The 57,671-nt window shown below is 35.0% G+C and carries 59 protein-coding genes and 1 pseudogene (2 of these 60 cut by a window edge); all 60 read left to right on the top strand.

Annotated features, from left to right (window positions below; translation table 11 throughout):
• Positions 1-464 carry the end of a GGDEF domain-containing protein gene (locus NC818_01535; GenBank protein ID MCM8783451.1) on the top strand. The gene continues 859 nt to the left of window position 1, outside the view, so 464 of the gene's 1,323 nt are visible here — the last part of the coding sequence; the start codon falls outside the window, past its left edge; its stop codon occupies positions 462-464.
• Positions 465-517: 53 nt separating this feature from the next.
• Positions 518-1,486, top strand: a complete 969-nt coding sequence (locus NC818_01530) for an ROK family protein (protein ID MCM8783450.1) — start codon at positions 518-520, stop codon at positions 1,484-1,486.
• Entirely contained in the window at positions 1,483-2,160 is a 678-nt protein-coding gene (gene fsa, locus NC818_01525) for a fructose-6-phosphate aldolase (protein MCM8783449.1), read from the top strand. Before NC818_01530 ends, fsa begins: the two co-directional genes overlap by 4 nt.
• The gene (lptD, locus tag NC818_01520; protein MCM8783448.1) at positions 2,157-4,274 is read left to right on the top strand and encodes an LPS assembly protein LptD; all 2,118 of its coding nucleotides are present in this window, start codon (positions 2,157-2,159) and stop codon (positions 4,272-4,274) included. The genes fsa and lptD overlap by 4 nt, the downstream gene beginning before the upstream one ends.
• 6 nt (positions 4,275-4,280) lie before the next feature.
• A complete protein-coding gene (locus tag NC818_01515) occupies positions 4,281-5,582 on the top strand; it encodes a UDP-glucose/GDP-mannose dehydrogenase family protein (protein ID MCM8783447.1) in 1,302 nt (433 codons plus the stop codon).
• Entirely contained in the window at positions 5,582-6,565 is a 984-nt protein-coding gene (gene rfbB / locus NC818_01510; GenBank protein ID MCM8783446.1) for a dTDP-glucose 4,6-dehydratase, read from the top strand. The genes NC818_01515 and rfbB overlap by 1 nt, the downstream gene beginning before the upstream one ends.
• Positions 6,555-7,859 (top strand): nucleotide sugar dehydrogenase, encoded by a 1,305-nt coding sequence (locus NC818_01505; GenBank protein ID MCM8783445.1) that lies wholly within the window; start codon positions 6,555-6,557, stop codon positions 7,857-7,859. The genes rfbB and NC818_01505 overlap by 11 nt, the downstream gene beginning before the upstream one ends.
• A 16-nt stretch (positions 7,860-7,875) precedes the next feature.
• Positions 7,876-8,838 carry an SDR family oxidoreductase gene (locus tag NC818_01500; protein ID MCM8783444.1) on the top strand — a complete coding sequence of 321 codons (963 nt, stop codon included), beginning with the start codon at positions 7,876-7,878 and terminating at the stop codon, positions 8,836-8,838.
• 49 nt (positions 8,839-8,887) lie between these two features.
• On the top strand, positions 8,888-9,274 hold the full coding sequence (locus NC818_01495) for a hypothetical protein (GenBank protein MCM8783443.1): 387 nt from the start codon (positions 8,888-8,890) through the stop codon (positions 9,272-9,274).
• A 2-nt stretch (positions 9,275-9,276) separates the two neighbouring features.
• Positions 9,277-10,206, top strand: a complete 930-nt coding sequence (locus tag NC818_01490; GenBank protein ID MCM8783442.1) for an SDR family oxidoreductase — start codon at positions 9,277-9,279, stop codon at positions 10,204-10,206.
• A gap of 31 nt (positions 10,207-10,237) precedes the next feature.
• Complete coding sequence (locus tag NC818_01485; GenBank protein MCM8783441.1) at positions 10,238-10,555, top strand: hypothetical protein; 318 nt, start codon at positions 10,238-10,240, stop codon at positions 10,553-10,555.
• Complete coding sequence (gene rfbA / locus NC818_01480) at positions 10,552-11,412, top strand: glucose-1-phosphate thymidylyltransferase RfbA (protein MCM8783440.1); 861 nt, start codon at positions 10,552-10,554, stop codon at positions 11,410-11,412. Before NC818_01485 ends, rfbA begins: the two co-directional genes overlap by 4 nt.
• Positions 11,405-12,223, top strand: a complete 819-nt coding sequence (locus NC818_01475) for a sugar nucleotide-binding protein (protein ID MCM8783439.1) — start codon at positions 11,405-11,407, stop codon at positions 12,221-12,223. Before rfbA ends, NC818_01475 begins: the two co-directional genes overlap by 8 nt.
• A 176-nt stretch (positions 12,224-12,399) precedes the next feature.
• Positions 12,400-13,428, top strand: a complete 1,029-nt coding sequence (locus NC818_01470; protein MCM8783438.1) for a hypothetical protein — start codon at positions 12,400-12,402, stop codon at positions 13,426-13,428.
• Positions 13,429-14,598 (top strand): glycosyltransferase, encoded by a 1,170-nt coding sequence (locus NC818_01465; protein ID MCM8783437.1) that lies wholly within the window; start codon positions 13,429-13,431, stop codon positions 14,596-14,598.
• Positions 14,595-15,401, top strand: a pseudogene (locus NC818_01460) (glycosyltransferase). The gene NC818_01465 and the pseudogene NC818_01460 overlap by 4 nt, the downstream one beginning before the upstream one ends.
• Complete coding sequence (locus NC818_01455) at positions 15,401-16,081, top strand: class I SAM-dependent methyltransferase (protein MCM8783436.1); 681 nt, start codon at positions 15,401-15,403, stop codon at positions 16,079-16,081. The pseudogene NC818_01460 and the gene NC818_01455 overlap by 1 nt, the downstream one beginning before the upstream one ends.
• On the top strand, positions 16,078-16,449 hold the full coding sequence (locus NC818_01450; protein MCM8783435.1) for a class I SAM-dependent methyltransferase: 372 nt from the start codon (positions 16,078-16,080) through the stop codon (positions 16,447-16,449). Before NC818_01455 ends, NC818_01450 begins: the two co-directional genes overlap by 4 nt.
• Positions 16,446-16,769 carry a hypothetical protein gene (locus NC818_01445; protein ID MCM8783434.1) on the top strand — a complete coding sequence of 108 codons (324 nt, stop codon included), beginning with the start codon at positions 16,446-16,448 and terminating at the stop codon, positions 16,767-16,769. The genes NC818_01450 and NC818_01445 overlap by 4 nt, the downstream gene beginning before the upstream one ends.
• Entirely contained in the window at positions 16,769-17,677 is a 909-nt protein-coding gene (locus NC818_01440) for a glycosyltransferase family 2 protein (GenBank protein MCM8783433.1), read from the top strand. Before NC818_01445 ends, NC818_01440 begins: the two co-directional genes overlap by 1 nt.
• A 78-nt stretch (positions 17,678-17,755) precedes the next feature.
• Positions 17,756-17,920 carry a hypothetical protein gene (locus NC818_01435; GenBank protein ID MCM8783432.1) on the top strand — a complete coding sequence of 55 codons (165 nt, stop codon included), beginning with the start codon at positions 17,756-17,758 and terminating at the stop codon, positions 17,918-17,920.
• A 336-nt stretch (positions 17,921-18,256) separates the two neighbouring features.
• A complete protein-coding gene (locus NC818_01430) occupies positions 18,257-19,000 on the top strand; it encodes a class I SAM-dependent methyltransferase (GenBank protein ID MCM8783431.1) in 744 nt (247 codons plus the stop codon).
• 27 nt (positions 19,001-19,027) lie between these two features.
• Positions 19,028-21,412: a hypothetical protein gene (locus tag NC818_01425; GenBank protein MCM8783430.1), complete on the top strand. Its 2,385-nt coding sequence runs from the start codon at positions 19,028-19,030 to the stop codon at positions 21,410-21,412.
• Between the two features lie 8 nt (positions 21,413-21,420).
• Complete coding sequence (locus tag NC818_01420; protein ID MCM8783429.1) at positions 21,421-22,317, top strand: hypothetical protein; 897 nt, start codon at positions 21,421-21,423, stop codon at positions 22,315-22,317.
• Complete coding sequence (locus tag NC818_01415; protein ID MCM8783428.1) at positions 22,296-23,249, top strand: hypothetical protein; 954 nt, start codon at positions 22,296-22,298, stop codon at positions 23,247-23,249. The genes NC818_01420 and NC818_01415 overlap by 22 nt, the downstream gene beginning before the upstream one ends.
• Positions 23,246-25,099: a hypothetical protein gene (locus NC818_01410; protein ID MCM8783427.1), complete on the top strand. Its 1,854-nt coding sequence runs from the start codon at positions 23,246-23,248 to the stop codon at positions 25,097-25,099. Before NC818_01415 ends, NC818_01410 begins: the two co-directional genes overlap by 4 nt.
• Complete coding sequence (locus NC818_01405; GenBank protein MCM8783426.1) at positions 25,096-25,902, top strand: DUF3108 domain-containing protein; 807 nt, start codon at positions 25,096-25,098, stop codon at positions 25,900-25,902. Before NC818_01410 ends, NC818_01405 begins: the two co-directional genes overlap by 4 nt.
• Positions 25,903-26,051: 149 nt before the next feature.
• Positions 26,052-27,308 carry an oligosaccharide flippase family protein gene (locus tag NC818_01400; GenBank protein MCM8783425.1) on the top strand — a complete coding sequence of 419 codons (1,257 nt, stop codon included), beginning with the start codon at positions 26,052-26,054 and terminating at the stop codon, positions 27,306-27,308.
• 5 nt (positions 27,309-27,313) lie between these two features.
• On the top strand, positions 27,314-28,051 hold the full coding sequence (locus NC818_01395) for a glycosyltransferase family 2 protein (protein ID MCM8783424.1): 738 nt from the start codon (positions 27,314-27,316) through the stop codon (positions 28,049-28,051).
• Between the two features lie 3 nt (positions 28,052-28,054).
• A complete protein-coding gene (locus NC818_01390) occupies positions 28,055-29,047 on the top strand; it encodes a glycosyltransferase (protein ID MCM8783423.1) in 993 nt (330 codons plus the stop codon).
• Positions 29,047-30,528, top strand: a complete 1,482-nt coding sequence (locus NC818_01385; protein ID MCM8783422.1) for a B12-binding domain-containing radical SAM protein — start codon at positions 29,047-29,049, stop codon at positions 30,526-30,528. Before NC818_01390 ends, NC818_01385 begins: the two co-directional genes overlap by 1 nt.
• A 22-nt stretch (positions 30,529-30,550) precedes the next feature.
• On the top strand, positions 30,551-31,417 hold the full coding sequence (locus tag NC818_01380; GenBank protein MCM8783421.1) for a polyprenyl synthetase family protein: 867 nt from the start codon (positions 30,551-30,553) through the stop codon (positions 31,415-31,417).
• Positions 31,418-31,498: 81 nt separating this feature from the next.
• Complete coding sequence (locus NC818_01375) at positions 31,499-32,602, top strand: glycosyltransferase family 4 protein (protein MCM8783420.1); 1,104 nt, start codon at positions 31,499-31,501, stop codon at positions 32,600-32,602.
• Between the two features lie 3 nt (positions 32,603-32,605).
• Positions 32,606-33,694: a glycosyltransferase family 9 protein gene (locus NC818_01370; protein ID MCM8783419.1), complete on the top strand. Its 1,089-nt coding sequence runs from the start codon at positions 32,606-32,608 to the stop codon at positions 33,692-33,694.
• Between the two features lie 27 nt (positions 33,695-33,721).
• Complete coding sequence (locus tag NC818_01365; protein ID MCM8783418.1) at positions 33,722-34,852, top strand: DegT/DnrJ/EryC1/StrS family aminotransferase; 1,131 nt, start codon at positions 33,722-33,724, stop codon at positions 34,850-34,852.
• A 24-nt stretch (positions 34,853-34,876) separates the two neighbouring features.
• A complete protein-coding gene (locus NC818_01360) occupies positions 34,877-35,758 on the top strand; it encodes a transposase (protein ID MCM8783417.1) in 882 nt (293 codons plus the stop codon).
• Between the two features lie 3 nt (positions 35,759-35,761).
• Positions 35,762-36,316 carry a polysaccharide deacetylase family protein gene (locus NC818_01355; protein ID MCM8783416.1) on the top strand — a complete coding sequence of 185 codons (555 nt, stop codon included), beginning with the start codon at positions 35,762-35,764 and terminating at the stop codon, positions 36,314-36,316.
• Positions 36,317-36,342: 26 nt separating this feature from the next.
• Positions 36,343-36,522: a hypothetical protein gene (locus NC818_01350; GenBank protein ID MCM8783415.1), complete on the top strand. Its 180-nt coding sequence runs from the start codon at positions 36,343-36,345 to the stop codon at positions 36,520-36,522.
• A 2-nt stretch (positions 36,523-36,524) separates the two neighbouring features.
• Positions 36,525-37,301 (top strand): glycosyltransferase family 2 protein, encoded by a 777-nt coding sequence (locus tag NC818_01345; GenBank protein MCM8783414.1) that lies wholly within the window; start codon positions 36,525-36,527, stop codon positions 37,299-37,301.
• Positions 37,294-38,016 (top strand): class I SAM-dependent methyltransferase, encoded by a 723-nt coding sequence (locus NC818_01340; GenBank protein MCM8783413.1) that lies wholly within the window; start codon positions 37,294-37,296, stop codon positions 38,014-38,016. The genes NC818_01345 and NC818_01340 overlap by 8 nt, the downstream gene beginning before the upstream one ends.
• Positions 38,017-38,019: 3 nt before the next feature.
• Positions 38,020-38,700 carry a glycosyltransferase family 2 protein gene (locus NC818_01335; GenBank protein MCM8783412.1) on the top strand — a complete coding sequence of 227 codons (681 nt, stop codon included), beginning with the start codon at positions 38,020-38,022 and terminating at the stop codon, positions 38,698-38,700.
• A 113-nt stretch (positions 38,701-38,813) separates the two neighbouring features.
• The gene (locus NC818_01330; GenBank protein ID MCM8783411.1) at positions 38,814-39,893 is read left to right on the top strand and encodes a DUF2029 domain-containing protein; all 1,080 of its coding nucleotides are present in this window, start codon (positions 38,814-38,816) and stop codon (positions 39,891-39,893) included.
• Positions 39,894-39,906: 13 nt separating this feature from the next.
• Positions 39,907-40,944 (top strand): GDP-mannose 4,6-dehydratase, encoded by a 1,038-nt coding sequence (locus NC818_01325; protein MCM8783410.1) that lies wholly within the window; start codon positions 39,907-39,909, stop codon positions 40,942-40,944.
• A 65-nt stretch (positions 40,945-41,009) separates the two neighbouring features.
• Positions 41,010-41,666 (top strand): uracil-DNA glycosylase, encoded by a 657-nt coding sequence (locus tag NC818_01320; protein ID MCM8783409.1) that lies wholly within the window; start codon positions 41,010-41,012, stop codon positions 41,664-41,666.
• 43 nt (positions 41,667-41,709) lie between these two features.
• Entirely contained in the window at positions 41,710-43,674 is a 1,965-nt protein-coding gene (gene priA, locus NC818_01315) for a primosomal protein N' (GenBank protein ID MCM8783408.1), read from the top strand.
• Between the two features lie 15 nt (positions 43,675-43,689).
• The gene (gene def / locus NC818_01310) at positions 43,690-44,187 is read left to right on the top strand and encodes a peptide deformylase (protein MCM8783407.1); all 498 of its coding nucleotides are present in this window, start codon (positions 43,690-43,692) and stop codon (positions 44,185-44,187) included.
• A complete protein-coding gene (fmt, locus tag NC818_01305) occupies positions 44,184-45,116 on the top strand; it encodes a methionyl-tRNA formyltransferase (GenBank protein MCM8783406.1) in 933 nt (310 codons plus the stop codon). The genes def and fmt overlap by 4 nt, the downstream gene beginning before the upstream one ends.
• 128 nt (positions 45,117-45,244) lie before the next feature.
• A complete protein-coding gene (gene galT / locus NC818_01300; protein ID MCM8783405.1) occupies positions 45,245-46,273 on the top strand; it encodes a galactose-1-phosphate uridylyltransferase in 1,029 nt (342 codons plus the stop codon).
• A gap of 95 nt (positions 46,274-46,368) precedes the next feature.
• The gene (gene galT, locus NC818_01295) at positions 46,369-47,370 is read left to right on the top strand and encodes a galactose-1-phosphate uridylyltransferase (protein MCM8783404.1); all 1,002 of its coding nucleotides are present in this window, start codon (positions 46,369-46,371) and stop codon (positions 47,368-47,370) included.
• A 50-nt stretch (positions 47,371-47,420) separates the two neighbouring features.
• On the top strand, positions 47,421-48,422 hold the full coding sequence (gene gap / locus NC818_01290; protein ID MCM8783403.1) for a type I glyceraldehyde-3-phosphate dehydrogenase: 1,002 nt from the start codon (positions 47,421-47,423) through the stop codon (positions 48,420-48,422).
• A gap of 63 nt (positions 48,423-48,485) precedes the next feature.
• Complete coding sequence (locus NC818_01285; GenBank protein MCM8783402.1) at positions 48,486-49,670, top strand: phosphoglycerate kinase; 1,185 nt, start codon at positions 48,486-48,488, stop codon at positions 49,668-49,670.
• A gap of 75 nt (positions 49,671-49,745) precedes the next feature.
• On the top strand, positions 49,746-50,525 hold the full coding sequence (tpiA, locus tag NC818_01280) for a triose-phosphate isomerase (GenBank protein ID MCM8783401.1): 780 nt from the start codon (positions 49,746-49,748) through the stop codon (positions 50,523-50,525).
• A gap of 43 nt (positions 50,526-50,568) precedes the next feature.
• Entirely contained in the window at positions 50,569-50,928 is a 360-nt protein-coding gene (gene secG, locus NC818_01275; GenBank protein MCM8783400.1) for a preprotein translocase subunit SecG, read from the top strand.
• Entirely contained in the window at positions 50,928-52,682 is a 1,755-nt protein-coding gene (locus tag NC818_01270) for an ABC transporter substrate-binding protein (GenBank protein MCM8783399.1), read from the top strand. Before secG ends, NC818_01270 begins: the two co-directional genes overlap by 1 nt.
• A 25-nt stretch (positions 52,683-52,707) precedes the next feature.
• Complete coding sequence (locus NC818_01265; GenBank protein ID MCM8783398.1) at positions 52,708-53,673, top strand: ABC transporter permease; 966 nt, start codon at positions 52,708-52,710, stop codon at positions 53,671-53,673.
• Positions 53,666-54,787: an ABC transporter permease gene (locus NC818_01260; GenBank protein ID MCM8783397.1), complete on the top strand. Its 1,122-nt coding sequence runs from the start codon at positions 53,666-53,668 to the stop codon at positions 54,785-54,787. The genes NC818_01265 and NC818_01260 overlap by 8 nt, the downstream gene beginning before the upstream one ends.
• Before the next feature lie 43 nt (positions 54,788-54,830).
• Positions 54,831-55,790, top strand: coding sequence for an ABC transporter ATP-binding protein (locus NC818_01255; protein MCM8783396.1), 960 nt, complete (start codon positions 54,831-54,833; stop codon positions 55,788-55,790).
• Positions 55,791-55,826: 36 nt separating this feature from the next.
• Positions 55,827-56,783, top strand: coding sequence for an ATP-binding cassette domain-containing protein (locus NC818_01250; protein MCM8783395.1), 957 nt, complete (start codon positions 55,827-55,829; stop codon positions 56,781-56,783).
• Positions 56,784-56,879: 96 nt separating this feature from the next.
• Positions 56,880-57,329, top strand: coding sequence for an N-acetyltransferase (locus tag NC818_01245; protein MCM8783394.1), 450 nt, complete (start codon positions 56,880-56,882; stop codon positions 57,327-57,329).
• An 80-nt stretch (positions 57,330-57,409) separates the two neighbouring features.
• Positions 57,410-57,671: the 5' portion of a 3-isopropylmalate dehydratase large subunit gene (gene leuC / locus NC818_01240; protein ID MCM8783393.1), read on the top strand. It continues 1,013 nt past the right edge of the window; 262 of the gene's 1,275 nt are visible here — the first part of the coding sequence; the start codon lies at positions 57,410-57,412; its stop codon lies beyond the right edge, outside the window.

Below are 57,671 nucleotides of genomic sequence, written 5' to 3'. Positions count from 1 at the left end.
GAGAGATAATTAAATCTTTTGAAGAAGAACTGGGGAGAGCTAAAAAACATAAGATGTTTCTTAGTTTTCTTATGATTGACATTGACCATTTCAAAAATTGCAATGACCAATACGGCCATCTTACCGGTGATTACGTGTTGCGAGAGATAGCACGGATATTGAGGACAAATTTGAGAGAGATTGACCTTATTGGTAGATATGGAGGAGAAGAGTTAACAGTGCTTTTGCTCAATACGGCTGAGGAAGAAGCAAAGATAGTTGCCGAGAGGATTCGTGAGGCAGTAGGGAAATATCCCTTCAAAGCCTATGGAGAAAAGTTTAATGTTACTGTCAGTATAGGAGGGACGGTTTTCCCAAAAGATGGCGAATCGGTAATACAATTGGTTGCTAACGCGGATAAGGCTTTATACTTTGCTAAGAACCACGGACGTAATTGTGTTATATTCTATGACGAGATTAAATAGGCAAAGGTATTTATACTTATTGCTCTTAAAATTTCAACTTCCTCATTCTTAAGATGAAATATTATATTGGAATAGACATCGGAGCAACAAAGGTAAAATTAGGAATTTTAGATAATAAGCTTAAAATTATCAAACGCTCCGAGTTAGATACCCATTGCTATCTTGAAAAATCTCGTCTTATCTTTGCAATTAGAGAAACTATTTTTTCTTTTATTGAGAGATATAAAAGGAAACCACAGGCAATAGGCATTGGAGTTCCGGGGTTGGTCGACCCCTATAGAGGTTTAGTTTATTATTTAGTCAATATTTCTGGATGGGACAATGTTTATTTAAAAAAAATTTTAGAAGATTGTCTAAAAGTTCCGGTTTTTATTGATAATGATGTCAATATAATGGCTTTAGCAGAATTGTACGCCGGTCGTGCAAAAGGAAAGAAAAATGTTGTTTGTATCACTTTAGGGACTGGAGTGGGAGGAGGTTTGATTTTAGAAGGAAAGCTCTATCGGGGGGCAACTTTCTCTGCAGGAGAAATTGGGCATTTTCCTTTAAATGAGCACGGTCCACTATGCAATTGCGGAGGAAAAGCTTGTTTAGAAAGATATGTAGGTAATCGTTATATCGTGGAAGAAGCGATAAATAAAATCAAAAAAGGCCCGCTTCCTACAATTATACCTGATTTAATAAAGAATGATTTTTCAAAACTTAATCCAGAGATTCTGAGTTTAGCCTTGAAAAAAGGAGATTTGCTTGCTAAGGAAATCTGGCAGAATGTGGGAAAGAGAATTGGGATAATTTTAGCAGGGATAGTTAATCTACTTAACCCAGAAATGATTATTATTGGTGGAGGGATTGCAGGGGCAGGAAAAGTTTTGTTTGAAAATATAAAAAGCACCATAAAAGAACGTGCAATGCGGATACCTGCAAATAGAGTAGAGGTTGTGCAGGCAAAGTTAAAAGAAAATGCAGGAATAATTGGCGCAGGTTTTTTAGCTAAGGAAGGAGTAAGAGGAGGTAGAGGATGAAACTATTTATCGATTCCGCTAATCTTGATGAAATTCGCGAAGCGGCGAGTTGGGGTGTTATTAACGGTGTAACCACCAATCCTACGCTGGTTGCGAAAGAGGGAAAAGATTTTATTAAATTGATTAAAGAAATATGCGAAATTGTCGATGGCCCAATTTCAGCGGAAGCGGTGAGTTTGGATAAGGAATCAATTATTAAAGAAGCCCGCTTCCTTTCCCAAATACATAAAAATATCGTCGTCAAGATTCCTTTGAACACAGAAGGTTTAAAAGCGGTAAAGATACTGTCGGCAGAGGGGATAAAAACCAACGTTACTCTCTGTTTTTCTGCCACTCAGGCAATGCTTGCTGCTAAGGCGGGTGCGAGTTATATTTCTCCTTTTGTAGGGAGACTTGATGACATAAGTACAAGAGGAATGGATTTAATTGGGGATATTCGCACTATTTTTGATAACTATCACTTCGCTACCCAGATTATTGTTGCCAGTGTGCGTAACCCCATTCATGTTTTGGATTCAGCCCTTATCGGAGCAGATGTTGCTACCTGTCCCTTTAGTGTCTTAGAACAACTTTTAAAGCACCCCTTGACCGATATTGGCATTAAGCGTTTTCTGGATGATTGGAAAAAAGTACCGAGTGTAAACCCAAAAATTAAGATTAGAGGTTCAAGATGAAATTCAGAAGATTTAAATTTTACACTTTAATATTCAGTTTTATATTTTGCATTTTACGTTTTGCGTTTGTAGTTCTTGCTCAGGATATGGGTTCGGTAACAGTTAAAGGAGATAATGTAGAGTATTTAACGCAGGAGAAGAAGATAATCGGCGAGGGAAATGTAGAGATAGTTTATCAAAACATGAAACTTACCTGTGAAAGAATAGAATTCTTTACTGAAACAAAAGCTGCTATTGCTTCAGGTAATGTAAAATTGTATCAGGACAATACACTTTTTACGGGAGATAAACTCTATTACAATTTTGAAACCAAGAAGGGTGAAGTCATAAATCTAAGTATGGAGAAAATGGGACCTTGGTATGGAGGAGGTAAATCGGCAGAGAAGATAGCAGATAAGGAATATGTAGTAGAAGAGGGCTATATCACCACCTGCGACCAGGGAAAACCCCACTATCGCATAAGGTCAAGAAAGATTGAGGTGTTCTTAGATGATAAAATAGTAGCGCATGACGTCTCCTTTATGGTGGGTAATGTTCCTCTATTTTATCTTCCATATTTAAGATATTCTTTAACAGAAAAATATCCTCATTTTATTTTTATACCCGGCAGAAATAAGAAATGGGGATGGTACATGCTTACTGCTTGGCGCCACAATTTTATTGAGGATAAAAAAGGATTTATTCATCTTGACTATCGAGAAAGAAAAGGCTTTGCGCATGGTTTAGACCAGGAATATTCCATAAAGCACTTTGGTTCAGGATTTTTTCGTTATTATTATATGAATGAGCGAGATAAATCCGTTTCTAAGGAAGTGCGCCAGGAGACAGAACGTTATCGGGTTCAATTGAAACACCGCTGGCAGATAAGCGATGATACCCGTGCGCTGATGGAGTATCACAAAATGAGTGATATAGATTTTATCAAAGACTATTTCTACCGCGAAGAATATGTAAACGATAATCATCCGAAGTCTTACCTCTCCATAATCAACTCACAGCCTGTTTATAATCTTTCTTTTTTGGTTCAGAAAAGAACCAATCGCTTCTTCACCGAGACTGAACGCTTACCTGAGATTGCGCTTAACCTGATGAACCAAAAATTGGGTAACTCAATGTTTTATTATAAATCTGATTACAGTTTTGCAAACCTCACCAATAAAAATGCCGGTTCCGATTTAGACGACGATGTGCGGAGATTTGACAGTTATAATCGGCTTTCGTATTTTTCAAAGTTTGGTTTTTTAAATCTCAATCCCTATATTGGCACGCGCCAGACATATTATTCTAAAGATAAATATGGTGATGAAGCAGAAATAAGAGGTATATTCTATTCAGGTATGGATATAAGCACAAGGTTTTATAAAATATACGATATCCATTCAGATTTTTTAGGATTGGATATAAATAAATTAAGGCATATAGTTACACCCATAGCCAACTATAAATATATCCACCAACCCACAATTCTCCCTGATAAACTAATGGGTTTTGATTCTTTAGATTCTATAAACCGAGAAAATGTCGTTACACTGGGCATAGAAAATAGACTCCAGACTAAAAGAAAAGAAAAGGACAATTTAAAGACGGTTGACTTGGGAAATTTCCTTTTTACTGGCGATTACCATTTCAAACCTGAAGATACCGGTAGCCAGTGGCGGAATTTTAAGCTCGATTTAGAGCTTACTCCTTACAATTGGTTGAGATTTGAATCCGACGCTATTTATGACCCTCCTTCGAAAAATTTTAATACTGCAAACTTTGATTTAATTGCCTCCCATAATGATATCTGGTCATTAGGCTTAGGTTCGAGATATGAAAAGAACTCTATTAATGAGATAACTACCTCTTTTATTTATAATTTAAATTCAAAATGGCAATTCCGCGTTTATGAGCGGTATGACTTTAAGAAGATTTTAGAAGATGGCACAAAAAGAATAAACGATTTTGTAGAGCAAGAGTATGCGATAGTAAAAGACCTGCATTGCTGGACAGGGGAATTCTCGCTCAATATAAATGACGGATATTCTTTTTGGGTTATTTTTAGACTTAAGGCCTTCCCTGAAATTCCGTTTAGATTTTCTGCATCTTATTCCAAACCCAAAATTACAAGGTGATTTAAGATGAAAATAGGAATAATTGGTTCAGGGTATGTAGGGTTGGTTACAGGAGCCTGTTTTGCTGATTTGGGTAATGAAGTTATCTGTATGGATTCAGACAAAAAGAAAATAGAACTTCTTAAAAAAGGAAGAGTTTCTTTTTACGAACCCGGTCTGGAAGAAATGGTTGTACGTAATTTGAGAGAGAAACGTCTTTCTTTTACTAACCAGATAAAAACTGTTGTCAAAAACTCTCTAGTGATATTTATTGCTGTGGGAACACCTTCCAAGTCTGGAGGAGAAGCGGATTTGACTTTTGTAGAAAATGTCGCTCGTGAAATTGCTTGTAATATGCGCACCTATCGAATTATCGTTGAGAAAAGCACTGTTCCTGTGGAAACAGGTAAATGGATTGAGCATACCATAAAAGTATTTAACCGTGGTAGGGTAAAGTTTGATATTGCTTCCAATCCGGAGTTTTTAAGAGAAGGTTCAGCAATTCAAGATTTTCTTCATCCTGACCGCATTGTGATTGGCGTAGAGTCAAGAAAGGCAAAAGAAATTCTTTCTGAATTGTATAAACCCTTAAAGGCCCCCATAATTTTTACAGACATAAATTCTGCAGAAATGATTAAACACGCAGCCAATTCCTTTTTAGCCACAAAGATTTCTTTTATCAATGCCATTGCCAATATTTGTGAAAAAACAGGAGCAGATGTATTGAAGGTGGCGGAAGGGATGGGGTTAGATAAGCGTATCGGTAGAGCCTTTCTTGATGCAGGCATTGGTTATGGAGGTTCCTGCTTTCCCAAAGATGTGGATGCTTTTATTCACATTGCTGATAAGGCGGGGTATGAATTTGAACTCCTGAAAGCGGTAAGAAAGATAAACGAAAACCAAAAAACCCTTTTCTTAAAAAAGATTAAAGATGCTCTTTGGGTCATCCAAGATAAAAATATTGGCATTTTAGGACTTTCTTTTAAACCCAATACCGACGATATTCGTAATGCTCCTTCCCTGGAAATTATTTCTGCATTACTTAAAGAGGGTGCAAATATTCGTTGTTTTGACCCCCAGGCGATGCCTAAAGTGAAAGAGGTTTTAAAAGATAAAATTCACTTCTGTCGCAACTCTTATGAGGTGGCAAGAAATGCTGACTGTTTGGCAATTGTTACTGAATGGAATGAGTTTAAAGAGTTGGATTTATTGAGATTAAAAAGATTAATGCGCCAACCAATTATCATTGATGGCAGGAATATTTATGAGCCCGATAAGGTAAAGAAGCTTGGTTTTCGTTATACGGGCATAGGGAGAGGCTGGTTTTAATGGAGAAGATTTTAGTTACCGGAGGTTGCGGTTTTATTGGTTCAAATTTCATCCGTTACATTCTTAAGAAATATCCTCAATATAAAGTCATAAATTTAGACAAACTTACCTATGCAGGAAACTTAAAGAATTTAAAGGATATAGAAAAAGACTCCCGCTATAAATTTATAAAGGGTGATATCTGCAATTTTAAAGTTGTAAAAAATTTGATAAAAGAGGTAGATACTCTAATAAATTTTGCAAGCGAAACTCATGTAGACCGCTCCCTTAAGAAAGCGGATGATTTTTTAAGAACAAATTTTTATGGAACCTATATGCTCTTAGAGTCAGCGAGAGATAAAAAAATAGACTTATTTCTCCAGATATCTACTGATGAAGTCTATGGAAGCAGAAGAGAGGGATTTTTTAAAGAAGATACTTCCCTAAATCCTTCTAATCCTTATGCTGTTTCCAAGGCATCCGCAGACCTCTTGGCTCTTTCTTATTATCGGACCTATAAACTGCCGGTAATTATAACTCGTTCCTCCAACAATTTTGGTCCTTATCAATATCCTGAGAAGATAATTCCCTTATTCATTACCAATCTGTTAGAAAACAAAAAAATTCCTCTATACGGCAATGGTTTAAATACGAGAGATTGGCTTTATGTTTTAGACAATGTTTCCGCCATCGATATCGTAATGCATAAAGGAAGAATTGGTGAAATTTATAATATTGGAGGTGGAAACTTCTTAAGTAACATTCAACTTGCTAAAATTTTGTTACAGATGATGGAGAAGCAAGGTGATTTTATAGAATATGTTTCCGACCGTCCCGGGCATGATTTTCGCTATGCTTTAGATTCCTCTAAGATAAAAGCTTTAGGATGGAGTCCAGTATATTCTTTTGAAGATGCTCTTAAAGAGACTGTAGATTGGTATAAAAAAAACACCTTATGGTGGAAGCATCTAAAAAACAAAGCAAGGAGAAAAGATGGTAGATGAGTTAAAGAGGAATATCATCAATCGCCAAACTAAAATCTGTGTGATAGGATTGGGTTACGTCGGTTTACCCCTTGCCTTAGAATTTGCCAAAGAAGGTTTTGAGGTTATGGGGTTAGAGGTAGATGAGGATAAGGTAAGAAAAGTAAATAGAGGGGTTTCTTATATTCTTGATGTTTCCGGTAAGGATTTAAAAAACCAGATAAAAGAAAAAAGATTCAAAGCTACTTCCAAAAGTGATATTTTGCAAAAGGCGGACATTATTATTGTTTGTGTTCCTACGCCTTTACGTAAGACTAAAGAGCCAGACATCTCTTATATCATTGAAGCTACCGAGAAGGTTTCGCACTATTTGCGAAAAGGGCAGATTATTATTTTAGAAAGCACTACTTACCCCGGAACAACCGATGAATTAATTCTCCCTATGCTCGAAAAAAAAGGTTTTAAGGTGGGTAAGGATATATTTCTTGCCTTTTCTCCGGAAAGAATCGACCCCGGTAATCCACAGTTTAATACTAAGAATATTCCCAAAGTGGTAGGAGGAATAGACGCCGAGAGTACCGACCTTGTTTATACTCTTTATCATCAGATTGTTAATGAAGTAATTGCTGTTTCTTCGGCAAAAGTGGCGGAAATGGTAAAACTTCTAGAAAATACCTTCCGTGCAGTAAATATTGGTTTAATAAATGAAATTGCTCTTCTTTGTGACAGATTAGGAATTGATGTATGGGAAGTTATTTCCGCTGCTAAAACAAAGCCTTTTGGTTTTATGGCATTTTATCCCGGTCCGGGGATTGGTGGCCACTGTATTCCCTACGACCCACTTTACCTTTCTTGGAAAGCGCGCTCCCATGGATTTGAAGCACGGTTCATTGAACTCGCCCATCAAATTAACACTTATATGCCCCATTATATTATAGAGAAAACCATCTCAGCTTTAAATGAACAAGCTAAACCCTTGAAGAATGCGCGGATTTTGGTTATTGGAATAACCTACAAAAGAGATGTTGTGGACACCAGAGAATCTCCTGCTTTAGAGATTATTAAACTTCTGGAAGAGAAAAAAGCGATTGTTTCTTATCATGACCCCTATATTTCTCAAATACAGATAGAAGATAAGATTTACAATTCACTTAGTTTAGAAGAGGGAGTTTTAAGAGAAACCGACTGCGTTATTATCGTTACCGACCATCTTTGTTTAGACTATAGCTTGATTGTTAAAGAGGCAAAATTAATCATTGATACCCGTAACGCCTTAAGTTTCTATAAAGACAATAAAAAGATTATACGCATTTAAACTTTAAACTTTTCACATGTCTACTTACTTAGTAACCGGCGGAGCAGGATTTATTGGTTCGCATATTGTAGAAGCCTTGCTTAAAGCAGGGCAGAGGGTGAAAGTTTTAGATAATCTTTTAAGCGGTAGAATAGAAAATTTGTCTTTTACTCGGCGCTATGCGCGAAGAGGAAGAAATTTTATCTTAATTACAGGAGATATCCGTGACCTAAAGACTTGTGAAAGGGCATGTCGGGGAGTAGATTATGTTTTTCATCAGGCTGCCTTACGGTCTGTCCCCAAGTCTATGCAACACCCTCGAGAATACAACGAAGTTAATATTGGAGGAACGCTCAACATCCTTCTTGCCAGTAAAAAAACAGGAGTAAGAAGAGTGGTGTATGCTTCTTCCAGTTCTGTTTATGGAGAAACCAACGTTTTCCCCGAGAAAGAAAATTTCTTGCCTCATCCTATTTCTCCCTATGCATGCTCCAAGCTTGCGGGGGAATATTATTGTCAGGTATTTAGTGCGAGTTTTGGTTTAGAGACGGTTTCCTTACGTTACTTTAATGTTTTTGGTCCCCGGCAATCACTAGAATCACAATATGCCATTGTAGTTCCCCAATTTATTGTTAGCCTTTTGCATAATGAACGGCCTCCTATTTATGGAGATGGAAAACAATCCCGCGATTTTACTTATATCGATAATGTAGTGGAAGCAAATCTTTTAGCTATGAAGATTCCAGGAATTAGTGGAGAGGTTTTTAACATTGCTTCGGGGAAAGATTATTCGGTACTTGCGCTTCTTAAAATTTTGAACAATATCCTGCACAAAAAAATAAAGCCCAGATTTGTTCCTCCCCGTGCAGGTGATGTGCAAAGAACCTGGGCAGATATCTCTAAGGCAAAAGGAAAATTAGGTTTTCTGCCTAAGGTAGATTTTCAGAAGGGATTAGAAAAAACTGTTACCTGGTTCAGGGAAAGATACTCCCAAACCTAAGCCCACCTCGTAGGTGGGCAGTTTTGGTTTAGTTAAGAAAGGAGGCTTTATGTTAAGACCAATTTTATTAATCTGTTCGGTTTTTATGTTCTTGACTTCGCTTTATGCAGAAGAGACAAAGTTTATGGAGGGAGTAAGTCACCTAGATTTTGCTAAACTTTTGTTAAAGGAAGCTAATTTAGAGTCACTTTTATCTTCTTCAACCGCTGAAGAGGATTATTTCAAGGTGCTCAGAGAATTAGGAATTGAACCTTCACAGGGATGGGATAAAGATGGGATAATTAGGCTGGAAGATGTAGTCTACATGTTGGGTTTCAGCAAAGAAGAAGTAGAAGGGCTTAATTTTAACGAACTTTCTCAACAATTGGTTTCTCTACTTAAAGAGATATCTTCAATTAATTCAGAAGAATCTTATTATTTACCCGAAGAAGAATAGAGATGAATATTTTAATCACTGGCGGTGCAGGTTTTATTGGTTCGCATCTTTGTGAGCGGTTAATTAAAGAGGGAAACCGAATTATCTGTTTAGATAACTTAATTACCGGAGAACTTCCCAACATCGAACCCCTACTTAAAAACCCTTCTTTTAAATTTATTCAGCACGATATAACAAAATCCATAGAAATTGAGGAAGATATAGACTATGTTCTTCACTTTGCTTCGCCCGCGAGTCCCATTGATTATCTAAATTTCCCCATTCAGACCCTAAAAGTCGGTTCGCTGGGAACACACAATGCTTTAGGTATTGCCAAGGCAAAAAAAGCAAAATTTCTTCTTGCTTCCACTTCCGAAGTTTACGGAGACCCCCTTATTCATCCCCAGCGTGAAACTTACTGGGGAAACGTCAATCCCGTTGGTCCACGGGGAGTTTACGACGAGGCAAAGCGTTTTGCAGAAGCAATTACTATGGCCTATCACCGTGTCCATAAAATAGACACGCGGATTGTGCGTATTTTTAATACTTATGGGGAAAGAATGCGAAAACAAGATGGTCGGGTAATTCCTAACTTTATTAATCAGGCACTTGCCAATGAACCCTTGACGGTCTACGGAGAGGGAACGCAAACCCGTAGTTTCTGTTATATTTCTGACCTTATTGAAGGAATAATCAAACTTATGCACGTAGAGTATCACTCTCCGGTAAATTTAGGGAATCCCCAGGAGTGCTCCATAATAGAATTAGCAAAATTAATCATTCGGATTACTGGAAGTAAAAGTAGGATTGAATTTAAGCCTCTTCCTCAAGATGATCCTAAACAGAGAAAACCCGATATTACTTTAGCAAAGAAACTTCTTAATTGGGAACCAAAAGTTAGTTTCGAGGAAGGGCTAAAGAAAACTATTGCTTGGTTTAAAGGGAGTAGTTAAATAGTTGAATAGTTAAACGGTTGGTAAGGAGATGGATTTAGAGTTCTTTATCCTTCTTTTGGGCGTCTGGCTGGGAATATTTTCGCGTTTAATGAGTCCCTATTTACGCAAGCTCTATCAGGGAAAAAAAATAAAATTTGATAAAAAATATTTAAGAAGAACCCTTGCTTCTTTCTTCATCAGCACCATTTTTACCTTTGTTCTTTTTCCTAAGTTGGAAATAGCGGTAGAGATTTTTGATTTTGAAACAGGTTTTAAAATCTTCTGTCTTGCTTTTGGATTTGGTTTCGGGGTCAATTCCATTATTATTGAGTTCAATCAATGGTTTGAGAAAAAAGATAAATTATGAAAGGCATAATTCTTGCAGGAGGAAAAGCGACCCGTCTTTATCCCATTACCAAAGGTCTCTGTAAACAGCTCCTCCCTATATATGATAAACCGCTTGTTTATTATCCCCTTTCGGTACTAATGCTTGCGGGAATTAGAGAGATATTGGTAATTTCCACTCCCCCGGCGCTTCCTTTCTTTAAAAATTTGTTAGGTGAGGGAAAAGAATTAGGGATTAGCCTTTCTTACGCTGAGCAGAAAGAATCGCGAGGGATCGCAGAAGTCTTCATTATCGGAGAAGATTTTCTCAAAAAAGATAGAGTCTGTCTTATCTTAGGAGACAATATCTTCTTCGGACACGGGCTCCCAGAGTTACTTAAAGAAGCAAAATGTTATGAGGGAGCGTCAATTTTTGGATATTATGTAAAAGAGCCACAAAGATATGGCGTTATTGAATTTGATAGAAATAAAGAAGTGATTTCTATTATTGAAAAACCCAAAAAACCAAAATCAAATTGGGCAGTTACGGGTTTATATTTCTACGATAACGGCGTGGTTAAAATTGCCAAAAGCCTCAAACCTTCCTGGAGAGATGAATTGGAAATTACTGATATTAATAATACCTATTTAAAATTAAATAAGTTAAAACTTACCCTTTTAGGTCGGGGTTATGCCTGGCTGGATACGGGAACTTGCGATTCTCTGATTGATGCCTCTTTATTTATTAAAACCATTGAGGAACGCCAAGGTTTAAAAATCGGCTGTATTGAAGAGGTTGCTTACCGTATGGGATTTATAAATAAAAAGCAACTCAAAAAATTAGCAGAGCAATACAATTCAACTTATGGCGAATATCTTTTAAGAATAATCAATGAATAAAAATAAGATTCTTGTTTTCGGTAGAGGGTTTATTGGTTCAAGGATTCAGGAAGAATTGGGCTGTCCTTTTACCGAACGAAAAATAAAATCTTTTAAAGACGCAGAAGAAGAAGTTAAGAGATCTAATCCCTGTGTAATCATCAACTGTATTGGCCACATTGGTAGAAATGTAGATGAATGTGAAAAAGATTTAGATAAAACTCTCTCTGCCAATACCCTCGTCCCCTTAATTTTGGCTGAAATTTCTTTAAGAAAAAAAATAAAATTCATCCATATCAGTTCCGGTTGTATCTATCATTTTGATTACAAAAAACAGAAACCCATTATGGAAATCCAGCCTCCGGATTTCTTTGAGTTATTTTACAGTCGGACAAAAATTTATGCCGAAGAGGCCCTGAAGGCTTTAGCCAGAAAAAATCCTCTTCTTATTTTAAGACCGCGTGTTCCTCTAGATGATCGTCCCCATCCCCGTAATCTCCTCACCAAATTACTCAATTATAAAAGAGTAATAGACATTCCCACTTCAATTACTTATCTCCCTGATTTTCTAAAAGCTTTAAAGCATCTAATAAAAATAGATGCCCGGGGAGTGTACAATGTGTTTAATAAAGGGGTCTTAAAATACCCAGAACTTTTGGAAGTTTATAAGAAATATGTTCCTGAATTTGGATATAAGATTATTGACCTGAAAGAATTGGGGTTGTTAAGGACAAATGTAATTCTTTCTACAAAGAAATTGGAAAAAACTGGTTTTAAAGTTCGTGATATCCATGAAGTTCTGGAGGAATGCGTAAGTGCATATTTGCAATAAATCTATTGGAGATGAGACCTCCAAAAATATATGAAAAAGATTAACTTAGGAATTATCGGTTTAGGTCACTGGGGACCAAATTTTGTAAGGATATTTAATCAAAATTAATTTTATCTATTCTGTATTATCTCTGAAAAGAGAAAACGAAACATTGATTTTAAAAGAGATTTGATATTATGAATAACACCTTAAAATTATTAATAAAAAAACCTAAACTGATTCCTTTCGCCTTGGAAAGTTATCTTCGAGAGGTTATTTTCAGACCCGATAGAAGCTTAAAAAAAGGAATAGATTACATAGATGAATCTAATGATGAATGGCTGAAAGCCGCCCCTATACCTTCATGGCGTTATGAATTTGGTGCTACGGTATTAAATAATGAGATTTATGTAATAGGCGGATTAAGTATTCCTACCGTTTACAATGTGCTCAGAAAGGTTGAGGTTTATAATGTGGATAATGACACTTGGCGAGAAGTTGTTCCTTTCCCAGTAATTATACATCATCCTGCTGTAGCAAGCTTAAATGGTAAAATTTATGTGTTAGGAGGAAATGGATTACGCATCAGTGCTTATAGTTATGTATTTGAATATAATCCAAAAGAATATATCTGGAGGAGAAAAAGAGATATGCCTACTAAAAGAGGGGCAGCAGGGGTAGCAGTTCATGACAATTTAATTTATGTTATGGGTGGTGCCGTTCCTCACGGATGGAAGAAGAAAAAAGTTAGAAAAGAGTTCGAGGCTTATAATCCACATACAGATAAATGGGAGATTTTGCCACCTCTACCCACGCCACGAGAACATTTAGCAAGTACCACTGCAGGAGGATTAATATTTGCCTTAGGCGGATATATTACCTCTATGTTTGAGCCATTGGATATTAATGAGGCATATAATCCTATGACTGGTAAATGGGAAAAGCGCGCTCCTTTACCATTACCTTTATGCGGTTTTCCTGCGGTAGGGATAGACGATAGTATTTTTATTTTTGGAGGAGAACAAGGTTGGGCAATTTCCGGACATACTTATGAATACAAAATATTACAAGACCGCTGGTACCGTAGAAAAGATATGCCTTTAGGTCGCTACGCTGCAGTAGCAGTGTCATTAAACAATCGCATCCATGTTATTGGTGGTAAAAGTTTGATGTTTGGATATATTTTTAGTAATGAGCATGATGTATATATTCCACCCAAAGATTAAATGAAAATTTTGGTCTTTGCTAATACTTTTAATGTAGCAAGTGGAGGAGATAAAATATTTGTTAAATGCTGTAAATATTGGCAGAATCATAACAATAAAATTTTGATTGTAACTAATGAAAAGGGATTTAACTTTTGTTTAAATAGTGGAATAAAAGAAAGCAATCTTGAAATATGGAGAAGCTTCTTTTTGGATAAATTAAATATCCGTATCTCTTATATTTATAAAACACTCGTTTCAGTGATAAGAGGCATTTTTTTAAATACATACGAATACGAGGTAGTCTTTTCTTCTTCAGATTTTCTGCCCGATGTCCTACCCGCATTAATAAACAAAATTAAAAATAAAAAAATAAAATGGATTTCCGCCTTTTATCTCTTTGCTCCGAAACCATGGCAAAAAAATAATCCTTACAAAGGCAAGTATTTTATTATTGGTGTTTTTTATTGGTTGAGTCAATTGATCTCATATTATATTACAAAAAATGTTTCAGATATAGTCTTAGTTACAAATTATGATTATATCAAAAGCTTTATTAATCGGAAAAGAGATGCTAATAAGATTATGGTTTTTAAAGGTGTTGTAGATATAAACGAAACTGAAAGATACTTTTCTGCTGCTCAATTCATCCCTTTTGAAAAAAAAATTTATGATGGGTGTTTCGTAGGGAGATTGCATCCACAGAAAGGTGTATTGCAATTAATAGATATATGGGGAAAAGTATGCCAAAAAATACCAAAAGCTCGCTTAGCAATTATTGGTGCAGGAATATTGCAGGATAAATTAAGAGAAAAAATTATTTCCAAGTGCTTGCAGAATAGTGTTGAATTATTAGGTTTTAAAGATGGTAGAGAGAAATACGAAGTTTTCAAGATTTCTAAGGTTTTTGTTCAGCCTTCCTTGTATGAGACCTTTGGGATGGCGACGGTAGAAGCTATGGCTTGGGGGTTACCTGTAGTTGGTTTTGATTTGGAATCATTAAGGTTATATTTTACAAAAGGTATGTTTAAAGTTCCTTGTTTTGACCTGAATAAATTTTCCGATAAAATTATTGAACTTTTAAAAGATAAGAATTTATATCAAAATACAAGTGAAGAAGCCCGAATTTATGCCAAACAATTTGACTTTCGGGAAGCAATTCGTGATTTAAATGAGATTTTATTAAAATGATCGATATTTCTGTAATTATTACCACTAAGAATGAAGAGAGAAATATTGATAATTGTCTAAAATCAGTTAAAGCTCAGACCTATCCTCAGGAGAAATTAGAGATAATTGTGGTTGATAATAATTCAAGCGATAAAACAAAAGAGATTGCTTTAAAATATACAGATAAAGTCTATAATTATGGCCCGGAACGCTCAGCACAGAGGAATTTTGGAGTAAGACAGGCAAAGGGAAAATATATTTTATATCTTGATGCCGATATGATTTTATCTAAAAATGTTATTTCTGAATGTGTAGAGAAATGTGAAAGGAAAGACATAGTTGCATTGTATATCCCAGAGAGAATAATTGGCAAAGGTTTCTGGATTAAAGTAAGGGATTTTGAGAGAAGTTTTTATAATGCTACCTGTATCGATTGTGTCAGATTTGTGCGTAGAGATAAATTCTTAGAAATTGGTGGATTTGATGAAAATTTAACTGGGCCAGAAGATTGGGATTTTGACAGAAGAATTAGAAAAGTTGGTAAGGTTAACATCATAGAATCTACAATTTATCATAATGAAGGTGAGTTTAATCTTAAAAAATATTTATATAAAAAAACTTATTATGCCCAATCATTCAATAAATATATCCAAAAATGGGGCGAAGGCGATCATGTCATAAAAAAACAATTAGGCTTTTGGTATAGATATTTTGGAGTGTTCACGGAAAATGAAAAGTGGAAGAAATTTCTGAGCCATCCGATATTAGCATTAAATATGTATTTTTTAAGAGTTATGGTTGGAATTCAATACTTGCTTAGAAGATGAAAAAATATTCAGATTCAATAGAGGAAAGACTGACTGGTAGGCATAAGAAATGTATGGAATTTTGTGGGGATATAAAAGATAAGAAGATACTTAATATTGGATGTTACAATGGTTGGTTTGAAAAATTTGCAATTGAAAATGGTTGTTTAGAGATCATTGGGATAGATACGAATGAGGATAATTTAGTTAATGTTAAGACCCAAGTGAAAGACAAAAGAGCCAAATTTTTTAAAGCCTCCATATTGGATTTATCACAATTTGGGACAAATTATTTTGATCTTGTCACAATGTTTGATGTTTTAGAACACCTTCCTAAGAATAAAGAGACAATTGCCTTAAGTGAGATAAAAAGAGTTTTAAAGTCAGATGGGAAATTAGTGATATCAACTCCTAATAATTCGTTATTCTCCAAGATACTCGATCCTGCGTGGTACCTTGGACATAGGCATTATTCAAAGGATAGTATTGTAAAAATTTTCTCAGAGGCTGGATTAAAATTGAAAAAAATAGATTATGGGGGTGGTTTTCACGAATTATTTTCTATGATTTTGCTTTATTTCTTTAAGTGGGGTTTCAAAAGAGAAATCCCTTTCAAGAGTTGGTTTGAAAGAAAAAGAGAAGAGGAATACTTAAATAATAATGGTTTTGTAACTCTATTTGTGAGGGCTAACAAATGAAAGGGTTCTTATTGAAGATTTGGCTTAAAGGAGAAAGAAGTAATTATAATAATGTTCTCTCGGTGTTGGAATACAATCCTAATGCAGTTGTCTTAGACTGTGGTTGTGGTAATGGTGAGTTTACACTACGAGCTGCTTCCAAGATTGGAGTCAGAGAGATATTTGGAATTGAAATCGACGAAGAGTTGGCTAATGTAGCAAAAGCAAAAGGAATTAAGGTAAAACAAGCTGACCTGAACAAAAAGATTCCATTTGATGATGCTTCATTTGATGTGGTGATTGCTAATCAACTAATTGAGCATCTTTTTGATACTGATAACTTTGTCGATGAGATTTATCGTATATTGAGACGGGGGGGTACGCAGTGATCTCAACAGAAAATTTAGCCAGTTGGCATAATATTTTTTCATTACTCTTTGGCTGGCAACCATTTTCAATGACCAATATTTTAAGGGATAGATTGGGTACAGGGAATCCTCTTGCTTATCGTCGTTTAGAGAATCTTATTTTTCCATCAATGCAGCATATCAGAGTTTTGGCTTATCAAGGGCTAAAGGAGATTTTTGAGATTAAAAGATTTAAGATAGAAAAAATATTAGGAGCAGGATATTATCCTTTGCCGAACCTTTTAAGCAGGTTAGACCCGAGGCATGCGGCGTTTTTAACAATTAAAATAAAAAAAGCATAATGGAAAAGAAGTTAGTTTCTATTATTATACCAACTTACAATCGTGAAAAGGAAGTTCTTGAATGTATTAGTTCACTGCTCAATATTTCTTATCCTAATTTCGAAATTATAGTTGTTGATAATGCATCACAGGATAATACAGCAAATATTATAAAAGAAAAGTTTTCTAATATTAAGAACATTAAAATTTTGGAGCTTAGCCAAAACCTTGGCGCTGCCGGTGGAAGAAATGAGGGTATAAGACACGCGAAAGGGGAATATCTGTGCTTTGTAGATAACGACAATATAGTAGATAAGAATTTTTTAACTGAGCTTGTAAAATTGGCTGAAACTGATGAGAAAATAGGATTTGTCGGACCTAAAATGTATTATTTCAATGACCCGGAACGGATTTGGTATGCCGGGGCAGAAATAAGCTTGCTAACTAGTAGGGGGAGATATATTGGTATTAGTGAAATTGATAAGGGGCAACATGATCGGATTCGAGAGGTAGGTCACATCCCAAATGTGTGGTTAGTCAAAAAATGCGTCATTGAAAAGATAGGAGTACTTGACACAAGTTATGTTGTGTGTTATGAAGAGTCTGATTGGGCAATGAGAGCAAGAAAAGCAGGGTATAAAATCATGTTTTGTCCAACCGCGGTAGTTTATCATAATATACCATTACGAAAGATAAGTAAAGGTCTGCGTGGTTTGATAGGGTTTGATAACCCATATAAGGTTTTCTACGCAGCTAGGAATCGAACACTATTTATGAAGAAATTTGCAAGTAAGCTAAGCTTTATATTATATCTATTGATTTTTAACAATATTCTTTTAATTCAATATTGTTTAATCTTTTTGTATTATAGAAGAAGTGATTTAGTAAAAAGTTATATTAAAGGGTATTTATCAGGAATAATAAAATGATATTATGAAAACCTACTTCCTCTAAAAAGAACCGACATAATAATAAAAAGTCCCAGAAAGAGAAAGGAGGAAGTAGCTATGGAAGAGTTAAACCAAAAAAGGAGATTTAAGTATTTTATGGCTATCGGTCAGCACAAGACGTATTCAAAGGTAGCAGTGGTTGATGAGGAAGGTGCTTTCATAGAAGAGGAAAAGCTCAATCACTTTGATAGACAAAGTATGTATGATTACTTCAAATCCTAAAATCCAAAAAATATACTCCTAGGCAAGCCTAGTAGATTTTTTTCTGGGCCATATTTGAGAGCTCGTTAAAATGATTGGGAAGCCCGGGGTCGAATCAATAGACCTTGTCCTAATAAGGACGAAGAGTTGAATGGTTAAACCAATTAAAGTGATTAAAAAGGAGTAGGTTTTCAGAGATGAAAGATTCAGGGTGCATATTTATATCCTAAGAATAAAATAAGAACAGAATTGGCAAGTAAAATAAAAAGTTTACAAACACATTCATTACGCAATGTGAGGCTATTAAAATCTTTATGCATACGCAAAGGGATTTCTTAACTAAGAAAGGAGAATATCTTGTTTTCTGAGAAAAATATTGCAGATAGTAGTAGTCGGGAGGCAAAATTCTTTAATAACATTTCTAGCGGAGAATATAATGTTTTGACAGAAACAGACTATAATAATTTTTTGGAGATAGTAAAATCAGAGATAATTGAAAAGAATCGTTTAGATAACTTACAAATACTTGAAGCAGGTTGCGGGACAGGTATATTTGGCAGGAAAATCCTCGCTCACCTGAAACAAAAAATCACAATTACTGGTGTTGATATTTCAAACAATCTAATTGGTTACCTGAGATTACTTAAGCCGAAAAACTACGTTGCAATTCATGACAATATTATAAACCAAAACCTATTTGAAAACGAAACCTTTGATATAATTATTTGTCCTTTCATATTACACCATTTATATAAAAGTGAGTTAGAAATATTTGTAAAAAACTCATGGAGATGGCTGAAGTCAGAAGGATATATAATCGCTATCGAACCAAATGGCTCTAACCCCATTTTATGGATAAGCCATAGAATCGGAAAAATATACAGAGCTGTTTTTAGAAACACTAAATACCTTTCTCCAAAGGAAACTGTCTATTCTTGTCGGTTTTACGAGAAGCTGTTCCTGAAATCAGACTTTATGAAAATCATAGTTTTAAAAATTCAAATTAAAGGTAAACTGTCTCATTTAGGATTTGGGATAAAAATTTTTGTCGCACTTAGAAATCATTTGTCAAGATTTTTTGGAAGAGATAGGTTGTCATAATTTTTAAAAAACAAACAAAGAATAAGCGTGAAAAAGCTAAATAAAAATTTTTTGGCTATTCTTGCTATATTTGTATTGCCTATTCCGAGTCTATTTTGGCTTCCGCGCGGCGAAGTCTTAGCCCATGGTATAATCCAGCCCTGGTTTAATGTTTCTGCATTATGGGAGAATGCAACTAGGTATTTATTTGCTTGGGTTAACATAGCTGGGTTTGGCAATTCGAATACTGAACCTTCCTGTTTTTTATACCGTGCGTATAAGGCGCTGGCAGTAGCTATTGGCGGTAGCAGCCATGGTGGGCAAGTTTTATTTCTTTATTTTGGTTTCGTTGGTTGTATGGGTAGCATGTTTATCCTCGCAAGAACCCTTGGTTTTACCCCAATTGCCTCTTTAATTTCTGGTGCATTTTATCTTCTGAGTCCAATGGTAATGTCTGGGATGCCTCTAGAAATTACTAACTTGCGCGTATTGCCCTTTTATGTTGCTACTCCTTTTTTGTTTAGTTTAGTTGTACGTGCAATGCGCCCCCATTCTAGCAAACGAGAGCTGGCTATTTTTGGGATAGTATCACTTTTTTTGGGTTCAGCGGGTTATTCTACTTTACAATATTTTGTACTTCACCTAATACTCATTGGTAGCTATGTTATTTCTTCGATTGCTCTGGCGTGGTCAAATCGGGACGCCCGTGTTAAGGTGGTTCGCAAATCACTTACGCTGTTCATTATCATGTTTCTTGCTAATTTCTACTGGCTGGGTCATTTATTATTCAGTTTACACGAGGCATATGTGCTCCGTGCCGAACCAGGCTTTACAGATGTGGGTGTAATAGAAGGTTTAAGTGTTAAACTCATTGATGGTTTTAGAATGCTACCATATCCTGCCCACGCGAGTATATTTCCCTGGGTTGCATATTACTATGCTCCTCTTATGACTTTGATTACTTTTGGTTTCGTAGCAATTTCTGCATTTGCTCTTCTGAGTTGTAAGACAAGATGCACTGCTATATTTCCAGGAGTGCTTTTAGTCATAATTCTATTTCTTGGCAAGGGGATTAGGGAACCGCTTAGTGCAGTTGGTAAAATTATATTTTTATCTCATCCTTATGTAACGCGCCTATTTCGCAATCCGACTTACTTTGAGACCATAGCGGTATTTGCCTTAACCTTGCTTATTGGTCTTGCCATTGGGGAGATCATGCGAATAGCTTCCACTAAATCTTGGAAACATTTAACTATTGCAGTGATAACCGTTACAACCCTTTTAGTTATGTACGGATGGCAATTTCTTATTGGTGGTCCTATCAGATCACAGTCAAAAGATAGTTGTTCACAATCTGTAAAGGTGCCACTTTGCTATACAGAGTTTGCTCAGTATTTGCATGACGATGATGAAGACTTCCGGATTCTCTCTATCCCTACATTTACTCGACAGAGTATGTATGTAGCCTATCGTTGGCAGAAGCTATTCGTAGGTTCGCCTTTTTTAAATATTTGGTCTGGAAAACCTACTTTCAATCCCGTTTATCCTGGAAGTAGTGGAGTCAATCCTTTATTTGATTCCGCTATGCATCCACAATCAAACATTATATCGCAAGATACTTGGAGAGCATTACTGCAAATAGCAAATGTGCGCTATGTCACATTCCATGATGACACTGATTGGGCATATCTCTGTCGATCCAATCCGGCATTTGCACAGTTAAGTGAAGAGAAGATTTATGGGTTTGTAGACAAAAGTCCTTTTATGAAAAAGGTTAAAAATTTCGGGAAAATAGAATTATACCAATTAGACTCTAAAGCTTTTCTTCCCCACTTCTACATCCCCTCTACTCCTAATTTTGTTTCCGGTGATATCGAAGCACTTGTGCCACTTAGCCAGACAAAATACTTAGAGGGAAAGCCGGCATTGCTCTTTTCAGAGCAAAATCAAAATTCAAATATCAAAAATCAAAATTTAGAGAAGATAAATAATTTTGTATTTAAAGATTCAAACTGGCAGGATTTGGCAGTTGAGATGGCGGGTTTGCAGGTTAGTGAGTTAGAGAGTAAAAAAAGCAAGGTTAAAATAGAAAAACCGGGAGTTTATGAGTTCTATGTGAATACCCCTGAAATGGATGATATTCCGGAGTTGGAGATTAAAGTGGATGGAAAGGAAATAGCTTTAGTAGGAAATTGGGGGATGGGAAGGTGGGGGAGAAAATATATAAAGCTGGGAGAATTTGAGATAAAGAAGAAAGGAAAGCGCCAGATAAATATCAAATATCAAAATAAAAAGCAAAATTTAAAAATTATATTGGTGAATAAAGAAGAAAGAGAAAGATTGGAGAAGGAGATTGGGAAGATGTTAAACGAGTCCCCAACAGAGATCTGTTATATTTTTGAGAAGGAGAAGGTAGAGTTTTATATTCCATAACCCAAAATATGCCTAAGAAAATCTGGATAGTAATCGGGATTGGATTATTAATGATTGTTTTAAAGGCAAATGCCCAAAGTATAGATTTATATACAGAGGAGAAAAAGATATATCCCATTTCAGAAAATAGATTATACGATTTAAAAGTAAAACTGAAACCAAAGGTTAGCGAGCCCAGAGATTTTAGTCAAGAGATACCGAAACAAAGCAATGAATTTAATTCCCCGCTGGTAAAGATAGACCAGCAGGTCTTTAGATTAAATGATTTTGAGTTGCCAAAAAATTTTGAGGATTTAGAAAGGGATGTTTTGGTAAAAAGGATTGAGCTGGCAAAAGGAAAGCATAAATATGAGAAGTTGGAAAATCCGACTTTTGAGGTAGAGTGGGTGATTTTAGAACCAGTATCCAGTATCCAGCCACTATCCATAAATGAACCAGAAATCACCTTTAAAAAGATAAATCCTACCAAATACTTAGTAAAAGTAGAAAGAGCAACGGAGCCATTGTGGTTGGTATTCTCTGAGAGTTTTCATAAGCAATGGAAACTGTATAGAGCAATCCAGAATATCAGTGCACCAGAATTTGAGGAAATCGTGGCGGATTATCCGAAATTAAAAGTAAAAGAGGCAAGACACTTGATGAAGTTTACACCCCAAGATATAAGATTTTTGTTTGAAAAACCTCTAGAAGCCCCGCATCATTTAGTCAATGGCTATGCCAATGGATGGTATATTGAGCCGGAAAAATTGGGGTTGGGTGAGAATTTTGTGCTGGCAATTTATTTTTGGCCGCAGAGTTTGTTCTATTTAGGATTAGGAATTTCAGGAATAACTTTTTTGGGATGCATTATCTTTCTTTTAGTTAATTTTCTTAAAAATAAAATATGTTCCAAAATAAAAAATTAATTCTCATCTCTTTAATTTTAGGAGCGATATTTTCTTTCTTCTACAATTATTTTGTGATTGGAGATTTTAAAGGATTTAAATTGAAATTAAAGGATGTAAAAGGAATAACTCAATTTAATCTTCCAGAAAAAGATATCTATATTTTAAAGGTCTGGGGAAAAGATTCTCCGCAAGAAGTTTATTTTAATGACAAAATCTTAAGCCATTTTTATTTTCGCAAAAGAGGAGAATTAAAGGAGTTATATTTTTCTCTTCCAGAGGATCTGGTCAATGAAGGCTCAAATAAAATTAAGATAGTTTCGCCTTTGAGTTATTCTTTAAGGATAAGGAACCATTTAGGAACCGCAGATTATGGCACTGTTCTATTTAAAGAGAGTAAATTTTTAAAAGAAAAGAGATTCAATTTTAGAAAATTTCTTTTAGGCATTGTTTTATTTAGCCTGTCCATATTTTTTATCTTTAGATTTTTTTCTTTTCTAACAAAAAACCTTCTAATCATCATTCTTTCCTATATTCCCTGTTTCTTATTTTTTCTTTTTAGTTTTTTTATCTCCCAATTCAGCCCTTATAGAATTATTCTTCATATTTATTCTTTTTTAGGAATGAGCATATTTTTGGTAGGTATAATAATGGTTCCTTTGTTTCTAATTTTTTCAGCAAGAAAAATAGATATCAAGTTATTAAAAGAGAATTTTCAAAAAGATAAAGATTTATTTCTTTCTAACCGCATTGTTTACTGGATTATGACAAGAGAATTTTCTGATAAATGCATTCTTACCTTTATGTTTCTGCTAATCTTATGTGCATTTCTCTTAATCTTTAAATTAGAGCCGGTTGCCGAGCAAATTGCCAATCTTGCCTATCTTGTATTAGTTCTGGGAGTAGGGATTAAGTTTGTGAAGTTTATAAGAGAAGAAAAACAAAAAGAATGAGAAAAAAATTTTTGATTACTATAATCTTTATTCTTCTGATTATAGCGATGACTTTTCCTTTAATTTTTGAAACCACTACCCATATCCCTGGCTTTTTCTCAACCGATGAGCCTTATGGGGCAATTTGGAGTTTTTGGAGGATTAAGTATTCGTTTTTAAATAAACTCTCTTTAAAAAGAACGGATTTAATTGCTCATCCTTTTGGTATGGACTTGTATGCATCAGGTTCTATCTCTTATCTCTGGCTTTTCTGGACACATCTTTTGAGTATTTTTACCACCCCGGTGCTTACCTGGAATATCCAGATTTTACTTAATCTCTTTTTATCTTTGGTATTTTCCTATCTTTTAGTCTTTTATCTCACAAAAAATAAACTCTCAGGAATTTTAGGAGGAACAATCTTTGGTCTTTGCCCCTATCAATTTGTGCGCATCTGGCAACACGTAGGGTTAACCTATAATCAATGGCTTCTTTTGATTCTTTTGAGTGTAATTTTATTAAAAGAAAATCCATTCAGCAAAAAGAGAATCTTTTTATTTTTTATAAGTTTCTTTCTTCTTTTATCCTTTGACTGGTCAATAATGTATATGGGGATAATCAGTCTATTCTGTTTTTTGGTTTATGTTTTCTTTTATCGTTGGAGAGTAAAATTTTTTAAAAAGAATGAATTATTTATTTCTGACTTTAGATTTCTGGGAAAAGTCTTTATTTCTATGGCGCTTGTTTTTGTTATTCTGCTTCCCCAATTTTTATGGGCGATAAAGAATAGATTATCTATGAATAAAATAAATTTTACTCCTTCGGCTTTTAGTCATTATGCCCGACCCTTTGAAGATTTATTTACCCAATCGGCAAAGCCATTAAGTTATCTTCTTCCTGCGGTGGTTCATCCGATTTTTGGAAAATTTACGGAGAGGTTTATTGGCTCGCATTTGTATGGGGTAAGTTTTACCGAGCATACGCTTTATTTGGGATGGACAGGGCTTACCTTAGCTTTTATTGCATTTAGAGCCTGGCGAAAGAGACGCAAAAATAAGCAGTTAACAATTAACAGTGAACAGTTAACAGAAAGAGAAGATTTTTATATTGGATTTTTTGTATTCTTGTCAATTGTGGCTTGGTTTTTTTCTCAACCGCCCTGGTGGAAATTTGGACCAATTAAGATTTTTATGCCTTCGTTTTTTATGTATAAGATACTGCCAATGTTTCGGGCTTATTGTCGGTTTGGGATTGTGCTGATGCTGCCAGTTAGTGTTTTGGCAGGATTTGGTTTAAAGTTTATTTTAGAAAGATTTAAGCACCGGAAGACAAAGCTTGCTATAACTGCGCTTTTCTGTAGTCTGGTGCTTTTTGAATTCTGGAACTATCCACCGTATAAGGTAATTGATGTCTCAAAAGTGCCTGAAGTATATTATTGGCTTAAAGAGCAACCCGGCGATTTTGCTATTGCCGAATATCCTCTGGATGCGGACTCACCCAATGAAATGTATAAGTTTTATCAGACAAAGCATGAGAAGAAAATTATCAATGGGACAATCCCAGGAAGTTATGCTAACCGAGTTGCTCAGGAAATTCGTAATCTCTCAGAACCAAGAACTGCGGGAATTTTGAAATGGAGGGGTGTAAGATATGTAATTGTGCATTATGATGGATATCTAAATTCAGAGCTTTTGGAGGATAAAAAAGAATTTGAAAAAATACCTCAAAATTCCTCTCTTAAGTTGGTTAAGAGCTTTCCCGCAGAGGAGTGTCCTAAAAAAGATATTATGTGTGTTAAAAAAACAGGACCTATTGATGTTTATGAAGTGATTGCTGAGCCAATAAATCCAAATTTATGTATGTTAGAATGATGAAGAAACTTAAAATAATTTTCTTTATTCTTATAGGGTTAATAATTTTTCTTATAGGCTGGGAAAATTATTATAATAATAAGATAGAAACGATAATTAGAAAAGTAATTGCTTCTCCGGAAAGATTAGAAATATTGAAAGATAGTTTTTCTTTAAATTTTCAGATTAATTATTTAAATGTCTTTCCTATAGGTAAGGCGTTTTATCATTCAATAGGCCTTTCACAATATAATCAGAGGTCTATATATCAGCTTGAGATGACTGCAGAGGATACATTTCCTTTTTCTTGGCTAAAACCGGCGAAGGCAAAGATAATTTCTTATCTGGATACATCAAAGATGCTTCCAGTGTATTTTTCTACAGAGATACACATGGATGATAAGATAAAGGAGAAAAATGAGATTATTTATAATCAAGAAGAGGGGTATATAATCTCTGAAGGAAAACGGTATGTGATTTTTCCGTTTACCCATGAACCGCTTTCTCTGATTTTTTATTTGATGAGGATAAAATTTGATGCATATAAAGGAGAAGAATTGAATCTTAATTCCAACCAGGCAAACTATAGAGTGAAGATAGAGGTGTTAAATAAAAAGGAGTATAGAATAGAAGGAAGAGCCTATAAAGTGTGGGAGGTGAATCTATTGCTAAGGAGAAGAAAAGGAGACATAATGCGCCACAGTCTGGATGCAAAAATATACTTTTTAGACACAGGGGACAAAAACATTCCTTTACTTGGGAAAGCATATAATAACTCGGGAAATATTTTCTTTCGTCTTGCCAAATTTGACAATTTAAGCTGAACTTAAAGTGTAAAATTACTTAAGTAAGAAAAAAATTGTTAAGATTGTTAATAAATTGCTAAAAGTATGATTGATTTTAAACATAAGGAATTAGCAAATGCGGTTAGGGTAAATTTTACAAAATTAGATGATAAAAAATCTTGCCTAATATGAATATTAAAAATATATTTCGTGATGATTTGGCAAAAGATTCTTTAATTATGTTTTTAGGAACAAGTTTTACAAATTTTTTTAACTTAATATATACGATTTTTTTGACAAGAAGTCTTTCTCCTTCAGATTTTGGAATTTTTAATTCTTTATTGTCTATTTTAATGCTTCTCTCTCAATTACCCGCTGCATTTTCTATAGCCATTAGGCGTTTTGTCTCTCAATTTTATGCCCAGCAAAATTTCTATAGAATAAGAAGATTTATTATTTTTTTAGGTAAATGGATATTTCTAATTGGTTTCTTTATTTCTTTAATTCTTACAGTATTTCATAAACCCCTGAGTGACTTTTTGAAAATTTCCAATGGAATTAATTTTCTTCTGCTTAACTTGATTATTTTATGTAGTTATCTTTCTGCTCTTCCACAGTCTATTTTGGTAGGATTACAAAAATTTTGGTATATAAGTTTTAATTCTATTGTTTCTGGTTTAGCAAAGTTAATCCTGGTTTTTATTTTTATAAAATTACTGTTAGGGGTAAGGGGAGCTTTGTTGTCATTTCTAATTTCTTCTTTTTTAGGCTTAGTCATTTCTTTTTATTTTCAAAGAAAAAGTTTACCCAAGACTATGAATTCTATCTTGGAAGATAAAGATTTTGATTTTAGTAGTGTCTATAGATATCTATTTTCGGTATTTATAGTCACTCTGGCAGGAACCGCCTTTTTGAATATAGATATAATTTTGGTAAAACGATTTTTTGAGCCCCTTGAAGCAGGATTGTACTCTATTTCTCAAGTGGTAGGTAAGATGGTTTTCTTTTTCCCTTCTTCTATTATTGCGGTTATGTTTCCCAAGGTGGCCAATCTTCAGGCAAAAAATAAAGATACAAGGGTTGTTCTAAAAAAGAGTATATTTTATATGTTTTTTCTTTCTAGTCTGATTGCTTTCTTTACCATATTCTTCCCTGAGTTGGTACTAAAGGTGCTTGTCGGTAAAGTCTATAAAGAATGCTTTCCTCTGGTGCGTATGTTTTCTATTAATATGGTTTTACTTAGTATTCTTTTTGTTTTTATGAATTATTATTTATCTCTTGATAAGAGAAGATACCTCAATATTTTTCTGGGAACAGTTCTCTTAGAGATTGTTTTAATTTCTCTGTTTCATAAAAGTCTTTTGCAGGTGCTTGTTTTAATCTTTATATCTTTTTTATTTCTTTTGTGTTTAAATCTCTGGTTGGTATTTTATAAATCCGCATAATCATCATGGATAATTTAAATGGGAAGGTTTCAGTAATTGTTCCTGTTTATAACGGCTCAGGATTTATTGAGTCATCGCTATTTGAGATTTTAAAGACACTTGAAAAATTTTTATGTCCATATGAAATAATTGTGGTTGATGATGGTTCAGAAGACGATACTTTCTTTAAATTAAAAAGATTTGCGCAAAAATATCCTCAAATAATCCTTACAAGGAATAAGAAGAATTTCGGAAAAGGAAGGGCTTTAAAGAAAGGATTTCGTTATTGTAGAGGAGAGTGGGTGGTTTTTATGGATGCGGATTTATCCCTTCATCCTGAACAGATTTCTACCTTTTTTGATATTATGCTCCTTGATGAGGCGGATGTGGTGATTGGTTCAAAATTCCATCCCAATTCCCGACTTAATTATCCTCTCTTACGCCGTATTTTAAGTTTGGGCTATTATTATCTTATCAAGATTCTTTTTGGCTTACCTGTGCGTGATACCCAGACAGGATTGAAGTTATTCAAATATGAGATTTTAGAAAGGGTATTTCCCAAAATATTGGTTAAAAGATTTGCTTTTGATGTGGAGGTTTTGGTTAATGTACATCGCTTAGGTTATAAAATAGTAGAAGCACCAGTGAAGCTCGATCAACACTGGCAAAGTTCCGTGGATTTGTCTTCTATTTTAAATATCTTTAAAGATACTTTGGCTATTTTTTATCGCCTTTATATCTTACGATATTATAGGAGATTTTAGATAATGAAAGTATCCATAGTTATTGCCTGCAAAAAGTCTAATCCTTATTTAGAAGAGTGTTTAAGGCATTGTTTGGAATTAGATTATTCGGATTATGAAATAATTGTTTTACCTGATGAAGAATTTAGTTATCATGATTCAAAAGTTAAAGTTATCCCTACAGGAAAAGTTAATCCCCCTGTAAAAAGAAATAAAATCCTGGGAATTTCATTAGGGGAATTTATTGCCTTTATTGATGACGATGCCTATCCTAAAAAGGATTGGCTAAAATTAGGAACGAGTTATTTCTTGAATTCAGAAATTGCTGCGATAGGTGGTCCTGCAATAACTCCTCAGGAAGATAGCTTGAGACAATTATCCAGCGGGTTGATTTATGAGACTTTTTTGGTAAGCGATGGGCTTACTTATCGCTACCGTCCTGAAAGAAGAAGAGAAGTGGATGATTATCCTTCCTGCAATTTCATTATTCGTAGAGAAATTTTTGAAAAATTAGGAGGATTTAAAACCAATTTTTGGCCTGGAGAAGATACTTTCCTATGCTTAGAAATTGTTAAAAAACTGCGTAAGAAAATTCTTTATGTTCCAGAATTAGTGGTCTATCATCACCGTCGTCCCTTATTTGTTTCTCATTTAAAACAGGTCTCTAATTATGCACTTCATAGGGGATATTTTGCTAAACGGTTTCCTGAAACTTCTTTTAAGATTTCATATCTTACTCCCTCTTTGTTTATTCTTGTTACTATTTTTTCAGGATTTATGGGAATAATTGGAAATGTTTTTTTTGGAAATGTTTTTCTTTTTATTTTTTCTTTTTATATTTTTATTTCTCTTCTTTTTAGTATTTTTAAAATAATTACTGTAGAGAAGTCTAAACTTAAGATATCTAGTCGATTAAAATTATTTTTATTTTTGTCTTTAGGTATAATACTAACTCATTTTACCTACGGTATTTATTTTTTAAAAGGATTATTTTCTAGAAAGATGAAAGAGGAATAATGAAGGTAGTAATTGCTTATCCTCCCTTAGATTCAAAAAAAGGAACTCCGCTTTTGAGTCAGAATCGCCAGTTTCAGTATTTTAAAGAACCAACCTACATTTATCCAGTAGTTCCCGCAATGGCTGCTACTTTGTTAAAGAATAGTGGACACGAAGTTATCTGGATAGATGGAATTGCGGAAGGGATTTCTTATAATGAATTCTTGGAAATTATTAAGAGAGAAAAACCTGATTTAATTGCGATGGAGACAAAAACCCCAGTTATCAAACAACATTGGAGTATAATAGATGAACTCAAGCAACTTTGTAACCCGATAACTGTTTTATTTGGTGACCATGTTACTGCTTTGCCAGAGGAGTCTTTTCAAAATTCTAATGTAGATTTTGTTCTAACGGGTGGTGATTATGACTTTTTATTATTAAGTCTATGTAATAGTCTTAAAAAATTAGGAACTGCGAATTATCAACTGGGAGTGTCGGAATTGGAGCCAGGGATTTACTACCGTGAAAATGGAGAGGTTAAAAAAACTGGGATTTTTCAACTAAACCACGATCTAAATTCTCTGCCTTTTATAGACCGCGATTTGACTAAATGGCAACTCTACGCTTATAAAAATGGAAATTATAAACGTACTCCAGGAACTTATATTATGTCAGGTAGAGATTGCTGGTGGGGAAAATGTAGTTTTTGTAGTTGGCCTACTTTGTATCCCAAATTTAAAGTACGAAAAGCGGATAATGTTCTAAGTGAGATTGGGATATTGATTGACAGGTATAAAATAAAAGAAATAATGGATGATACAGGAACCTTTCCCAAAGGAGATTGGCTTAAGGAGTTTTGTCAAGGAATGATAAAGAGAGGTTATCATAAAAAAATATATATAGACTGTAATATGAGATTTGGAGCATTGACTTTTGAGGATTTTAGGTTAATGAAAAAGGCTAATTTTAGGTTGCTTCTTTTTGGACTAGAGTCAGCAAATCAAAAGACTTTAGATAGAATAAACAAAAATTTAACCGTGGAAAAAATTATAGAAGATTGTAAAATTGCGCGTAAGGCAGAACTTTTTCCACACATTACTATTATGTTTGGTTATCCATGGGAAGATTATGAAGATGCTTTAAAAACATTGAAGTTAGGAAGCTGGCTTTTAAGGAAAGGATATGCGTACACAGTACAAGCAACTCTGGTAATTCCCTATCCATGTACTCCTTTATTTGAAGAATGTAAAGAGAAGGGTTGGTTAAAGACATTCTCTTGGGACAGGTTTGACATGAAGGAACCGATAATGAAAACTCCTATTCCTGATGAAACTCTTATGAAACTTGTGCAGAGAATTTATCGAGTTTCTTTTCATCCTGAATTTATCTATAATCGTATTAGGTCTATAAGAGATTTTCTAGATTTGCTTTATTTTAAAAAGGCAGGGGTTAAGGTTGTAGGGCATATAAAGGATTTTTCTTCAAACTTGACAATTTGAGTTGAACTTAAAGTGTAAAATTATGGAAGGATATTGGAAAGAGAAAGAAAAGTTGGTTAATCAAGCATTGAGTGGTTTTTTGAAAAGCGAAAACAAAAATTGGGGGGAGTTATTAAGATGGATGCGTTACAGCACTCTGGCGAAAGGTAAGAGAATACGCGCTCTATTGGTTTTGATAACGGCAGAAATGTTGGGTAAGGACCCGAAGAAATTTTTGCCAAGTGCCTGTGGGCTGGAGATGATTCATACCAGTTCGCTTATTTTAGATGACCTCCCTTGTATGGATGATGCGGTTTTGCGGAGAGGTAAACCTGCTTTACATCGGGTAAGCGGCGAGGCAAACGCTATTCTTTCTTCCTATGCACTATTAATGAAAGGAATTGAGCTTATTGCTTATAATGCAAAACTGTTAAGAGTTAATGTTTTGCAGTTTGAAAGGATAATAAAGAGTATTACCTTAGCAGTAGGAATTGAGGGAATAAGCTTGGGGCAGTTTCTTGATTTAAAGTATAGCGATTTTAATTATTCCCGAGAAGAGATTGAAAAAGTACATCTTTATAAAACCGCTTCTTTGTTTATTTCCACATTAGAAATTACAGGGATTCTTGCAGGAATAGGAGAAAAAAAGTTGCGAACGCTTAAAAATTATGGTAAGAATTTAGGACTTGCTTTTCAGATTCGCGATGATTTTTTAGAAAAGAGAAGAGAAAAACAGGGAAAATATTCCCTTAAGGACGGGCACAGGCCTAATTATCGCCGGCTTTTAGGCAAAGAAAAAACAAGAAATAATTTCTTAAGATATAAACAGAAAGCAATATTTAATTTAAGGCGGTTTGGTAAGAAGGCAGAGAAATTAAAAGCATTGTTTTCATTTTTAGATATGAGGTAAACGGTTGGGGTTATTAATAAGATAAGAAATTATTTGTTTGTTACTTGCGTTTTTAAAAAATAATTTTTAGCCAAATTTGGAATGGTTATTGGAATTGATATTCGTTCAACGGTGAAAAATGAGAAGACAGGCATAGGTCAGTATACTTACAATTTGCTTAAAATTATCTCTAAAATTGACCATCACCATCGCTATTTGCTTTACAGTCGGATTAGGCCTTTTAGCGGTAAGAAAAACCCAAGAATAAAAAGCAAAAACTTTCGTTTCTTTACGGAAAGATTTTTTAAAAGGCCACAAGTATTTTTTTCTAAAATAGATCTCTACCACAGTTCAAGTTACGACCTTTTTCCTCCCAAAGAAAAGAAATTTGTTTTGACAGTTCATGATGTGATAGTTAAAGCGTACCCAGAGGGACATTCTTCTGATACGGTCGAAAAAGTAACCAGAGTTATGTCTTCTGCTTTGGGGAGAGCGGATGGGATAATGACTGTCTCAGAAAATACCAAGCAGGATGTTATAAGATATTTTAAGTGTTCCGCTGATAAAATTAAAGTAATTCACTTGGGCGCAGGAGAAGAATTTTTTCCTCTAAAAGAGACAGATAAGGAAAAGGCAAAATCTCTGCTTAAGAAATTTGGGATAAAAGATAAATTTGTTCTTTTTGTAGGAACAATTGAGCCAAGGAAAAATTTAAGAAATCTGATTTCTGCATTTAACAAGTTAAAAGAAGAAATTCCCCACCAGTTGGTTATTGTGGGAATGAAAGGTTGGGGAACAGATGAGGTATTTAATTTGGTTGAAGAGTTAAGTTTAAAAGATAGAGTTATTTTTACAGGATATCTCCCACAAACAGATATCAATTTCTTTTATAACCTTTGTGAGTGTTTTGTTTATCCCTCCTTTTACGAAGGATTTGGTTTGCCCATTGTAGAAGCAATGCAGACGGGTTGTCCGGTGATTACCTCAAATACTTCTTCCTGTGCTGAAATTGGTAAGAATACTGCCTTGCTAGTTGAGCCTGGTTATATTGATTCAATTGCCGAGGCAATTCTAAAAGTAGTTAAAGATAAAAATTTAAATCAGGAATTGCGCCAGAAGTCATTAAGAAGGGCAAAGGATTTTTCTTGGAAAGTTGCCGGAGAAAAAACAATGCATTTTTTCGAAGATATTTATCGCCTAAAATAGGTTATGGCTGATTGGAAGAAAAGCAGTTTACATATTTTGGTGATTAATCCTTTTGGAATTGGGGATGTTTTATTTTCTACTCCCTTATTGCGCAATATCCGCAATAGTTTCCCTGATAGTTTTATTGCCTATCTCTGCAATAAGCGGGTAGCTCCTTTACTGGAAAATAACCCCTGTATAGATGAAATATTTGTTTTTGAGAAAGATGAATGGCGGGCATTGTGGAAAAGGTCAAGATTTACATTTGTAAAGAAGTTTTATCTTTTTTTAAGCAGAATTAGAAAAAGAAAATTTCACATCGCCATAGATTTATCTTTGGGAAGACAATATAATTTCTTTTTATGGTTGATTCGTGTGCCTAAGCGGATTGGGTTTGATTATAAAGAAAGGGGTATTTTTCTCACGCACAAAATAAAGATTGATGGCTATCATTATAAGCCGGTGCCAGCGCATTACTTGGAATTGTGCCGGTTTTTAAATATAAAACCTCAACAGATAAAATTAGAGATTCATCTTGATGCTAGAGAGGAAGAAAAAGCAAGACAGATTCTGAAAGAAAACGGTGTTATTGTGGGAGAAGATTTAATCATTGGTATTGCTCCAGGAGGAGGGGCAAGTTGGGGAAAGGAAGCGGTGTTAAAACACTGGAAGTATGATAAATTGGCGAATTTATTAGGCCGTTTGAGAGACTTATATAAGGCAAAGATAATTATGTTTGGTGATGAAAAAGAGAGGGCAATTTGTGATGAGATTGTGGCAAAGACAAAAGATAAACCTTTGAATCTTGCAGGGAAAACAGACCTGCGCACTTTGGCAAGTTTAATGAGACAATGTAGGTTGATTATTTGTAACGACGGAGGGCCTCTACACATGGCAGTGTCTTTGGGAGTGAAGACAGTTTCTATCTTTGGGCCAGTTAATGAAAAGGTTTATGGACCGTACCCGCCAAGTTTTGAACACATTGTAGTTACTAAAGATGTTCCGTGCAGACCTTGCTATTGGAAGTTTCGTATGCCAAAGTGCGAACGAAGGATTTGCCTTGAAGAGATAGAACCACAGGAGATAATGCAGGCAGTAAGAATGCTCTTGTAGGAGGTAGTAGATAGGAGGCATGATGAAATGAAGGTGCCATTTGTGGATTTGAAAAAGCAATATCAGGAGATAGAAAAGGAAGTAGATAAGGGGTTAGATGGACTTTTTAGCAAAGGGGATTTTATTTTAGGAGAAAAGGAAAAGCAGTTTGAGGAGGAATTTGCAAGATATATCGGAACAAAATATGCAGTAGGAGTTAATTCGGGAACCGATGCAATATTTTTGGGATTTTTGAGTTTAGGCATTGGGAAAGGAGATGAAGTAATTGTTCCGGTATTCACTTACATTGCCACTGCTTTAGCGGTTTCTTATACTCAGGCAAAGCCTGTGTTTGTAGATATTGAAGAAAAGACTTATAATCTTGATGTTTCTAAAGTAGAAAAGGCAATCACTAAAAAGACTAAAGCGATTATCCCGGTGCATTTGTATGGACATGCGGTAAATATGGAGCCACTTTTAAAAATTGCGATAAAATATAACTTGAAAATAGTAGAGGATTGTGCTCAAGCACATGGAGCGATATATAAAATCCGAAGCCAGAAATCCGAAGCTCGAAATTTAAAAGTGGGTACTATGGGAGAAGTTGGTTGTTTCAGTTTTTATCCCACCAAGAACTTGGGAGCTTGCGGAGATGGAGGAATAGTGGTGGCTAACGATGAAAAAATTTATAAGAAGCTGTTGATGTTAAGAGACTATGGAAGGAAGTCGCGTTACGAACACATTATAAAAGGATACAATTCACGATTAGATACTCTCCAAGCAGTGATTTTATCTGCAAAATTAAAGAGATTAGATAAATGGAACGAGATGCGGCGCAAAAATGCAAAAATTTATATTAAATATTTAGAGGAACGTAAGAATATTATTTTGCCAATAGAAGAACCTTATGCAGAGCATGTGTATCATATTTTTGCAGTAAGAGTTAAAAATAGAAATAAAGTTGTTGAAAAATTGAGGGAAAAAGGAATTTCTGTATTAATTCACTATCCTATTCCTTTGCATTTACAGGTAGCGTATAAAGAATTGGGTTATAAGAAAGGAGATTTTCCTGTTGCCGAAAAAGTAGCTGATGAAATTTTATCGTTACCGATGTCTCCGCATCTAACAAAAAAAGAAATTGAATATATTTGTGATAATCTAATAAAATTTACACTTTAAGTTCAACACAGAATGTAAAATTAGATGGAAGAAAGATTGTATTTCTCGTATAGGAACAAAATTATAAGTGCGGGAGGGATTTATCATATTACTCAACGTGCACCAGGAAATGAAATGATTTTTGTAGAAGAAGATGATTATTTCAGGATGCTTTCTCTTTTGAAAGAGTGGGTAAAAGGATTTAACTTGGAACCTTTTTCTTTTTGTTTAATGCCCAATCATTATCATCTTCTTTTAAAAATAAACGAGCCTAACCTTTCTAAGGCTATGCATTCATTAAATACTACCTATGCCTTGAATTTTAATTCAAAATATCAAAGAAAAGGGCATGTATTTTGTGGGGTTTATAGGGCAAGTATTTGCTTAGATGACACACACCTTATTGGTAGTTCGCTATATATTCATCTTAATCCTCAGAAAGCAGGATTAGTTAAAAAAGCCCAAGATTATCGTTGGTCTTCAGTAGGAGTTTATATAAATCCTGGAAAGAAAAGTTTTATAAGAAGCAGTTATATCCTTAAGATCATTGATGGTGATTTACAAAAAGCAGCCAAAATTTATGAAGATATGTTAAGTAATTATCCGAGTCTGGAATATAAAGATATAAACGAAAACCCTCGAGCAGTAATTGATTTCTGTAAGTGTATAATTCATAAATTCCCACAAGTTCTTTTTAAAGGAGCAATTAAAAAAGATTTTCTTCTGCAAGAATTAGCGATAGATAAGATGATTGAGGAGTGTCGCAAGAGTAAGAGAAGATGTGCTCCTCAGGATAAAGAAGGCGTGATTTATCTGGCAAAACGATTGCAAACTCGTGGATATAATGTTTCGGAGATTGCTAAGATCCTTGGTATCACTCGTCAAACATTGTATAATTTGACAAATAAAGTTCAACTTAAAATGTAAAAGATGAAGAAGGAAATTTTTGTTATTTTTTTGTGCATTTTAATTTTTATTATTTGGGCTTTTCCCAAATATAGTATTCCTGTTTTACTTTATCACAGTATAAGCGATAATGATAACCTCCTTTCGGTTAAACCCGATAATTTTAAAAAGCAGGTTGCCTATTTAAAGAAAGCTAATTATAGGATAATTAAGTTAGACGAATTTTTAGAGATAATGGAAAGTAGAAAGAAAATTCCCCGCAAAACAGTGGTGATAACCTTTGACGATGGATATAAAGATAATTTTACTTATGCTTATCCAATACTTAAGGAATGTAATTTTCCGGCAATTATTTTTTTAATTACTGGGAAAGTTGGAAAAGAAATTGATTTTTTAAACTGGGATGAGATAAAAGAAATGGTGGGTAGTAAAATTATAGATTTTGGTGGGCATACAAGAAATCATATTTATCTTCCTTCTATACAAAATGAAGAAAAACTCTGGAAGAAATTTATGGCTGTAAAGAAGATATTGAGAAAAATACCGAAGTTGTTGTTAAATATTTTAGTTATCCTATAGGAGGGTTTTCAGAAAAGATAAAAGAAATGGTAAAAAAAGCAGGCTATAGTGCAGGTTTAACTACCAATCGGGGAAGTGATTTATGCAATCTAAAAGACCCATATGAATTTAATCGCATTTCCGTAAGAAACGTTAGTCTTTTAAAATTCAAGGTTAAAGTATCAGGATATTATAATCTTTTCAGGAAAGGTAAAAGACCGTATTAAAAATGATTAAGAAAATTCCTCTAACTGTAGTGATATTGGTAAAGAATGAAGAAGAGAGGATAAGGGATTGTATTTTGTCGGTAAAGGACTGGGTTGAGGAGATAATTGTAGTTGATGATGAGTCAACTGATAGAACTGTAGAAATTGCGCAAAGTTTGGGGGCAAAGGTTTTGAAAAGAAAAATGGATATAGAAGGAAAACAGCGTAACTGGGCATATCAACAAGCAAAGAATCTTTGGGTTTTAAGTTTAGATGCAGATGAACGCGTGACCGAAATGTTACGGGATGAGATATGCAAAATTTTTGCAGAAGGTCTTAAATTTAATGGTTATACTCTACCCCGAAGAAATTTCATTGGAGATTACTGGTTGAGATATGGAGGGGAGTATCCCGCTCCGCAATTGAAATTGTTCCGAAAAGACAAGTTTAGATTTGAAGAAGTAGGGGTTCATCCTCGGGCATTTTTAGAAGGAAAATGCGGGCGCTTAAAAAACGATTTACTTCATTACTCTTATCGCAATTTTAGTGACTATTTAAATAAATTAAACAATCAGACTACGCGTGAGGCGGAAAAGTGGATGCTTACAGGAAGAAAAATGACTTTTGGGCATGCTTTATGGCGTACTTTAGATAGGTTTTTTTATAGGAGATTATTAAGAAAAAAAGCTTATCGTGATGGGATTTATGGCTTTATGGTAGCAGTATTTTCTGGACTTTATCAGTTATTAAGCTATGCCAAATATAGGGAAATGCTGGAGAAAAGAATAAAACATGAGTAAAAAACGAAACCTTCTTTTGGATAAAATCATAGAGATTATGAATGAAGAAAAAAGAGGAATAGTTTTAGATATAGGCTGTGGAGACGGAGATTATAGTTTTGGGATTAAAAAGTTAGGATTTCAAGTAACTGCTTTAGATATAGATGATAAGAGATTTAGATATAAAGATGAAATAGAATTTATAAAATGCGATATAACCAAAGGATTACCTTTCTCTGATAATAGTTTTGATTATGTATTGTTTTTAGAGGTGATAGAGCATCTGTATAATCCTTATTTTGTTATCCAAGAAATAAATCGTCTTTTGAAACCAGGGGGATTGATTATTTTATCTACTCCAAATATACTAAATATCAGATCAAGGTTAAGGTTTTTCTTCGAAGGAAGTTTTGATTTTTTTCGAGAACCAACATTAGAATATTCTGAGTATTTTGGAAATAAAAACATTCATGTAACGATTTGGCGTTATCAAGAGCTTGAGTATTTATTTGCGATTACTAATCTACGTATTGAAAAGATCTTAACAGATTTAATTAAAACGCAGCAAAAATTGTTAGCTTTTGTATTTCAACCCATAATAAAATTACAACTTTATTTTAAAAGATTTCGTTCTCTTAAAAAAGGCGGAATTGATTATACACGAATACATAGATTACTTCTTTCTCCTGAATTGCTTTTAGGTAGACATCTTATTATCAAAGCAAGGAAAGAATAATAAATGAAACTCTCGGTAATTGTTCCCGTTTATAATGAAAAGGATTTTATTGGGGAAATAATTAAACAGATTGAGCAGGTAGAAATTTATAAAGAGATAATTGTTGTAGACGACTGTTCTATAGATGGTACGGATGAATATTTAAAGAGATTATCTGATAAGAATAATATTAAAATTATTTACCACGATTGGAATCAAGGAAAAGGAGCCTGTATACGGACTGCTTTGAAATATGCAAAAGGAGATTATGTAATCATACAGGATGCGGACTTAGAATATAATCCAGAAGAGTATAATAAGTTATTAGATACCGCTTATAAAAATAAAGCTTTGGTAGTTTATGGCTCAAGGTTTTTAAAGGGTAGTTTTAAAAAATTTAGTCCTTTACAATATTTGGCAAACAGGATTTTGACTTTTTTTACTAATTTTTTATATGGAGCTCATCTTACAGATATTGAAACCTGTTATAAACTTTTTTATCGGGATATAATATCTAAATTTGTTATAGAAAGTAACCGTTTTGATATAGAAGTTGAACTTACTTCTAAGGTTTTAAAGAATAAAATAAAAATAATTGAGGTTCCTATAGAATACCGAGGGAGAAGATATCGCGAAGGAAAAAAGATAAAAGCGAAAGATGGGATAATTTCTTTTATAAAATTGTTTTTATATAGATTGAAATGATGAAAATAAATTTCCATATATTCTGGAAAGTTTTACTAGTAATAGTTTTATTTTCTGGATTTTTCGTACAATATCGATACCGCGCTCCAAAGAGAAATTTTTCAGATTTTCATATGCTTTATCACGCAGGGAAAAGATTTGTAGAGAGAGAGCCAATTTATACCTTTGAAGGGGGAATTTCTTATTATAAATACCCTCCCTTCTATGCGTTTCTAATATCCTTTCTTGCCAGACTTTCTGAACGGACCGCTGCAAGCGTTTGGTTTTTAGCAAATATATTGTTTTTCCTGTTGTTGATTTACACCTTAAAAGAATTAATCATAGAAAATAAAGATGAGTTTAAGGCTTATACTTTATTTTATTTTTTTAGTGTGATTACTTCCCTTAGGTTTATTACTGGTAATTTTCATCAAGGTCAATCTAATATTTTAATGATGTGTTTGTTTTTCTTGGGGTTATACTTTTTTGATAAAAACAGAGAAAATTTAGCCAGTTTCCTTATCGCTTTTTCTATAATGATAAAGTATATGACAGTTTTGTTTCTGCCCTGGTTTTTGTTAAGAAAGAAACTCCGTTTTTTAACGAAAGTTATAGTATTTATTATTATCTTTAATTTAATACCCGCCATCTTCTTAGGTTGGAAAACCAATTGGACCCTTCTGAAGGAGGGGACGTGTTTTTTGTTTAAGAGTTCTTTGGATAACTATTCCCTAACCTGTTATCCTAACCAATCACTTCTTGCCTGCCTAAACAGGTTTTTTTCTCAAGAAAGTTTTTATAAAGTAAATCTTCTTTATTTACCTCAGAAAACAGTCAATATTATTTTTATTGTTGTAGCAATGATACTTTATCTATTGGCGATAATCCCCGGCAGAAAGATTATGTATGATTTTTCGCTAATTTCTATTTGTATTGCTTTATTTAATCCTAATTCTTGGAGATATTTTTATATCTGGCTTTTACCTTCCTATATGATTTTGATTTATTATCTTATTAAAGCAGAGGTGAAAAATAAGTGGATTCTGGTTTCTATAATTATTTCGTTTGTTTGTTGTTCTTTATTTTCGGAAGAAATAATAGGGGGGAAACTGGCGGATATTTTTGAAATTTATTCCTGTGTTACCATAGGTGCACTCTTTTTGTTTTTAAGTTTATTGCGTTTGAAATTCCTAAATAAAGAGTTTATAAAATAAAAAAGGAGGGAAAATGAAAATTCTTATTACCGGAGGAGCAGGGCTTGTGGGTTCGCATTGCGCAGAATACTTTGCAAAAAAGGATAACGATGTAGTTGTTTTGGACAATCTTATGCGTTCAAAACTTTTTGGCTATGATAAGGATTCGGTAGAATATAACTGGAACTATTTGGGAAAATTTAAAAACATAAAAAGAGTTCTAGGAGATGTGCGTAATGAAGAGGATGTGAAAAAAGCAATGGGTAAGGGAGTGGATGTAGTTATTCATACTGCAGGTCAACCGGGGGTGCCTTCCAGCGTAAGAATGCCTCGTGAAGACTTTGGTATCAATGCCTTTGGCACGCTTAATGTATTAGAGACATTACGTCAGATTTCGCCTCAGGCAACCTTTATTTATACCTCAACCAATAAAGTTTACGGAGAAAATGTAGATAAATTTCCTATTGTGGAGAAAAATACACGTTATGTTTTCAAAGATATTAAAGGGATTTCCGAAAATCTTTCTACTGATTTAACCGGACACACCCCTTACGGAGTAAGTAAATTGGTGGGAGATTTATATACTCAAGAATATGCGCATATCTATGGAATGAAAACTGGAGTGTTTCGCATGTCCTGCATCTATGGGATAAGGCAATTTGGCTTTGAGGACCAAGGGTGGGTGGCTTGGTTTGTAATCGCTACACTTTTGGATAAGCCGATAACTGTTTATGGTAATGGGAAACAGGTACGCGATTTGCTCTATGTGAGCAATTTGGTAGAAGCGTTTGATAAGTTTATAAAATCCGATATAAAAAATGAGGTATTTAATATTGGAGGAGGGGCAAGTAACACTATTTCCCTTCTAGAAATGTTTAAGTTTCTGAAAAAAAAGACAGGCAAAAGTCCAAAAATAAGTTTCTCTCACTGGCGACCTTCAGACCAGAAGGTTTATATCTCGGATATTACTAAGGTGAGCAGAACTTTAAAATGGAAACCCGAAATTAATCCCGAAGAAGGCATAGATAGAATAATTTGTTGGGTCAAGCAAAATTTAGAATATTTTAAATAAATCTTCTAAACACTAATTATTAATAAATACTCCCCCGACAATGCATAATCTATGTTTGTATTTAAATGAATAATTTCTTGGAAAAAACCTTAAGAAACATTGAGGGTTATTTAGAGATAGAGAGAAAGATGGGAGTAGAATATTTTATGAAAGGGGGAAGCATTCAGAAGAGATTAGATTTGCTTAAAGAGATTAGAGAAGAGGTCTTAATTTGCCAAAAGTGTACTCTTTACAAAACAAGGAAAAATATAGTTTTTGGCGAAGGGAATCCTTATGCAAAGATTATCTTTTTGGGAGAGGCACCTGGTGAAGAAGAAGATAAAGAAGGCAAACCTTTTGTGGGAAAGGCAGGGAAATTACTTACGCAGATTATTGAAGCAATGGGATTTAGGAGGGAGGAGGTTTATATCGCTAACGTCTTAAAATGTCGTCCACCGTACAATCGTTCTCCTTATCCTCAAGAAATTAATGCATGTTTTGACTATTTAAAACGACAGATTGAGATTATTAAACCAAAGGTAATTTGTGCTTTGGGGAGGTTTGCGAATCTTGCTTTATCTAAAAAAGACCTTTCTTTGACCCAAGTCCATGGACAAGAATATCTCTATGAAGGAATAAAGGTTATTCCTACTTTTCATCCCGCATATCTTTTACGTAATCCATCAGAAAAAAAAGCTGCATGGCAAGATTTTAAAAAGGCAATAAAAATAGTACAACCCTAAAGTAATAAGTTTAGGATTTAGATTTTGGGATTTGAATACAATTATGGATAAATACGCCGAAGTAATTTTCGGGCTTCCACTTAAAAAGTCATTTGACTATGCGATCCCTGATTCCTTAATGAAGGATGCAGAGATTGGGAAAAGAGTTTATGTTCCTTTTGGAAAAAGGAAGGTCGTAGGTTACTGTATTGGAAAAAGTAAAAAAAGTAAGAGTTCTTATACCAAAGAAATTATTTCCGTTTTAGATAAAGAGATTCTTTTTACAAAAAAAATACTCTTTTTTCTGAAAACTCTTTCTGAGCATTATTTTGCCAGTTGGGGCGAAATGATGGCATTAGCTACTCCTGCCTATCTCCGCCGACCTAAAAAAACATTAGTTTTGGAAGAAAAACCGCAAACCTTAAGTAAAGAGAGAATTTTTACAAAATTTTCTCCTGAGGCTGAGAGAATGATTAATTTAATAAAGGAGAAAGAAAATTTCAATTTTCTTATTTTCGAGGACTATTTTCAAGAAAAGAGATTAAATATCTATTACGAAATTTGCGAATGGGTTCTTAATGAAGGAAAGAGCGTGCTTATTATTGTTCCGGAAATTTACATAGCTGATAATCTGTATTCTGTGTTAAAAAGAAAATTTGATTCTTATGAGATTATTCTTTATCACAGTGGATTTAGCGAGAAGGATGGTTTCATTAACTGGTGTAAGATTAGAGGGAAATACCCCAAGGTAGTTATAGGAACAAGAATGGCAGTTTTCCTTCCTCAGGAAAACTTTGGATTAATTATCGTAGAGGATGAAAGTTCTACTTTTCATAAACAAGATGAATTTCCCTTTTTTAATGCAAGAGATGTGGCAATTTGTCGTGCAAATTATTTTAAAATACCTTTGATATTGGTGGGTATTCCGCCTTTGGTAGAAACTTATTATAAAGCAAAGAAAGATGGTTTTTGGCTTATTGACTTAAGAAATAAGCCCGAGAGATATCCGAATGTATCTGTTATAGACTTATCAAGTGGCAGACGAAGTAAAAACTATATAACTAAGCCTTTGGAAATAAAGATAAATGAAGTTTTAGAAAAAGGTAATAAGGTCTTTCTTGTGCTTAATCGCAGAGGTTTTGCTACTTTTATCAGATGTAGGAAATGTGGTAGAGTAATGCGTTGTGAACGTTGTGAGCGGAATTTTATCTATCATTTCTCTATTAAGAAGCTGGTTTGTCATTATTGTGGAGCTGTTCAGGAAGCACCTTCACTCTGTCCTAATTGCCAAACATCCTATTTACGTTATCAGGGTATAGGGACGGAGAAGCTGGAGAGTGAATTGAGTAGACTTTTCCCTCGCGCAAAAACCGCAAGGATTGATTTAGATATTAAACGGGAAAAGGTATTGAAAAATGTGCTTAAAGATTTTCAGGAAAAACGTATAGATATTTTAACGGGAACAAACATGCTCGTAAAATTGCCTCCCTTATCTGGAATTGGACTCGTGGGGATAGTCAATTTAGAAGAGGATGTTAAATTCCCTGATTTTCGGGGGGGAGAGAGGATTTTTTCTTTGTTGATAAGATTCTTGAGTTTGTTAAAACAAGATAATGAATGGGGGGAGCTTTTGATTCAAACGCGTAATCCGCAAAATAATTTATTTGATGCTTTAAAGAAACTTGATTATGAGATGTTTTATCAAGATGAATTGAGTTTAAGAAAAGAATTAGGATTACCACCTTTTAAGAATCTTATAGTCCTTAATCTGCGGGGTAAGAACCAAAAAAATGTAGAAAAAAATGCCCATCTTTTGGCAAGGAGCATAAAGGAAATGAATACTTCGCGAGGAATTTTTATATCCGATGCCATTCCTCATCCGGTTTTAAAACTGAGAGATAAATATCGCTGGCAAATTTTTATAAAATCTGGTAATATAAAAAATGTATTTGCTCTGTTGGATAAGGTTTTTAAGAAGCAAAGAAAATTTAAAGGCAACGTTTTGACTATTGATATAGAACCTAAGTGAAAAAAGATAGAGACTATGGCAATATTAAGAATTATTGTGTTTCCGGATAGTGTGTTGAGAAAAAAAGCGATGGTAGTGACAAAAATTAACGATGAGGATAGGAAGTTGATTAAGGATATGATAGATACGATGTATGTTTCAGATGGGGTGGGTTTAGCTGCTCCACAGGTAGGGGTTAGTAAAAGAATATTTATTGCCAATTCTAGTGGAGAACGAGGTAAAGAATTAGTGATTGTTAATCCGCGCATTTTAGAAAAGTCTTTAGCTAAAGAAGTCCTTACTGAAGGTTGCCTTAGCCTGCCGGGGGTTTCAGCAGAAGTAAAAAGAAGCAAAAAAGTGGTTTTGAAATTTGAAGATTTAGAAGGCAGAGAAAGAATTATTAATGCCGAAGGTATTTTGGCACGCATTATTCAACATGAAACGGACCACTTAGATGGAGTTTTGTTTATTGACCGCATTGGTGCTCTGAAACGATTCCGTCTTTTGAAAAAGTTCAAGAGAAACAGACGATGAAGATTATCTTCTGGGGAACTTCCCATTTTGCGACTCCCAGTCTGGAAGAGGTTAGTTGTAGTGGGCATGAGATTTTGTCGGTAGTGACACAACCTGATAAAAAACAAGGAAGACATCTGGAATTAAAACCTCCGCCGGTAAAGACCAAAGCGGTAGTCTTGCGTCTAGAAGTAGTTCAACCCGAGGACATCAGAAGCAGGGAGTTCATAGAATATTTAGAGGAAAAGAAAGCAGACCTTTTTGTAATAGTTTCTTACGGAAAGATTTTACCCCGCGAAATTCTCGCCATTCCCAAATTTTATACAATTAATCTGCACGCTTCACTTTTACCCCGCTATAGAGGAGCGGCTCCTATAAACTGGGCGATATTAAATGGAGAACAAGAAACAGGTTTGAGTATCTTTAAAGTAACTGAGAGAATGGATGCGGGGGAAATAATTCTTCAGAAGAGAATTGCTATTTTTGAAAATGAAGATGCAATTACCCTGGGGGAGAGATTAAGCAAAGAAGGTGCAAGATTGTTAAAAGAAGCGATAGATTTGATAGAAGAAGGGAGAGCGGTTTTAATACCTCAGGATGAAAATGAAGTTAGTTTTGCTCCTTTGCTTAAAAAAGAAGATGGAAGAATAGATTGGAATAACCCAGCAGTAAAGATATATAACCAGACAAGAGCACTCGTTCCTTGGCCGGGAAGTTTTTGCCGATGGCATAATAAACTTCTTAAAATATGGAAAACACAAGTGGTAGAGGGCAGTTTTTTAGACGCCCAATACGGAGAGATAGTTGATATCAATAAGGACGGTTTCATAGTTAAGACGGGACAGGGAGGGATTTTGATAAAAGAATTACAACTGGAGGGCGGAAAGAGAATGTCTGCAGAGAAATTTCTTCTTGGACATCAATTGGGGAAAGGAGAATTATTAACCTAATTGTTTTTTATTTGAATCTGTTTAATCAGTATGTTAGTCTATATAATTCGTCTTATTAAAATTTATACTTGCAATTTATAAAAATATTGCTATAATGAACATCTTAATTTAAAAGAAAGGAAATAAAAATGCCAGAACTGCGTAAAGACCCTATTATTGGAAGATGGGTAATTATTGCTACCGAAAGAGCAAAGAGACCCCACGATTTTGTTTCTTTACAGGAAGAGCCTTCCGAAGATGGTTGTCCATTTTGTGAAGGAAATGAAGAACATACGCCTCCTGAGATTTTTGCTTTCCGCAAGCCAAACACACAAAGGAATAAATCAGGCTGGGATGTGAGAGTTGTTCCGAGTATTGCTCCTATTTTGCGGATTGAAGGGAATATTAATCGACAGGGTAGAGGGATGTATGATGTAATGCACGGAGTAGGGGCGCATGAAGTAGTGATTGAAACTCCTCAGCACATTGCCAATATGGCGGATATTTCTGAAGAACAAATTGCCAAGGTTTTTCTTGCTTACATTGAGCGAGTAACTGATTTAGGAAAAGATTTACGTTTTAAATATGTGCTTGTATTTAAGAACTATGGATGGAGTGCGGGGGGTGGAAGGGTAAAACATACGCGTTCACAATTGATGGCGATGCCAGTTAATCCTAAACGAGTAAAAGAGGAACTTTTGGGCGCAAGGACATATTTTGAATTTAAAGAGAGATGTATATTTTGCGATGTTATTAGACAGGAACTTGATTCCGGAGAAAGAATTGTAATGGAATCCGATGGTATAGTTGCTTTTACTCCTTTTGCGGCGCGTTTTCCTTTTGAGACGTGGGTTATTCCCAAAAATCATTCTGCGGATTTTATCACTTTAAAAAGGCAGGAAGTTTTTGATTTGGCTAAAGTAATGAAACAGGTGTTAACTAAGCTTAAAAAGGCACTTAATGACCCACCTTATAATTACATAATTCATACCGCGCCCTTTAGAATACCTAAAAAGCCAGGATATTGGAAAACTTTGGATGAGGACTATCACTGGCATATTGAAATAATCCCTCGTCTCACGCGGGTCGCGGGTTTTGAATGGGGTTCGGGATTTTATATCAATCCCACTCCCCCGGAAGAGGCAGCAAAATATCTCAGAGAATTGGAAATTGCTTGAAATTAGTTGATTGGAATTAGTTGAATAGTCGAGTAGGTAAAGAGTGAAATAGTTAAATAGAGAATTAGAAGGTCGATATTTAAAAGGATGGGAATATGGCAGAATTAAGAAGAGATCCGGTTACAGGAAGATGGGTGATTATTGGTAATGAAAAAGAATGCACCCCTGAAGATTTTGAAGTTGAAACTCATGTGAGAGGTAAAGGAGTTTGTCCTTTTTGTCCGGGAAATGAAACAATGACTCCTCCAGAAATAATTGCCCACCGTGAAGGGGCAACTAGTCCAGATACCCCCGGTTGGCTTACACGCGTCGTTCCTAATAAGTTTCCTGCACTTCAAATAGAAGGTGGTTTGAATAAACGAGGAATAGGAGTTTATGATTTAAGCAATGGTATTGGTGCTCATGAGGTAATTATAGAAAATCCAGACCACAATCGCGAAATTGCTGATTTACAGGACCACGAAGTTGAGAGAGTTATCTGGTGTTATCGTAATCGGAGCATTGATTTACGGGGAGATAAACGATTTAAATATATTCTTATTTTTAAGAATTATGGGAAGAGTGCTGGGGCTTCTTTGGAACATCCCCATTCTCAACTTATTGCTTTACCGGTTGTTCCTAAACGAGTGCAAGAGGAATTACGCGGTTCGCAGAAGTATTTTGAGTACCGTGAACGGTGTGTATTCTGCGATATGATAAGACAGGAATTGCAAGACGAAAAAAGGATAATTATGGAAAATAAACATTTTATTGCTTTCGCTCCTTTTGTTTCCTGTTTCCCTTTTGAATTCTGGATTATACCCAAAGAACATGAATCAGATTTCTCATATATACAAAGAGAAGAGGTAATAAGTTTTGCGAATATCCTCCGCGAGATGCTTAAACGAGCAAAAATAGTGCTCCGTGATCCTTCCTTCAATTTTATTATCCATACCTCACCTTTGGAAGGGATGGAAAGAGAGGACTATCATTGGCACCTGGAGTTCATGCCTAAACTGACCCGCCTTGCTGGTTTTGAATGGGGGACGGGTTTCTATATAAATCCTATGCGGCCTTCCCATGCAGCAAAATATCTCCGAGAAGTAAAGATTAGTTAAATAGTTGATTAGATAAATGGTTAAACAGTTTTAAAAAGGAGGAGGTAAAAATGGGTGTAAGAATTGGAATTAATGGTTTTGGGAGGATTGGAAGACTTGTTTTCCGAGCGGGTTATAAAGATTTGGATGTAGTAGTGATTAATGATTTGCCAGTGGGGACAAAAGTCTTAGGACATCTTTTAAAATACGATTCTACCTTTGGAACATTTTCGGCTAATGTAGAGACAAAAGAGGATGCTTTGATTGTAGATGGGAAGGAAATAAAGGTAACCAGTTTTAAATCGCCGGCAGAAATTCCTTGGAAGAATTTAGGGGTGGATATTGTTGTAGAATCAAGCGGAGTATTTACGGATAAAGAAAAAGCAATTGGGCACATCCAACAAGGAGCAAAAAAGGTCATTATTACCGCTCCTGCCAAAAATGAAGATATTACGATTGTTTTAGGAGTTAATGATACTAATTACGACCCTAAAAACCATCATATAATTTCTAATGCTTCCTGTACTACTAACTGTCTTGCTCCTGTGGCAAAAGTTTTATTAGACAATTTTGGAGTAAAAAAGGGATTAATGACCACTATCCATTCTTATACCAATGACCAAAGAGTCCTTGACCTTCCGCATAAAGATTTACGACGGGCAAGAGCGGCAAATCTTTCGATGATTCCTACTACCACCGGGGCAGCTAAGGCAATAGGATTAGTTCTTCCCCAGTTGAAAGGAAAAATGGATGGACTGGCAATCAGAGTTCCTACTCCAAACGTCTCTTTGGTAGATTTGGTCTGTGAAGTGGAAAAGGATGCTACCAAAGAGGAAATTAATTCTGCTTTCAAACGTGCTTCAGAGACAAACCTTAAAGGAATACTCTATTATTGCGACCTTCCTCTAGTTTCTCGCGATTTTAATGGTTCAAATTATTCGGCAATATTTGATGCGGAATTGACCAATGTGATAGATAAACGTTTGGTAAAAGTTCTTGCCTGGTACGATAATGAGTGGGCATATTCTTTAAGAGTAGTAGATTTGGTTAAATTGGTGGCAAAGAAATTATAAAATTCGCGAAAAAGTTTAAAAGATTAACGCAAAAAAACAAAATCTACCACGAAAGGGAAATGTATGGCAAAATTAACAATCAGAGATTTAGATTTGAAAGATAAGTTGGTCTTGATGCGCGTGGATTTTAATGTGCCTTTAGATGAGAAATTAAATGTTACCGACGACATAAGAATTAGAGCGGCCCTGCCTACGATAAAATATGCTTTAGATAATGGTGCAAAGAAGATAATTCTCATGAGCCATTTAGGTAGGCCAGATGGTAAGGTAAAGGAAGAATTAAGACTAAATCCTGTAGCAAAAAGATTGGAAGAGTTGTTAGGAATAAGGGTAAAAAAACTTGATGACTGTGTTGGAGATTTGACTAAAAAGGAAATTAAAGAGTCTGCAGAAAAAATAATTCTTCTTGAGAATTTAAGATTTCATCCTGAAGAAGAGAAGAACGACTCTGGTTTTGCCAAACAGCTTGCTGCATTGGGAGATTTATTTGTTAACGATGCTTTTGGAACCTGTCATCGTGCGCATGCTTCTACAGAGGGTGTAACGCATTATCTTACATCCGCCGCAGGATTTTTGTTAGAGAAAGAGATTAAATATTTAGGTGAGGCTTTGGCTAATCCCAGAAGACCTTTTGTAGTTATTCTTGGAGGAGCAAAGGTTTCGGACAAAATAGGAGTTATTGAGCATCTTTTACCCAAGGCGGATGCGATTCTTATCGGAGGGGCGATGGCTTATACCTTTCTTAAGGCAAAAGACATAAATATAGGAAATTCGAAATTTGAGAAAGATAAGATTGAACTTGCTAAAAAGATTCTGGAAAAGGCGAATAATTTAAAGAAGAATTTAGTGCTTCCCTCTGACCATCTCATTGCCGATAAAATTGAACCTAATGCTAAAACGTTAAACACAAAAGATTCCAATATTCCTGAGGGATGGTTAGGAGTAGACATAGGAGAAAAAACTATTGATGCGTTCAAAAAGGTTCTTAAAAATGCTCAAACCATTGCTTGGAACGGTCCTTTGGGTATTTTTGAAACTGATTCCTTTAGTAAAGGAACAAAAGAAATTGCTCTTTTTATAGCCGGCCTTTCTGCCATTACCGTAGTGGGCGGGGGAGATACTGCTTCTGCGGTGGCAAAATTCGGAGTGGAAGAAAAGATGACTCACGTTTCTACAGGGGGAGGAGCTTCTTTAGAATATATGGAAGGTAAGGTTTTGCCGGGTATTGCTAGCCTTAGGGATAAATAATTTATACACTAATATAATAAATTGTTTGCTGAGCGTTAAATACACAAGGTAATTTGACAATTTAACAATAAAATTATGAGACGACCAATAATTGCCGGAAACTGGAAGATGCACAAAACTGTTACAGAGGCAATAGATTTAGTAAATGGCCTTAAAAGGAATTTTATTGATGAGATGGAAATGGATATTGTTGTTTGTCCTCCTTATACGGTTTTGTCAGAAGTAGAGGAAGTTATTAGGGATTCTCAGATTAAACTGGGTGCGCAGGATATGCACTGGGAAGATAAAGGCGCTTTTACCAGCGAGATTTCTCCGTTAATGTTAAAGGATTTAGGAGTTGAATATGTGATTATAGGACATTCGGAAAGAAGACAGTTTTTTGGGGAAACTAACGAAACAGTGAACAGAAAAGTTAAATCGGCTTTAAAGTATAAACTGATTCCCATTGTATGCGTAGGAGAAACTCTTGAAGAGAGAAAAAGGGGTGAAACTTTTGAAGTTGTCAAAGACCATTTAGAAAATGGTTTAGGAGGCATAGAAGTGCAAGAACCTTCGGACTTGGTGATTGCTTATGAACCGGTATGGGCAATAGGAACAGGAATAAATGCTACTGCCTCTCAAGCAGAAGAAGTCCATAGCTATATCAGGGATTTTCTGAATAAAATTTTTGGTAAAGATATTGCGGAAGGCATCAGGATTCAGTATGGAGGTAGCGTTAAACCTGATAATATTGAAGATTTAATCAGGGAAAAAGATGTGGATGGCGCTTTGGTGGGAGGAGCAAGTTTGGATTTAGTTTCTTTTACAGAGATTATAAAAAAATCTCAAGCGATTAATCAGCTTAAAGGCGCATGAGATTTATAGGTTTTAAAATAATATTCCCAGCGAAGGAGGAAGGATGTTAGGATTAATTATTGCTGTTCATGTTATTGTATGCGTCTTTCTCATTTTTCTTATTCTAATTCAGCCTGGCAAAGGTTATGGGCTTTCTGAAACGTTTGGTGGGCAAGCACAGACTATCTTTGGGACAAGAGCAGGGACATTGATTACGCGTATAACGGCAATTTCCGCAACGATATTTTTGATTGCCAGTTTAGGTATAGCCATTATCTCTGGCAAAAGGACCACTTCCATTATGGAACGTTTAAAACAGGGAGAAGTTAAGAAAGAAGTAGTAGGAGAAAAGTCCGTTCCTCCGGTAGAAAGTAGCCAAGAAGTTCCTTCCCCAATACAGGAGAATGCTTCGCCGAATCAATAATGTACAGAAGGATTATTGAAGTATTGTCTCTTTTATTCCTTTTGGGCTGTAGTGTAGAAAAAGGTTCTGTCCCTTCCAGTAAGAAAAATTTATCATCACCGCTTCCTCAAAATTACATTCCTTCCATCGGATCTTATGGCGGGAGTCTTATTTTAGCAACTATTGCCGACCCAAAATCTTTTAACCCCATTGTAGCTAAAGAGACTTCAACTACGGTTATCACAGGATTAATTTTTGAGGGACTTACAAGGGTAAATGGAATTACCTTGGATGTGGAACCAAATTTGGCAGAATCTTGGAGGATAGAAAATGATGGGCTTACTTATATTTTTAAATTGCGCAAAGATGTTTTCTGGCACGATGGAGAGAAATTTACTGCTGAGGATGTGGTTTTTACTTTTAATGAATTGATCTACAATCCCAAGATACCTACCAGTGCAAGAGATATCTTTACCATTGATGGGCAGTTGATAAAGGTAGATAAATTTAGTGATTATGAAGTTAGATTTGATTTACCCAAAAGGTTTGCGCCTTTTTTGATGGGGATGGGACAGGAGATTCTGCCTAAACATATTCTCCATAGACCGTTAAAGGAAGGAAGATTTAATTTTACATGGGGTTTAGACACTCCGCCTGAACAGATTGTAGGGACTGGCCCTTTTAAATTGGTAAAATATCTTCCCGGCGAGAAAGTAATTCTTGAAAGGAATGCTTTATATTGGAGGAAGGATAGAGAAGGTAAACGTCTTCCTTATTTAGAAAAGATAGTTTTTCTTATTGTTCAGAGTCAGGATACTGCTTTTCTTAAATTTAAAGAAGGGATAATTGATTACTATAGTTTGCGTGGAGAGGATTACCCCCTTTTAAAACCCAAAGAGAAAGAAGGGAATTTTACGATTTTTAATACTGGCCCTGTTTTTGGAGAGAATTATCTGGTATTTAATCAGAACAGAAGCATTAACCCCCAGACAGGAAAGCCATTTGTTGAACCCAAAAAGATAAATTGGTTTACCAATAGAAGATTCCGAGAAGCGGTAGCCCATGTTCTGGATAAGGAATCGATGATTAATATTGTGCTTAATGGTTTAGGTATTGCACAAGATGGACCATTGAGCCCATCTTCAGGATTCTTTTATAATCCTTACGTTAAGAAATACGAATACAATATAGAAAAAGCAAAAATGATTTTAAGAGAGGAAGGATTTGTTGACCGTGATGGTGATGGTTTTTTAGAAGATAGAGAAGGTAATCGCGTGGAGTTTAGTCTATATACAAATGCAGGGAATAATGAACGCGTTAAAATTGCTCAGCTTATTCGTAAGGACTTCGAGAAGATTGGATTCAAGGTTAATTTTATGCCTTTAGAATTTAATCTTTTGGTTTCTAAACTTGATTCCACTTTTGATTGGGATGCTATAGTCCTGGGATTAACCGGAGGAATTGAACCACACTTTGGTGCAAATGTTTGGTATTCATGGGGGCAGCTTCATCTCTGGTACCCCCGGCAAGAAAAGCCCGCTACAGATTGGGAGAAGAGAATTGATGAAATATTTACCCAGGCGGTTCAGGAATTAGATAAAGAAAAGAGAAAAAAATTGTATGATGAATGGCAATTGATTGTTTCTGAGAATTTACCTTTAATTTATACGGTATTACCTTTCAATATTTTTGCCGTGAGGAACAAATTCGGCAATCTCTATCCAACCTCTTATGGTGGGGCTTTTCATAATATAGAGGAAATCTATATTAAATAGCCAGTATTCAGTAACAGTATTGAGGATGAGAACATATATTTTAAGACGTTTGCTTATTTCCTTTCCTTTACTATTGGCAATTTCCTTCATTACTTTTCTATTTATTCAACTCGCGCCGGGAGACTATTTTGACACACTGAGGCTTAATCCTCAAATTTCTCCGGAAACGATTAGAATGTATGAGGTTCAGTATCAGCTCGATAAACCGTGGATAATTCAGTATCTTTGTTGGTTAAAAAATATACTTAAATTAGACTTAGGTTACTCTTTTACCCAGAAGAATCCTGTTACTAAGGTAATAAAAAGTAGGATTGGGAATACTTTGCTTTTGTCTTTTTCGAGTCTTTTATTTACTTGGTTAATTGCTATCCCTTTGGGCATATTTTGTGCCATAAAGCAGTATCGCTTCTGGGATAGATTATTTTCTGCTTTTTCTTTTATTGGTTTGTCTATTCCGAGCTTTTTTCTCGCCATACTCCTATTGTTTATTGCCAGTCTTACCGGAATATTTCCTACAGGAGGTATGCGCTCGGCTAATTTTGAAGAGTTTAATTTCTTTATTAAGATAATTGATATCCTTAAACACCTCGCTATTCCTACGATAGTAGTTTCCTTAGGCGCGATTGCTTCTTTACAGAGAATTATGCGGGGTAATATGCTGGAGGTATTGCGTCAACGTTACATTCTCACAGCGCGTGCGAAAGGATTACCGGAGAGAAGAGTTTTATATACCCATGCTTTGAAAAATGCGATTAATCCTCTCATAACCATTTTTGGATATCACCTTTCGGATATTTTGAGTGGTGCAGCCTTAACAGAGATAATCTGTAACTGGCCAGGATTGGGGTCGGTTATGCTTAGTGCAGTAAGAAGTCAAGATATATATTTGGTGATGGGAACCATGCTCATCAGCGGAGTTATGCTTATTATAGGGAATTTAGTTGCCGATGTTTTACTTGCTTGGTTTGACCCACGGATAAGATATGAATAAACAAATCCGAAATCCGAAGTCCGAAATCCGAAGTAAAACAAAGACTCCATTTCAGATTGCCCTTTATCGTTTTAAAAAGCATCGTATAGCGATATGGGGTTTCTGGATGTTGGTTGTTCTTTATATTCTTGCAATCTTTGCAGATTTTTTTGCCCCCTATAATTTCGATAATGAAAAGAGAGAAAATTCTTATCATCCTCCCACAAAGATATATTTTGCAAAAGAAAAGAGTCGGCTATATTTTTACATTTACAGATACCAACAGAAATTTGACGATTTTTATCGCCGTATTTATTATGAAGACAGGACGCAGATTTATCCCCTAAGACTTTTCTATAAAGGAGATGAATATAAATTATTAGGGATTTTTAAAACCAGGGTTCATCTCTTTGGTGTAAGTGAGCCGGCAAGAATTTATCTCTTTGGAGCAGATAGTCGTGGGCGAGATTTATTTTCTCGTATCTTACATGGGGCAAGAATCTCGCTTTCTATTGGTTTAGTAGGGGTAAGTATCAGTTTCTTCTTAGGGATGTTTATGGGAGGAATTGCCGGATATTTTGGGGGCAGAATCGACAATTTTATTATGCGACTCTGCGAGATTATCATGATGGTTCCGGGTTTTTATCTGATGCTTACTCTACGGGCAACTTTTCCTCTTAGTTTAAGTTCAGTGCAGATTTATTTTCTTATTGTTGTTATTCTTTCTTTTATTGGGTGGGCAGGATTAGCAAGAGTTATTAGAGGAATGGCTCTTTCTTTGAGAGAAAAAGAATTTGTACTTTCTGCGCGTGTCTCTGGCTTAAGCAACATAAAGGTCATCTATCGTCACATTCTACCTAATTTATTTTCTTATATTATTGTAGCTATTACGCTCTCTATCCCTGGTTATATTTTAGGAGAATCGGTTTTAAGTTTGATTGGTTTAGGGATACAAGACCCTTATGCCAGCTGGGGTAATCTTCTTTCCGATGCAATGGCAATAAGCGAGATTCAGAGGCATCCTTGGATATTAATTCCTGGACTATTTATTTTTATCACCGTATCAGCTTTTAATCTCTTAGGAGATGGATTAAGGGATGCCTTTGACCCGCATAGGACAATGAGTAAGCTCTAAATCAAATGCTGAAGTCGTTTAGAGTTCTGAGTTTTTGTAAAATATGGATAAGTTATTAGAAATTAAGAATCTAAAAGTATATTTTTATTCCAATGGGGGTATCACTAAAGTTATTGATGAAGTTTCCCTGGATATCAAAAGAGGAGAATTCTTTGCCGTTGTGGGAGAGTCGGGGTGTGGGAAAACAATGCTTGCGCTATCTATTTTAAACCTCGTTCCTTCTCCGGGTAGAATAGTGGAGGGAAATATCGTTTTTGAAGGAAAGGAGTTGATTAATTTTTCAGAAAGGGATTGGCAATCTCTACGTGGGAAAGATATAGCTATGGTTTTTCAAGAACCGCTTACTTCATTGAATCCGGTCCTTTCTGTAGGAACTCAGATAGTTGAGATGTTAGTTTTTCATCTCAAGATGGATAAGAGAGAAGCACGTCTCAGGGCTATTGATTCGTTAAGAAACGTCGGTTTTGACCAACCCGAAGTTTTACTTGATAGTTATCCTCATCAGTTAAGTGGGGGGATGCGTCAGAGGGCGATGATTGCCATGTCTCTTTGTTGTAATCCGAAATTATTGATTCTCGATGAACCAACAACTGCTTTAGATACTACCATTCAAGCACAGATTTTAGAATTAATTTTTAGAATAAAGAGAGAGTTTCAACTTACTTCTTTGTTTATTACCCATGATTTGGCTATTGTAGAAGAGATTGCGGATAGGGTGGGAATAATGTATTTGGGTAAAATTGTGGAAACAGGAAAGGTGGAAGAAATTTTCCAGAACCCAAAGCATCCTTATACACAGAAACTTCTTGCCTGTTTTCCAGAATTGAGCAAACCTAAAACTTTTCTCAACGCAATTCCCGGGCAGGTTCCCGACATACTTAATAGGCCTTTAGGTTGTCCATTTCATCCACGTTGTGAAAAAAGGGTTGGGATTTGCGATAAAGAATTTCCCGAGACATCCGAAATCACGGAGAGTCATTGGGTATGGTGCCACAATTTTTGAAAACTTAAAGCACGAATTTCAAATTTTAAAACACAGATGAATATTTTAGAAGTTAGGGATTTAAAGAAATATTTTCCGATTAAAAAAGGGCTTTTTTATAAAACTGTGGGATATGTAAAGGCAGTTGATGGAGTAAGTTTTTCTCTGGATAAAGGGAAAACTTTGGGAATAGTGGGAGAGAGCGGATCGGGAAAATCTACTTTGGCAAAAATGTTGGTAAGAATTATCCAACCTGATGCAGGGGAGATTTTCTTAAAAGGGAAAGAAGTATCTTGTCTTTCTGAGAAGGAGTTTAGGGCATTATTAGGATTTATTTCTATTGTTTTTCAAGACCCGTTTTCTTCCCTCGATCCCCGTTTTACAGTAGAGAAGATTGTTTTAGAAGGGATGGAATTGTCGAAAAAGACTAAGTATGAGAAAAAGACAAGAGTAGTAGAGCTTTTAGAACTTGTGGGATTATCCAAAGATGCTTTAGAAAGATTTCCTCATGAGTTTAGCGGCGGACAACGACAAAGGATAAGCATTGCCCGCGCTTTGGCAGGGGAAACAGAGTTAGTTATTCTGGATGAGCCAGTTTCTTCCTTGGATTTATCGATACAGGCACAGATTATCAATCTTCTAATAGATTTACAAGAGAAATTAAATTTGAGTTATATTTTTATTGCTCATGATTTAAGGGTCATTCGTCACGTAAGTGATGAAGTATGTGTTATTTATCGAGGAAAAATTTTAGAAAAGGCTAATTCTGAGGAGATTTTTAGAAATTCTCTCCATCCCTATACAAAACTTCTTCTTTCTGCGATTCCTACTTTAGGTAAAAAAAAGTTACCCGTTTCTACCTTAAAGATAACAGGGAAAGATTCAAACGGTAAAGATAGATTATGTAGTTTCTTACCGCGGTGTAGAGAAAGAAAGTCTGTTTGCGAAGAGAAGGAGTATGTATTAAAAGAGGTTTCTCCTGGCCATTGGGTTTCCTGTTGTCTTTTTGACTAAACTAATAATATTATTGTAAATAAGAGAAGATTATGGTAACATTTTACTCCATCTACAAAGATTAATCCAGGTTAATTCTTAAAAAAGGAAGTTAATATGATACGAAAGGCAAAGATTGATGAGGTTAAGGAGATTCAAAAATTGATTAATCTGTATGCTGAACGCGGTTTAATGCTTTACCGTTCCCTTAATGAATTATACGATAATATCCGTGATTATTTTGTTTATGAAGAAAGAGAGAAAATTTTAGGAACCTGTGCTTTACATATTTCATGGGAGGATTTGGCAGAGATAAAGTCGCTGGCGGTAGAAGAATCCGTACAACATAAAGGAATTGGATCGAGCCTGGTAAAGGAAGCGATTAAAGAAGCCAAAGCTTTGGGTATTAGACAGCTTTTTGTTTTGACTTATATACCCGAGTTTTTTGAAAAATTAGATTTTAGAAAGATTGATAAAGCGCAGTTACCTCAGAAAATATGGGGAGAATGCATAAATTGTGCAAAATTTCCTGATTGCCAGGAAGTTGCACTTATTAAAAAAATTTGAATATAATAACCGTAATTCGCTATTGGTAATCTGTGATTCGTAAGTAAGAAATTATGGGGGGATAGGGTTTAATTAGTAAGATGGGAATGACTATTACTGAAAAGATACTTTTAGCACATACCCGAGAGAAAGAAATTTACCCGGGAAAATTTATTTTTGCAAAGGTGGATTTTGCTTTGGGTAATGATATTACTGCTCCCTTAGCAATTAAGGAATTGGAGGAGAAGGGGATAGCAAAGGTTTTTGACCGTGATAGAATTGCCCTTATCCCTGACCATTTTACACCGGCTAAAGACCTTGCTTCTGCAAAACAAGCAAAGGTTCTGGCGGTTTTTGCTAAAA

The sequence above is a fragment of the Candidatus Omnitrophota bacterium genome (genome assembly GCA_023819145.1).
Classification (GTDB): domain Bacteria; phylum Omnitrophota; class Gorgyraeia; order DTHP01; family DTHP01; genus JBFWKV01.
Note: the sequence above shows the minus strand (reverse complement) of the source record. Positions and strands in the feature narration are given on the sequence as shown.

Excerpts from the sequence above, each read along its gene's own strand:
- NC818_01530 (MCM8783450.1), top strand. The coding sequence starts at position 518 with ATGAAATATTATATTGGAATAGACATCGGAGCAACAAAGGTAAAATTA.
- fsa (MCM8783449.1), top strand. The coding sequence starts at position 1,483 with ATGAAACTATTTATCGATTCCGCTAATCTTGATGAAATTCGCGAAGCG.
- lptD (MCM8783448.1), top strand. The coding sequence starts at position 2,157 with ATGAAATTCAGAAGATTTAAATTTTACACTTTAATATTCAGTTTTATA.
- NC818_01515 (MCM8783447.1), top strand. The coding sequence starts at position 4,281 with ATGAAAATAGGAATAATTGGTTCAGGGTATGTAGGGTTGGTTACAGGA.
- rfbB (MCM8783446.1), top strand. The coding sequence starts at position 5,582 with ATGGAGAAGATTTTAGTTACCGGAGGTTGCGGTTTTATTGGTTCAAAT.
- NC818_01505 (MCM8783445.1), top strand. The coding sequence starts at position 6,555 with ATGGTAGATGAGTTAAAGAGGAATATCATCAATCGCCAAACTAAAATC.
- NC818_01500 (MCM8783444.1), top strand. The coding sequence starts at position 7,876 with ATGTCTACTTACTTAGTAACCGGCGGAGCAGGATTTATTGGTTCGCAT.
- NC818_01495 (MCM8783443.1), top strand. The coding sequence starts at position 8,888 with ATGTTAAGACCAATTTTATTAATCTGTTCGGTTTTTATGTTCTTGACT.
- NC818_01490 (MCM8783442.1), top strand. The coding sequence starts at position 9,277 with ATGAATATTTTAATCACTGGCGGTGCAGGTTTTATTGGTTCGCATCTT.
- NC818_01485 (MCM8783441.1), top strand. The coding sequence starts at position 10,238 with ATGGATTTAGAGTTCTTTATCCTTCTTTTGGGCGTCTGGCTGGGAATA.
- rfbA (MCM8783440.1), top strand. The coding sequence starts at position 10,552 with ATGAAAGGCATAATTCTTGCAGGAGGAAAAGCGACCCGTCTTTATCCC.
- NC818_01475 (MCM8783439.1), top strand. The coding sequence starts at position 11,405 with ATGAATAAAAATAAGATTCTTGTTTTCGGTAGAGGGTTTATTGGTTCA.
- NC818_01470 (MCM8783438.1), top strand. The coding sequence starts at position 12,400 with ATGAATAACACCTTAAAATTATTAATAAAAAAACCTAAACTGATTCCT.
- NC818_01465 (MCM8783437.1), top strand. The coding sequence starts at position 13,429 with ATGAAAATTTTGGTCTTTGCTAATACTTTTAATGTAGCAAGTGGAGGA.
- NC818_01455 (MCM8783436.1), top strand. The coding sequence starts at position 15,401 with ATGAAAAAATATTCAGATTCAATAGAGGAAAGACTGACTGGTAGGCAT.
- NC818_01450 (MCM8783435.1), top strand. The coding sequence starts at position 16,078 with ATGAAAGGGTTCTTATTGAAGATTTGGCTTAAAGGAGAAAGAAGTAAT.
- NC818_01440 (MCM8783433.1), top strand. The coding sequence starts at position 16,769 with ATGGAAAAGAAGTTAGTTTCTATTATTATACCAACTTACAATCGTGAA.
- NC818_01435 (MCM8783432.1), top strand. The coding sequence starts at position 17,756 with ATGGAAGAGTTAAACCAAAAAAGGAGATTTAAGTATTTTATGGCTATC.
- NC818_01420 (MCM8783429.1), top strand. The coding sequence starts at position 21,421 with ATGCCTAAGAAAATCTGGATAGTAATCGGGATTGGATTATTAATGATT.
- NC818_01415 (MCM8783428.1), top strand. The coding sequence starts at position 22,296 with ATGTTCCAAAATAAAAAATTAATTCTCATCTCTTTAATTTTAGGAGCG.
- NC818_01410 (MCM8783427.1), top strand. The coding sequence starts at position 23,246 with ATGAGAAAAAAATTTTTGATTACTATAATCTTTATTCTTCTGATTATA.
- NC818_01405 (MCM8783426.1), top strand. The coding sequence starts at position 25,096 with ATGATGAAGAAACTTAAAATAATTTTCTTTATTCTTATAGGGTTAATA.
- NC818_01400 (MCM8783425.1), top strand. The coding sequence starts at position 26,052 with ATGAATATTAAAAATATATTTCGTGATGATTTGGCAAAAGATTCTTTA.
- NC818_01395 (MCM8783424.1), top strand. The coding sequence starts at position 27,314 with ATGGATAATTTAAATGGGAAGGTTTCAGTAATTGTTCCTGTTTATAAC.
- NC818_01390 (MCM8783423.1), top strand. The coding sequence starts at position 28,055 with ATGAAAGTATCCATAGTTATTGCCTGCAAAAAGTCTAATCCTTATTTA.
- NC818_01385 (MCM8783422.1), top strand. The coding sequence starts at position 29,047 with ATGAAGGTAGTAATTGCTTATCCTCCCTTAGATTCAAAAAAAGGAACT.
- NC818_01380 (MCM8783421.1), top strand. The coding sequence starts at position 30,551 with ATGGAAGGATATTGGAAAGAGAAAGAAAAGTTGGTTAATCAAGCATTG.
- NC818_01375 (MCM8783420.1), top strand. The coding sequence starts at position 31,499 with ATGGTTATTGGAATTGATATTCGTTCAACGGTGAAAAATGAGAAGACA.
- NC818_01370 (MCM8783419.1), top strand. The coding sequence starts at position 32,606 with ATGGCTGATTGGAAGAAAAGCAGTTTACATATTTTGGTGATTAATCCT.
- NC818_01365 (MCM8783418.1), top strand. The coding sequence starts at position 33,722 with ATGAAGGTGCCATTTGTGGATTTGAAAAAGCAATATCAGGAGATAGAA.
- NC818_01360 (MCM8783417.1), top strand. The coding sequence starts at position 34,877 with ATGGAAGAAAGATTGTATTTCTCGTATAGGAACAAAATTATAAGTGCG.
- NC818_01355 (MCM8783416.1), top strand. The coding sequence starts at position 35,762 with ATGAAGAAGGAAATTTTTGTTATTTTTTTGTGCATTTTAATTTTTATT.
- NC818_01350 (MCM8783415.1), top strand. The coding sequence starts at position 36,343 with ATGGTAAAAAAAGCAGGCTATAGTGCAGGTTTAACTACCAATCGGGGA.
- NC818_01345 (MCM8783414.1), top strand. The coding sequence starts at position 36,525 with ATGATTAAGAAAATTCCTCTAACTGTAGTGATATTGGTAAAGAATGAA.
- NC818_01340 (MCM8783413.1), top strand. The coding sequence starts at position 37,294 with ATGAGTAAAAAACGAAACCTTCTTTTGGATAAAATCATAGAGATTATG.
- NC818_01335 (MCM8783412.1), top strand. The coding sequence starts at position 38,020 with ATGAAACTCTCGGTAATTGTTCCCGTTTATAATGAAAAGGATTTTATT.
- NC818_01330 (MCM8783411.1), top strand. The coding sequence starts at position 38,814 with ATGCTTTATCACGCAGGGAAAAGATTTGTAGAGAGAGAGCCAATTTAT.
- NC818_01325 (MCM8783410.1), top strand. The coding sequence starts at position 39,907 with ATGAAAATTCTTATTACCGGAGGAGCAGGGCTTGTGGGTTCGCATTGC.
- NC818_01320 (MCM8783409.1), top strand. The coding sequence starts at position 41,010 with ATGAATAATTTCTTGGAAAAAACCTTAAGAAACATTGAGGGTTATTTA.
- priA (MCM8783408.1), top strand. The coding sequence starts at position 41,710 with ATGGATAAATACGCCGAAGTAATTTTCGGGCTTCCACTTAAAAAGTCA.
- def (MCM8783407.1), top strand. The coding sequence starts at position 43,690 with ATGGCAATATTAAGAATTATTGTGTTTCCGGATAGTGTGTTGAGAAAA.
- fmt (MCM8783406.1), top strand. The coding sequence starts at position 44,184 with ATGAAGATTATCTTCTGGGGAACTTCCCATTTTGCGACTCCCAGTCTG.
- galT (MCM8783405.1), top strand. The coding sequence starts at position 45,245 with ATGCCAGAACTGCGTAAAGACCCTATTATTGGAAGATGGGTAATTATT.
- galT (MCM8783404.1), top strand. The coding sequence starts at position 46,369 with ATGGCAGAATTAAGAAGAGATCCGGTTACAGGAAGATGGGTGATTATT.
- gap (MCM8783403.1), top strand. The coding sequence starts at position 47,421 with ATGGGTGTAAGAATTGGAATTAATGGTTTTGGGAGGATTGGAAGACTT.
- NC818_01285 (MCM8783402.1), top strand. The coding sequence starts at position 48,486 with ATGGCAAAATTAACAATCAGAGATTTAGATTTGAAAGATAAGTTGGTC.
- tpiA (MCM8783401.1), top strand. The coding sequence starts at position 49,746 with ATGAGACGACCAATAATTGCCGGAAACTGGAAGATGCACAAAACTGTT.
- secG (MCM8783400.1), top strand. The coding sequence starts at position 50,569 with ATGTTAGGATTAATTATTGCTGTTCATGTTATTGTATGCGTCTTTCTC.
- NC818_01270 (MCM8783399.1), top strand. The coding sequence starts at position 50,928 with ATGTACAGAAGGATTATTGAAGTATTGTCTCTTTTATTCCTTTTGGGC.
- NC818_01265 (MCM8783398.1), top strand. The coding sequence starts at position 52,708 with ATGAGAACATATATTTTAAGACGTTTGCTTATTTCCTTTCCTTTACTA.
- NC818_01260 (MCM8783397.1), top strand. The coding sequence starts at position 53,666 with ATGAATAAACAAATCCGAAATCCGAAGTCCGAAATCCGAAGTAAAACA.
- NC818_01255 (MCM8783396.1), top strand. The coding sequence starts at position 54,831 with ATGGATAAGTTATTAGAAATTAAGAATCTAAAAGTATATTTTTATTCC.
- NC818_01250 (MCM8783395.1), top strand. The coding sequence starts at position 55,827 with ATGAATATTTTAGAAGTTAGGGATTTAAAGAAATATTTTCCGATTAAA.
- NC818_01245 (MCM8783394.1), top strand. The coding sequence starts at position 56,880 with ATGATACGAAAGGCAAAGATTGATGAGGTTAAGGAGATTCAAAAATTG.